Source organism: Lactococcus sp. S47 (assembly GCF_016517475.1).
GTDB classification, from domain to species: Bacteria; Bacillota; Bacilli; order Lactobacillales; family Streptococcaceae; genus Lactococcus; species Lactococcus lactis.
In genome coordinates, this window is the sequence record NZ_JACVUB010000004.1 from 57672 (window position 1) to 115342 (window position 57671).

Sequence of the window (57671 nt, forward strand, 5' to 3'; positions counted from 1 at the left end):
GTATCAACGCAGCTGCACGTATGAATGGTCTTTCATACAGCAAATTGATGCACGGTTTGAAATTAGCTGATATCGAAGTAAACCGTAAAATGCTTGCTGACATCGCAATCGCTGATGCTGCTGCATTTACTGCACTTGCTGAAGAAGCAAAAAAAGCTTTGGCTAAATAATTATCTTAAAAAATCTGCTGGTTTTCTAGCAGATTTTTTATATTTTAAGCAGACGCTCTCTTAATTATGACATTAGGGGAGTGTTTTTTTATTCCGAATATACTAAATTGTTGCAAAAATTAATAAAAAAGAATATAATACCGTAAGTCCTTATTTTGAAACAAAAGTAACTTGTTTTCAATGAAAGACATTTAGTATAAATAAGAATACAGGATGGAGGTAAATGTGGAAAGTGAAAATATTTTAGAAGCAAAACAAGTGAGTGTTGCTTTTCGGATTGCTGGTAAATTTCAAAAAGCAATTTATGATATTGATTTAAGTCTTAGGCGTGGTGAAGTTTTAGCCATTGTTGGGGAATCAGGTTCTGGGAAGTCAACTTTTGCAACTGCTGTTATGGGATTACATAACCCAAATCAAACTCAAATTACAGGCTCCATTTTATTGGATGATGAAGAAGTGATTGGTAAAACGGGTGACTCCATGGCAAGTATTCGAGGAAGTAAAGTTGGAATGATTTTTCAAAATCCACTCACTGCGCTTAATCCATTGATGAAAATTGGGCAGCAAATCAAGGAAATGTTGGCCGTGCATGATGTTTATCCAGAAAATCAGTATGAAAGTAGAATCTTTCAACTTTTAGAACAAGTAGGAATTCCAAATCCTAAAAGAGTCGTTAATCAATTTCCCCACCAACTTTCAGGCGGGATGAGACAAAGAGTAATGATTGCAATAGCCATTGCCAATGACCCAGATTTGATTATTGCTGATGAGCCAACGACTGCTTTAGACGTTACCATTCAAGCTCAGATTTTAGACTTGATTTTAGAAATACAAAAGAAGAAAAATGCTGGGGTTATTCTAATTACTCATGATTTAGGGGTTGTTGCTGAAGTTGCTGATACAGTGGCGGTGATGTATGCCGGACAACTGGTCGAAAAAGCTTCTGTTGAAGAGCTTTTTCAAAATCCCAAACATCCATACACCCGGTCACTTTTGCGTTCAAATCCATCTGCCGAAACAGTTTCGGATGATTTATATGTGATTCCAGGGTCTGTGCCTTCTCTGTCAGAAATTGAGTATGACAAAGATTTATTTCTCGCTCGAGTGCCTTGGATGAAAGAAGAAGCTCAAAAAGTAATTTCGGAAAAAATGACTGAAATTTCTCCAAATCATTTTGTTCGAGGTCAGGCTTGGAAAAAATTTGAATTTCCAGCTCAAAAATTGAAAGGGGATAAAAAGTGAGCGAAATTCTTAATTTAAAGGACTTAAAAGTTTATTATCCTATTCGATCTGGTTTCTTTAATCGAGTGACAGATAATGTTTTAGCCGTTGATGGAGTAGATTTAACGATTCATGAAGGAGAAACTGTCGGTTTAGTTGGTGAATCTGGCTCTGGAAAATCAACGATTGGTAAAACAATTGTTGGTTTAGAACAAATGACATCAGGACAATTGATTTACAAAGGACAAGATGTCAGCAAAAAAAAGATAAGAAACCAGCTCAAATACAATAAAGAGGTTCAAATGATTTTTCAAGATGCATTTTCGAGTTTGAATCCACGGAAAACAATTTACGATATCATTGCGGAGCCTATTCGGAATTTTGAAAAATTAGATGCTAAGACAGAAAATAAACGGATTCATGAATTATTGGATATTGTTGGACTACCTAAACAAGCTTTAGAACAGTATCCTTTCCAATTTTCTGGAGGTCAACAACAAAGAATTGGAATCGCACGGGCAGTTGCTACTAATCCTAAGTTAATTGTGGCAGATGAACCAGTTTCAGCATTAGACTTATCTGTTCAAGCTCAAGTTTTGAATTTCATGAAGCTCATTCAAAAGAACTTGGGAATTGCATTTCTTTTTATTTCTCATGATTTAGGGGTTGTCCGCCATATGACCGATAATATTGCGGTCATGCACAACGGTCGAATTGTCGAAAAAGGAACACGAAGAGATATTTTTGATGAGCCACAGCACATTTATACTAAACGACTCTTATCTGCTATCCCTTCGATTGATGTTACAAGAAGAGCGGAAAATCGGAAAAACCGTCTAAAAGTTGAACAAGACTTTGAGGATAAAAAAGCAAACTTTTATGATAAAGACGGACACGCTTTGCCCTTGCAAAAATTAAGTCAGAGCCATTGGGCAGCTTTGCCAAAAGGAGGGGAAAATGTGGAAAGTAATTATTAGACGTGTTTTATTGATGATTCCTCAATTATTTATCTTGAGTATCCTTGTTTTCTTCTTTGCTAAATTGATGCCTGGTGATCCATTTTCAGGTTTGATTGGTCCTCATACTGACCCACATGAAGTTGAGGCATTAAGACGGGCAGCAGGTTTATATGACCCTTGGTGGGAGCAGTATCTCAGGTGGTTAGGGCATGCTATTCATGGAAATTTAGGAATGTCCTATAATCTGCACGAACCTGTGACGACTGTCATTGGACAAAGAGCGGTTAATACTTTTTGGATGTCACTTTTGTCAGTTATTTTAACTTACTTAATTGCTATTCCGATGTCAATAGTTGCAGCTCGAAATGAAGGAAAATGGCAAGACCAATTGTGGTTGACCTATAATTCAATTACTTTTGGTATTCCACCCTACGTATTCTATCTCTTGATTATCTTTATCTTTGGTTATAGTCTTAATTGGTTTCCGACAGGTGGGACAGTGAGTCCAAATGCGATGGGAACAATTCCTGTTTTCTTTAGTAAGATTTATCACATGATTCTTCCAGCATTTAGTTTGGCGGTCTTTGGAACAGTTGGAATCTTTACTTACTTCCGCTCAGGAATTTTAGATGAACAAACACAAGATTATGTACGAACGGCTCGAGCCAAAGGGGTCAAGGAAAGAGTGATTTTTAGAAGTCATATTTTGAGAAATGCCTCATTACCAATTGCTTCTAATTTTGGATTTGTGATTACTGGACTCTTGGGAGGAGCAATCTTTGCTGAAACAATTTTTGGCTATCCTGGCTTAGGACAACTTTTTATTACTTCAATCACTGGGCGAGATTATTCAATGATTACGGCTTTGATTTTATTAAATGGTTTTTTGGGACTTCTTGGAGCCCTCCTGTCGGATATTATCATGGCAATGGTTGACCCACGAATTCGGATTCAATAAGGAGTGAAAATGACAGAAAAAAAACACAAAAATTCTTTATCATTAGTTCACTCAATCAAAGAAGAACTAAAGAATGATAAATTAGCAATGATTTCAACATTTTTCCTAGTTGCTGTCTTTCTAATCGTTTATATTTACTCGATGTTTTTAAAACAATCAACTTATGTTGATGTGAATATCATGGACCAATATCTGGCACCGCTGACAAATGGACATTTACTGGGGACTGATAATGGTGGTCGAGATATTGTCATGATGCTAATGATTTCTGCACGAAACTCTTTCAATATCGCTTTTGCAGTTACACTTATTACTTTAGTTGTAGGAAATATCTTAGGTGTAATTACGGGCTACTTTGGTGGGAGATTTGATTTAATCTTCATGCGTTTCACTGATTTTGTTATGATACTGCCTTATCTGATGATTATCATCATCTTCGTGACGATTATTCCACACTTTAATTCTTGGTCTTTGATTGGGATTATCAGTATCTTTAGTTGGATAGGGACAACGCGTCTGATTCGTGCAAGAACAATGACGGAAGTCAATCGAGATTATGTTCGAGCATCAAAAACTTCGGGAACCTCTGATTTTAAAATTATGTTTCGGGAAATATGGCCCAACTTGTCCACCTTAGTCATTGCTGAAGCAACGCTTGTTTTTGCTGGAAATATTGGTTTAGAAACAGGGCTTTCTTTCTTAGGTTTTGGACTTCCAGCGGGGACACCATCTTTGGGGACAATGATAAATGAAGCGACTAATCCAGAAACAATGACTGATAAGCCTTGGACTTGGGTTCCAGCAACAGTGGTCATCCTAATTGTGGTGCTTGCCATTATCTTTATCGGAAATGCGCTCAGACGAGTGGCTGACCAAAGACAAGCTACAAGATAAACAACATTCAAGAGTGATAAAAATGTTTATCTATTAAAAATGGATATGATAAATTAAATATTATATTGAAGTAAGAACTAAAAAGAAATTATTGGAGAAACTAAGATGAAAAAATTAAAAGTAACTTTATTGGCAAGTAGTGTAGTTTTAGCAGCTACACTCCTAAGTGCTTGTGGCTCTAACCAGAACTCAAGTACAAGTACCAAAAAATTAAAAGCGGGGAATTTTGATGTTGCTTATCAAAATCCGGACAAGGCAATCAAAGGTGGAGATTTAAAAATCGCTTATCAAAGTGACTCACCAATGAAAGCTGAATGGTTGGCTCCACTTTCAGATGACGCTACCTTTGGTTCTATGTCTGGCCCTGGTGGTGGGCAAGACGGTCTCTTCTTTACCAACAGTTCATTTAAATATATCAATGGTGGGCCTGCTAATGTAAGTCTTGACAAAGATGCAAAAACAGCAACGATTACCTTGCGTAAAGATTTGAAATGGTCTGATGGCTCAGAAGTGATAGCTAAAGACTATGAGTTCAGTTATGAGCTTACCGCTAATCCTGCTTATGGTTCCGACCGTTGGACTGATTCTCTGGCAAATATTGTTGGTTTGAGTGATTATCATGCGGGTAAAGCTAAAACAATCTCAGGAATTACTTTCCCAGATGGTGAAAACGGAAAAGTCATCAAGGTTCAATTTAAAGAAATGAAACCGGGGATGACTCAATCAGGAAATGGTTACTTCCTTGAAACGGTAGCGCCTTATCAATATTTGAAAGATGTTGCCCCTAAAGATTTGGCTTCTAGTCCAAAAACAACAACGAAACCATTGGTTACAGGGCCTTTTAAACCGGAAAATGTAGTTGCTGGTGAATCTATTAAGTATGTCCCAAATCCTTACTATTGGGGTGAAAAACCAAAACTAAATTCAATTACTTATGAAATTGTATCAACCGCAAAATCAGTCGCAGCCCTTTCTGCGCATAAATACGACTTTATCAATTCGATGGCTAATAGTCAGTATAAACAAGTAAAAAACTTAAAGGGATACAAGGTTTTAGGACAACAAGCACTATATATTTCCTTGATGTACTATAATCTTGGACATTATGATACTAAAAATTCAATTAGTGTCCAAGACCGTAAAACGCCATTGCAAGATCAAAATGTTCGTCAAGCCATTGGTTATGCTCGAAATGTCGCAGAAGTGGATAATAAGTTCTCAAACGGACTTTCAACTCCCGCAAATGGCTTGATTCCACCTATCTTTAAACAATTTACGAGTCCATCAGTCAAAGGATATGAAAAACAAGACCTTGATAAAGCGAATAAACTTTTGGATGAAGACGGATGGAAATTGAATAAATCTACAGGCTACCGTGAAAAAGATGGAAAAGAATTATCGCTTGTTTATGCGGCTCGTGTAGGTGATGCAAACTCCGAAACCATTGCTCAAAACTACATCCAACAATGGAAGAAAATTGGGGTAAAAGTGAGTCTTTACAATGGTAAATTGATGGAATTTAATTCTTGGGTTTCTAAGATGACAACTCCTCCAGGTTCAGATGACTGGGATATCACTGACGGTGCTTGGTCATTGTCATCAGAACCTTCGCAACAAGATTTGTTCTCAGCAGCAGCACCTTATAACTTTGGTCACTTTAATGATTCAGAAATCACTAAGGATTTAAATGATATTGATTCTGCCAAGTCTGAAAATCCAACTTACCGTAAAGCAGCTTTCGTTAAATATCAAGAAGATATGAATAAAAAAGCTTATGTTGTTCCAACAAACTATACTTTGAACTACACACCAGTAAACAAACGTGTAGTTGGGATGACGCTTGACTATGGTGCAATGAATACTTGGTCAGAAATTGGTGTTTCTTCTGATAAGTTAGCCACCAAATAGTTTTATTTAACTTTTGTTTACAAGTTTTTTTGTAAAAATACCCTTACTTTAGTTTTCGCAATTCTAAAGTCAAAGAAGCTCAAATTTATGATTTGAGCTTCTTTTGTTTGATGATTTTTAAGATTTGAACTTACGAATTTAAAAATTAATTAATTTAAAAATGCTATAATAAGCCTAACTAATAATTAATCGAGGGGGCAATATGCTAGTAAATTTTAGAGATATTCAGGCACAAAACTCAAAAGAATCCGGACTAAAAAAGAATATATTTTTTAGAGGAGGTCAGTTGACCGATTTAACAGCTGAGGATAAAAAAATTCTTACGAATAAATTCCAAATTGGGAAAATTTATGATTTTAGAGGGCAAGAAGAGGTCACTACTCAACCAGATGTTGAACTCAAAGGAATTAAATATGAAAATATAGATATTTTAGCTTCTGAAACTTCAGGAAATAATGGCTCTTTACAGGATATGATTATTAATGCCACAGATATTAGTGAGGCGATGATGAAAACTTATGAAAGTATCGTCATCAGTAAGTCTGCTTTAGAAGGATATCGAGCTTTTTTACTGGATCTTTTAGAGCAAAAACAAGCTGTTTATTTTCATTGTTTTGCTGGAAAAGATAGAACTGGATTTGCTGCTGCCTTGCTTTTAAGACTGGCAGGAGCTTCTGATGAGGAGATTATGAAGGATTATCTCAAAACGAATATTGCTCGCAAAGAGGTGAATCAAGAAATTATCAATTCATTGAAAGAAAAACTCACTGAAGACCAAATCGAGGGATTACAGATTGCTCTTACTGTGGATAAGAACTATTTATTTCATGCCAGAGAAATAATGAATGAAAATTTTGGTTCTTTTGAGGGCTACTTAAGTGAAGGACTCTCGCTTGAGAAGGATTATATCGAGCATTTCCAAAGTATTTATTTAAATTATAAATCATAAAAAGGTGATTTTGAACTCTTTTGCTAATTGATGTATAATTAAATTAATAGAATACATTGGAGGTACAAAAGATGATTGGATGTAGTAGTTTTACACTAGAGAGTCAAGATAATAAACATTTTCTTTCTCGTACAATGGATTTTCAAATAGAAATGGCGGAACAAATTCTTTTTATTCCAAGAAACAAGGAGATAGGAATTGCCCACTCTAATGAAGAGACAATTGAAACATCCTATGCTTGTTTAGGGATGGGTGCGATGGAAGAGGGTCATCCAGTACTCTTTGATGGAATCAATGAAAAAGGGTTAATGGGTGCGACTTTATATTTCCCAGGCTATGCTGAATATAGTGAGAATATCAAAAAAAATCAAAAGGGAATTTCACCTGATATGGTTATTCCAACGGTCCTCACTCAAGCGAGTAATTTAGAAGAAATCATTGATTTATTTGATAAGAAATTTGTTATTATTAATGATACTAATCCAACCTTAGGTCTTACGCCTCCTTTACATTTTATTTTTTCTGATTCTAGTGGTCAAAGTTTGATTATTGAACCAAGGCAAGGTGGACTTTCAATTATAAAAGATTCAATTGGAGTGATGACAAATAGTCCAGATTACCAATGGCATGAAACTAATTTAAGAAATTATCTTTCTTTTACACCTAATCAAAAAGAAAGTATCGAACTATTAGGAAAGACATTAAAACCATTTAGTCAAGGTTCAGGTACTTTTGGATTTCCAGGAGATTTTACGCCTCCTTCAAGATTTGTTAGAACGGCTTATTTAAAAAACTACGCTGAGAAACCAAGTAATGAATTAGCCGCTATTACGCTTTGTCATCATATATTAGAATCTGTAAGTATTCCAAAAGGAATTGTTATAACTGAGCATGGAGCAAGTGATTTCACTTGTTATTCGGCATATATGTGCTCAGAAACTCTAAGTTATTATTTTTCAACTTATGGTAATCAAAGAATCAGGAAAATAAGTTTGTCAGAATCCTTGAAAAATGAGAAGGAATTTAAAAACTTTCCTATTGTCAATGAGGAAGATATTTTAGAGTTAAATTGATAAATATTTAATCGAGTAAATAGGAGGGATATTCATTAAGTTCTTTGAATTCAAGAAGTATTTTTTAAATATTAGTTTTAAGTATAGCAATCCTAAAAAGAAATTCGAGAAATAATAGAGAGAAATTAAGGAAAAAATAGTGATTTTAAATTTATTTATAATAGTTTTAATGATTTTTCTTACGGCATTTTTTGTTGCGGCTGAATTTTCGCTGGTAAAAATACGTAAAAGTCGTTTAGAAACATTAGAAAAAGAAAATAATAAAAGGGCAAAATTAGCACTTAATATCGTCAATCACCTTGATTCTTATTTAAGTGCCTGTCAACTTGGAATCACTTTGACTTCGTTAGCAATTGGGTGGGTAGGTGAAAGTACAATGCATAGTATTTTAGCTCCCCTCTTGTCTTATGTTCCTCTACCTTCTGCGTTATTAGACAGCTTGTCTATTATTTTAGCCTTTTTATTAATTACTTTTGTTCATGTGGTAATCGGAGAACTTATTCCAAAATCTTTAAGTATTACAAAAACTGAAGGAGTTGTCTTAACGGTTGCTGCTCCGCTCCATTATTTTTATAAACTTACCTATCCTTTTGTGTGGTTATTAAATGCTTCAGCAAGTTCAATTGGTAAATTGTTTAATTTAAGTTTGGCTACTGAAGGTGATGAAATCCATTCGGAAGAAGAGTTAATTTTAATTGCTAATCAAAGTTTTATTAAAGGGGAAATCAACGAAAAAGAGTACGAATATCTCAACAATGTCTTTGAATTTGATGATTTGATAGCTAAGGATATCATGGTGTCGAGATTAGATATGGAGACGATTCCCGTTGATGTTTCGATTGAAGAAGCGTTAAAATTTGCGATTAAAAAAGGGCACACTCGTTTCCCTATTATTGCTAAAACTAAAGATGATATTCTAGGCTATGTTACGCTTCAAAATTTGATTAAAGAGTATTTAACTGCTCCTGGTCAAGAAATAAAGAAAATCATGCAAGAACCTATTATATTTATTGATACTATTCCCGTAAAGTTATTACTCTCAGAGATGCAAAAAGAGCATAAACATTTTGCTATTCTATTGGACGAGTATGGTGGGACAAGTGGACTTGTGACAATTGAGGATATTCTTGAAGAGTTAGTTGGTGATATTCAGGATGAAGAAGATCATGAGAAAGAATTGGTAGTAAAGCTTTCTCCAACTACTTATCAGGTAGATGGTAAATTGCTTTTGTCTGAATTTGAAGAACTGTTTAATATTGATTTGGCTCAAAATAATTTAAGTAAAACGATTAGTGGGTTTATTACAAATTATTCACTAGAGCAAAATGAGCCACTTGAGGTGGGACAGACTTTCGAATTTGATAATTTGAAAATTACTATTATTGAAATGGATAAAATTACTCCTCATATTTTAGAAGTTAAACGAGTGTAGATTGTATTTGAGGTATAAAAAAACGGAGCTTTAAGAGGCTCCGCTTTTTTATTTTATTGACGAACGACGAGGACATCGCATGGTGCATTTTTGATAATGTAATCCGCCACTGAACCGATAAAGATACGTTCAATGTAAGAAAGACCAGTAGCTCCAAGAACAATGAGGCTAATTTCTTCTTCTTTTGGAAGAGTTTGGCCAAGCATGACTTTTGGAGAACCAAATTCAACACGAGTTTTGACTTTTTTAACGCCAGCTTTTTTTGCTTCGTCAGCAAAGTCATTAATGAGGTTTTCAGCACCTTTGTGTGTATCATCAGCAACAACTGAATCATAGGCTGAGATAGATTGGAAGGCACGAAGGTCAATGACGTTAGCGATAACGAGTTCAGCATCGTTACGAAGTGCTGTTGCAACTGCTTTGTCAAAAGCTTTAGTAGCTTCTACCGAACCATCAATACCAACAAGGATTTTCTTATAGTTATCTAACATAGGCGACTCCTTCATAAGTTTTTATCTATATTTTAATTTTACTCTTATTTTGTCAATTTGTAAAAAGAAAACTGTTAAAAAATGGTTTATGGTATAATTGATGAAGTGAATTTCTTTAAAATAGTGGAAAAAATTACTGACAGAAATAGAAGTTCTCTATTGAAAGTCTGTCAGCAAATTTTGATGACTTATGAACTTAAAGAAAACTGTAAGAAATAGGTGAAAAATATGACTCGATATGCTGTGGTGGATCTGGAAGCGACCGATGCTCATAGTAGTGAAAATAAAATTATACAGATTGGGATTGTTCTTGTTGAAGATGGAGAAATTGTTGAAACTTTTTCCACTGAAGTCAATCCACATGAACCTTTGCTTCCAAGGATTAGTGAACTGACAGGTTTGTCAGATAAACAGTTAAAGACGGCTCCTGAGTTTTCAGAAGTTGCTGCAAAAGTGCGAGAATTACTGACAGACAGTGTTTTTGTTGCTCATAATGCTAGGTTTGATTATGGACTTTTAGAAAAAAGTTTTCTTAATGCTGGCTTGGAATTTAATGAAATGCTGCGTGTCGATACAGTCGATTTGGCGCGTGTTTTTTATCCAACTTTTGAAAAATATGGTTTAGAATCATTGAGCGAAAAGTTAGATTTAGCACATGACCATCCGCATGCCGCAGTTTCGGATGCGTATGCTACAGCCGAATTATTGCTGAAAATAGAAGCAAAAATCCAAAAGTTACCAAGAAGCGTTTTGGAAGAGTTGCTTAGACATTCGGACAATTTACTTTTTGAAAGTAAAACTTTTTTACAAGAGCAGTTGGATAAAACAAAAATTCGACCAGCTGGCTTTAAAGTGGTTCATAATATTGCGACGCGTAAGTTTAGGGCTTCTGTCAGTAAAAAAAGTCCACTGACAGACTTGTCAGCAAATTTTTCAGAAAATATCAGTAGATTGGGCTTGTCTTCTCGCTCAAAACAAGAAAAATTAGCTCATTTAATGGAAACAGAGCTTACACATTTACAAGCAAGTTTTATTGAGGCACCGACAGGACTTGGAAAAACTTATGGTTATTTACTGCCAATTTTGGCCTCAGGAAAAGGTTTGGTCGTTTCAACAGCAACCAAAGTTCTCCAAAAGCAATTAGTAAATGATGTGGCACCAAAACTTGGGAAAACATTTGGTTTAAAAATGGCCAAGATTGTTGGGACTAAAAATTATATTTCTCTGAGAAAATTTTCTGAGCTTTTATTAAATAATACTGACGGCAAAAATTTTGAAATTTTTAAAATGAAAATTTTAATTTGGCTGACAGAAACAAGGACAGGCGAATTGGATGAAGTTTCAAAAGTCATGACTAATGATGACTATTTTGAAGTCATTCGCCATGATGGCTATGTCAATACAAAACAGCTTCATTATGAACAAGATTTTTGGTTGAAAGCCCAAAAAGAAGCTGAACAGGCTGAAATTAAAGTGGTGAATCATGCCTATTTGATTGAACGTTTAGCTGACTATCCTGAAACTTTTTTGGAAAATCGTGTTCTTGTTGTTGATGAGGCTCAACAATTATTTCCTATCATGGAAAATGCGGGTCAAAAATCTTTAAAAATTACTGACGAACTGATAAAAATTGATGCTGAAACAAGTGAAAATCCCCAGCTGACCAAAAGGCTTCAAGAAAGTCTTGTTTTTCAGCTTAATAAAAAAGAACTTGATTTAAATAAAATAAAGATAGATGCTGATGAACTTGGCTTGAGAAATCTGTCAGCACTTTTAGAAGCTGATAATCAAATTGTCTGGCGTGAAAATGGGATGCTTTATGCGAGTGACCAAGATTTTTATAATTTTGAACGATTGATTCCTAAAAATACCAAACTTTTTATGTTGGGAGCGACATTGTCATTATCTAAAGACAAACCGTCATTTCCTGACTTGCTTGGTTTTACAGACTATCGCTTTTTCAAAATTGAAGGAAATCAAGCCACTAATCAGCAATTGCTGACGGTGACAGATGCGCCTAATATCAAAAATCTAAGTTTAATTGATTATGCAGATTACACAGCAAATTCAATTGGAGAACTTTCAAAATTGAATTTGCCAATGGTGGTCTTATTTACTTCAAAAATGGCTTTGACTTTTGTTGCTGAGAAATTATCTGCTGAAGGGTTTGAGATTTTAGCACAAGATATTAATGGGAGTCCAGCCCAAATCAAGAAAAAATTTGATAAAGGTGAAGGAAAAATTTTATTAGGTTTGGGTTCTTTTTGGGAGGGAGTCGATTTTGATAAGCAAAATCAAGTGATTCTTGTTATTCCAAGACTTCCTTTTGCAACGCCTGATGATATTTTAACTAAAAAATATGCGCAAAAGTTTGAAAATCCTTTCTATGATTTTAATGTTCCAATGGCAACTTTAAAATTACGTCAGGCCATTGGTCGGGTAAACCGTCGTAAAAATCAGTACTCAAGTATTGTCGTATTAGATAAAAGACTTGCAGGAAAATCTTACGCCAAAAGAATGCGAAAAAATCTTTCAGAAACTTTACCTGTAAAAATGCTGAATTTACTAGACACAATCAGCGAAATCAAGAATTTTTTGATATAATAAAACATGTTTAAGCAAAAACTTAAAATGGGAAATTGGACAAATTATTTTTTCCTAATCATGAGAAATTTTACTAATAAGCCTTCAAATAATCTTTGAAAAAAGATTTTCTCAAATTTTGAAAGAAGAAAAATATGAAAAAGCGAAAAATGACTCGACATTCGCAAATTATAATTGGAATTTTAGTGATAATTTTAGCCATTTATTTGTCTATCAGTCTTTTCTTTTGGAAGAGTCTAAATCCTTATCATTCCGTTCGAGCGCAAGCGATTGACATTGCCACAGAAAAAACAGATTTAGTTAAAGCGACAGGATTTGATATTGCTGCAACTGACACCGTGACTTATTCAATTGTTGGCCTTAATAAAGCGAATCAAGAAATTGGAATTCTAATTCCAAAAAAATCTGGTAAAATTAAAGAAGTTAAATTATCGCAAGGGGTTTCACCAGCAAGCTTAACGACAAAAGATACGAAATCAGTTGTCTTAGCGCTTTACAAAGGGAAACCGGCTTGGGAAGTAAATAATAGCAATGGTTTTAAAGTTTATGACTTTGAGTCAGGGAAAGAGTTGATATGAAAAAAAATTCTGATTTTGTATTAAAAATGGATGAGTCCGTCACTCTTGCTGCGGCAAATCGCGCAAAAGCATTAAAAGCACAAGGGCGAGATATTATTGACCTGACACTTGGTCAGCCAGACTTTTCAACACCAAAAATAATTGGTCAAGCAGCTATTGAAGCAATCGATAATGGCAAGGCGAGCTTTTATACACAAGCTGGTGGACTTCCAGAATTAAAAAATGCAGTTCAACATTATTGGACGCGTTTTTATAATTATGAAATTCAACCAAATGAAATATTGATTACAGCTGGAGCAAAGTTTGCCCTTTATGCTTACTTTATGGCAACTGTTGACCCTGACGATGAGGTAATCATTCCTGCTCCTTACTGGGTTTCTTATGTTGACCAAGTGAAAATGGCTGGAGGAAATCCGGTAATTGTAGAAGCCAAGCAAGAAAATAATTTCAAAGTTACGGTTGAGCAATTAGAAGAAGCAAGAACAAGTAAAAGTAAAATTTTATTACTCAATTCACCTTCTAATCCAACAGGAATGATTTATTCTAAAGAAGAATTAACAGCCATTGGAGAGTGGGCTCTTGCTCATGATTTATTAATTTTGGCAGATGATATTTATCATCGTTTAGTTTATAATGGAGCGGAATTTACAGCAATTTCAAGTCTATCTGATGAAATTCGGAAAAGAACGACAGTGATTAATGGTGTTTCTAAAACATTTGCAATGACTGGTTGGCGGATTGGACTAGCTGTAGGTGATCCAGAAATTATTTCTGCGATGACTAAGATTGCGAGCCAAACGACTTCTAATCCAACTGCTGTCGCTCAATACGCAGCAATAGAAGCTTTTGAAGAAAGAGATAATAGTTTTGAGATAATGCATGCAGCATTTGAAGAACGTTTAAATATCATTTATGGTCAACTTTCTGAGGTTCCAGGATTTGAACTTGTAAAACCAAATGGTGCTTTCTATTTATTCCCGAAAGTGACTAAGGCAATGGCGATGAAAGGCTATAGTGATGTGACTGATTTTACAACTGCTATTCTTGAAGAAGCAGGTGTCGCCTTGGTTACAGGAGCAGGTTTTGGTTCTCCAGAAAATGTGCGCTTGAGCTATGCAACAAGTCTTGAAAATTTAGAAGTTGCAGTGGCACGTTTAAAAGATTGGATGAATGAATGATCGATAAGAAAGAAGCAAAATCGGCCTATAAACTTTCAAAAAAAGTTGGAGCAGTTGTTGCTTATAAGAATCTCGAAACGAATGAACGCTATATTGATATAGCACCAGATTTAGCAGGTGTAAAAAATCGTTTTGAATTTGCCAAAAAAACGGGAATTGGCTTACCTTATGCCATTGAAAAAGCAGCGAAAACAGCTGATTTTGAATTGGAAGTTCTTGAAGAATTAGAAAAAGATGAGCTCCAAACCATTAAAGAATTCAAAGATGATTTAAAAACTTTAAAAGAAATCTGGCTTGAAAAGTTATAAAAGTATTATTTAAAAATTATAAAATTAAAATATAGAAGGACTTATTTATGAAAGACTTAATTTCAATCATCGACGTCAAAGACCACGTTGGTGAAACAGTAAAAATCGGCGCTTGGGTTGCTGACAAATCAGGTAAAGGGAAACTTCAATTTCTTCAACTTCGCGATGGAACAGCATTTTTCCAAGCTGTTGTTTTCAAACCAAATATGATTGAAAAATTTGGTGAAGAAGAAGGAACAGCTAAATTTGATGAAATTAAACATCTCTCACAAGAAACTTCAGTTTATGTGACAGGTGTCGTTAAAGAAGATTCACGTTCAAAATTTGGTTATGAACTTGATGTGACTGATTTGGAAGTGATTGGTCAATCACATGATTATCCAATTACACCAAAAGAACACGGTGTTGAATTCCTCCTTGATAATCGTCATTTATGGTTGCGTTCAAAACGTCAAATGGCAATGATGCAAGTGCGTAATGCAATCATCTATGCAAGTTATGATTTCTTTGCGAAAAATGGCTTCATTAAATTTGATAGCCCAATTCTTTCTGGAAATGCTGCTGAAAACACAACAGAACTCTTTGAAACAGATTATTTTGGTAATTCTGCTTTCTTGTCACAATCAGGACAACTTTATCTTGAAGCTGGAGCAATGGCTCTTGGACGTGTTTTCGACTTTGGACCAGTATTCCGTGCTGAAAAATCAAAAACTCGTCGTCATTTGACAGAATTTTGGATGATGGATGCAGAATATCCATTTGTTACTCATGATGAATCATTGGATATTCAAGAAGCTTATGTGAAAGCTTTGATTCAAGGTGTTTTGGATAATGCTGCTTATGCTCTTGAAACACTTGAACGTGATACAAGCATGTTGCAAAAGTATATTGATACACCTTTCAAACGTGTTTCTTATGATGAGGCTATTGATTTGTTGCAAGCACACGAAAATGATGAAGATACAGATTATGAGCATGTAGAACATGGGGATGACTTCGGTTCGCCTCATGAAACATGGATTTCAAATTACTATGGTGTTCCAACATTTATCGTCAACTATCCTGCAAGTTTTAAAGCTTTCTACATGAAACCAGTCCCTGGTAACCCAGAACGCGTTTTGTGTGCTGACCTTTTGGCTCCAGAAGGCTATGGCGAAATCATTGGTGGTTCAGAACGTGAAACTGATTATGATTTGTTACTTAAGAAAATTGCTGATTTCGGTTTAGATCCTAAAGATTATGATTGGTATTTAGAACTTCGTAAATTTGGTTCAGTTCCTCATGCTGGTTTCGGACTTGGTCTTGAACGTATGGTTACTTTTGTCGCTGGGACAGAACACATTCGTGAAGCAATTCCATTCCCACGTATGATTAACCGTATCCAACCTTAATAAAAATAAAAAACCTCTACTTTAAGAGGTTTTTTATTTTTACTATTAAGAGGTTTAATGCTAGTTTTAAAAGAATATTGTATGAAATGATTAATAAATTTGGAGAATGATAGCCTTTGCAAGACTGTGATATAATTAACTTATGAAAAATAAAGAAGAACCTCGGATGAAGTGGTCGGATGATGAATATGAAGCAATGATAGATTTGGCAACAAGGCAGTTAGCTGAGCGAATGGCTGAAAGAGCTTTGATGACTTATGAGATTTATAAATATGATTATCTTGATTCGCAGTTTGTGGCCGATTTTATTGCAGAGTTTGTCATTAGTGCTTATCGTTCATATTTAATCAAACCAGAAAATCTTGATGAAGAGGTGATGCTTTTATTATTTGTCAACATGGCTTATGAAAATATGCGAGGATTGCCAGATGAAGTGGCACAATACCACAGACTTTTTAGACAACTTTGTGACCTTTATTATGAACAAGGTTGTTTACGTCATGCTCTGATTGACGAAGCAGACTATCAGGAAATGGTTTTGGCAATTTTAGCTGATATTTTTATGGAAGTGAAAATGAGAAAAAAATTTAAAAAGTAATTTTGTAATCTTAAAGGGGAGAAAATGGATTTAGATGCTTACCAAAAAGCAATTATCAAATTTGATTTGAATGAAAAAATAGAGAGTCAAAATGAAGTAGATTTTGCATTTGTGGATAAAGTTTTGGGATTATCTGGTGAAGCAGGTGAAGTGGCTGACAAGGTAAAAAAAGTTATCCGCGATCAAGAGGGAAAGCTGTCAGTCAATGATAAAAAGGCCATCGGTCAGGAGCTTGGTGATATTCTTTGGTATGTAGCAACGAGTGCACGTTATCTAGGAATTTCTCTTGAACAAATTGCGAGTGAAAATATTGAGAAATTAGAGAGTCGATTGAGCCGTGGCAAGATTTCAGGCTCAGGGGATGAGAGATGAAAATATTGATTGTGGCTGGTTTGCCAGATTTTATACCTAATGAAAGTTTTGATAAATATATTGGTGTGGATAGAGGGTCACTATTTTTAGTGGAAAAAGGTTATCAATTGGCTCTAGCAATTGGTGATTTTGATTCTGTCAGTAAAATTGAACTTGAAAAAATTTCTGTCAGTACTGACAGATTGATTAAATTGCCTGCTGAAAAAGATTTGACAGATTTAGAAGCGGCTTTAGATTTTGTTTTAGAGTATTTTGCTGATGCGGAAATTGTAATTGCTGGTGCTTTAGGTGGACGTTTGGACCATTTACTGACCAATGTTTATTTAGCAACACGACCAAAATATCAAGCCCTCGCTCCAAAAATGACTTTAGTTGACCGACAAAATTTGATGACCTATTTGTTGCCTGGTCAGCATTTACTAAAGAGAAAGCCAACTTACCAATATGTTGGATTTGTTCAAGTAGAAACAAAGGATAGTTTAGCCATTGAAGAAGCAAAATATCCTTTGAAAGCAGAGGATAATTTTAGTCAAATCTATGCTAGTAATGAATTTATCAGTGACCAAATGAAAGTTTCATTCAATCAGGGAATGGTCATTGTAATTTATTCAGGCGATTCGCATAAAAAATAAATAATAAGAGGTTAAGGAGAACGGAAAAAGTATGATTATTGGAGTCATTGGGGCAACATCAAATATTGCAAGTAAGGCTTATTTACCAGTTTATGCGAAAATGCAGGCGGACCATCGTTTTATTTTGTATTCTCGTCAGTGGGAAAAAGCTGAAGAAGTTCGCAAACATTATAAATTTGAATATGCGACAGAGGACTTGTCAGCACTAGAAACTGTGGATTTGGTTATTATTCATGCGGCAACTTCCCAACATTTTGAGTTAGCTAAAAGATATTTGTCAGCGGGAGTTCCTGTTTTAATGGATAAACCTGTTTCAGAAAAATTAGCCGAAGTAAAAGAATTGCAAAAAATTGCTGACCAAAATAATACTTTATTTGTCGTCGCTTTTAATCGCAGATTTGCACCACAAACAGCTAAATTAAAAGCTCTCCCAGATAAAAATATGGTGAAAGTAAGTAAAAATTTAGCAAATTCTGCCAGTGAAAAAATTACATTTTCAATGTACGATATTTTTATTCACCCTCTGGACACCTTGATTTATTTGCTAGATGATGAGATTTTAGAAGTCAATTATTCATTAAAGAAGAATCAAGACGGGCAATTAACAAGAGCAATTGTTATGCTAGAAACAGCGACAACGAGTGGAATTGCCACAATGAACTTAGAAGCTGGTGCCTTTACTGAAGAATTTACAGTAGAAAGTCCTAGAGAAAGCCTTCGCTTGTCAGAACTGTGCGAACTTGAAAAATTTACAGGAATTGACCGTCAAAAATTTGGAATAAGTGGTTGGCAAAGTGCGACATACAATCGTGGTTTTGATGAAATCATTTCTGCCATGGTTCTAGCGGTTGAAAAATTTGATGGTCAAAATCGTCAAGAATTACTGACAGAACTTAGACAAGAAAATATTCTAAAATCCCACGAAATCATTGACCAAATGTTAAAATGAAAAGTTACTGACAGAAATATTAGCATATCTGTAAACTGCTAAAGCAGTCACAGCTATCCTATGACAGAAATATTAGACTATCTTAAAAATACTGACAGAGTTAAAAAATTTCTGTCAGTATTTTTTTAGGCTGAGCCTTGCATTATTGTCAATAAAAAAGTATAATTATAAAAAAATTAAGAAAAGGAGTCCGCATGACAACACAACAATCTAAAGTCTTTTATTTTTGGTGCAGATAGTTTGTGTTTATGCAATTGGCGTAGATACAACTTTTGAGTATACTCAAGTTTCTGCGCCGGGATTCAAAGAAGACCGGATAGTAAAAACTATCTGGTCTTTCTTTTTTAATTTTTTTACCCTTTCTTTCGACTCTAAAGTAAAATTAATCGTAAAGACCGACTCCAAGCAGGGTTTTGCTAGATGAATGGAAGGGAACTTATAAAAGAAAGCTTTGCTTTCACACATTAGAAAAGAGGAATTTTATGGAAAATTCTACAGGCTTGAAGTCTTCTTTAAAGACTCGCCACATTGTTATGCTCTCACTTGGGGGAGCGATTGGTTCAGGACTATTTTTAGGTTCTGGAAAAGTCATTGCACAGGCTGGGCCAAGTGTATTACTCTCATACATCTTAGCTGGACTGACACTTTATGTTGTTATGTATGGTGTTGGGAAAATGGTCATCCATCAAGATGAACATAAGGCTGGAATGGCCGGAGTTGTTGCTCCTTTTATTGGGGACCACTGGGCGCATTTTGCGGACTGGGTTTACTGGGCAACTTGGATGGCCGTCCTAATTGCAGAAGAAGCAGGGGTATCAACTTTCCTTGCCATGCTAATTCCTGGAGTGCCATTATGGGTTTTCGCCCTGATTGTAGCAGTTCTTGGAACAGCAATTAATCTCTGGTCAGTTAGAGCTTTTGCCGAAACGGAATATTGGCTTGCCTTTATTAAAGTCGCTGTTATTTTAATTTTAATTGCACTCGGAATTTATTTATTAGTTATTAATGATGCTCATCTTGGTTTTGTTGCTGATACCGCTCAAAAAGTATCGACTAAAAGTACAGCACCAAGCTTTGCTCCTAATGGCTTTTCAGGATTTTTAACTTCATTATTGGTTGTTATTTTCTCATTTGGTGGTTCTGAATTGGCAGCAATTACAGTTGCTGAAACGGAAAATCCAAAAGTAGCGATTCCGAGAGCTATTCGAGGTGTTTTAATTCGGATTATTAGTTTTTATGTTATTCCAATCTTTTTATTCTTGCATTTATTACCATGGAGCGAAGTTTCAAATCCAGATGCAGCAAGTCCATTTGCTACAATTTTTGCTCGAGTAGGAATTCCACACGCTGATAAAATCGTTCTCGTAATTATTGTTATTGCAATTTTCTCAGCGGTTAACTCAGCAATTTATGCCACTTCACGCTCACTCTATTCACGCATTCAAGGTTCAAATTCTTATGTGGGTCAAAGATTGGGCAAATTATCTAAAAACCAAGTCCCAACGAATGCGATTTTAGTTTCATCATTTGTTTTGTTTATTGGTGTACTTTTGTCAGCAATTTTGGGTGATGGATTCTGGCAATTTGTGGCTGGTTCGATTTCATTTACGATTTCAATTGTTTGGATTCTCCTTTTAGTCGCTGCTCTTGTTTTATATTTTAAACATAAAGAAGTAACGAATTGGTTTGTTAAGTTGGCAACACTTGTTGTGCTTATTGCTTTAACGATTATCTTTATCATGCAAATTGTCACTAATCCATGGACTTTGTCAGTCTTTGCTCTAGTGATTTGCCTCCTTTCTTACTTTACTTACCGAAAGAAAAAAGCATAATAATAAAAAACATTCATTTTAAATGAATGTTTTTCTTTTGTTTGAGCTCTAGGTATTCAATAAACTTTTCTTTGATTAAATCATTTTTGATAAGTGACAATTTTTGCTTGCGAACAAGTTTATGTTTAAACCACCATTCACAAGACATGGCATCATTTTTATTATCAAAATCAACAGAGGCAAGCAGCTTCACTGGCAATCTTGTTTTTGTATATTTCGCCCCTTTACCAGAGTTATGAGTGGCAAGTCTTTTTTCTAAATCAGTGGTATAGCCACAGTAGAGAGTCTTATCTGAGCATTGTAAAATGTAAGTAAAATATTGGTTCATAAGTTTTTTTCTAAAATAGTGAGAAATTCAAAAGGAGTAAATTCATGAGTAGGCTCCCAAATCTTTTGAAATTGATTAATCATTCCATTGTGAGAAACAATGAGAATATTTTGAGCAGAAGGAAAAAGTTGAGGAAGTTTTTCTAAAAATATTTTAGCACGTTCATGAATTGAAGCAAGAGATTCAATACCTAAAGTAAGATTTTCTTCATTTTCTATATTAAGTTGTGCCCAATCTCGATTTTCTTTTGTTTGATTTTCCAATTTTCCAAGGCCTCGTTCACGTAATAAAGGTTCAAAGAGTAGTAAGGCTCCTATTTTATTAGAAATTATCATTGCAGTTTCCTTAGCACCTTGTAAATCTGATGATAAAATCAAGTCAAATTTTACTGACGAAAGTTTGTCAGCTAAAATTTCGGACTGTTGAATTCCTGTGCCAGTGAGAGGACTGTTCAACCAACCCGTCAGCAAATTTTGCTGAATACTTCGCGTTTCACCATGTCTGACTAAATATAATTTCATAGTCAGATTATACCATTTAACGTAGCCAAAGTTAAGAGCTAGCTTGCCATTCGTGGTATAATAAGAGTATGATTACTTCACTTACGATTCTTTCAAGTCTTGCAATAATTGTAACCGCAGTTATTGCTTTTGCGGAATATCAAGCTGGAAAAAGACGTCATTCAACCACTCTATCTATCGAAATGCTTCATAAGCAAAAAGACGATTTTATTAAATGGTTTTATGATTATCTTCATATCTCACAAGTGTTGATGCGAGTAACAATTCAACTTAACATGGACCGCTTAGAACAACGTCATTTTGAAAGTACAAATGACTCTAGTAATCAGCGACGCATTATTCGTATTAATGAGAATACGATGTCAAGAGATCGTAATGCAGCAGATTTAAATTATCAAATGATGCTTTTAAATCTGGTGATTGATGACCGTAAGCCTTATTTTGAAAATACTCAGATCAAGGTCCGCTCAAATTTTGAGACATTGATGCATGACATCAATGAATTTACAAGAAAAATTCATATAGAATATGATGAAAAAATGAAAGAAACGGATGATGCAGGTTGCCGTTCCATTATGAATGAAGCTCGAAAGATGGCTAGAAATACGATGGAAACTATCGAAAAATCTAACCATGAAATGGGTGAGCAAGTCAAACATGATATTCAAGCACTCGAAGATGAAGTAGAACATTATTTTAAAAAATAAAAAAACATGAATATACACCTTCACTATGGAGAAGACACCAATATCTGCAATCAAAACAAAATAATAAAAGGAAAATAAATGCCACAAGATAAAATAGTAATACATGGTGCACGTGAGCACAATTTAAAAAATATAGATGTTGAAATTCCAAGAGATAAATTAGTTGTTGTTACTGGGGTTTCAGGGTCTGGGAAATCATCTCTGGCCTTTGAAACTTTATATGCAGAAGGTCAACGTCGATATGTTGAATCTTTGTCAGCTTATGCCAGACAGTTTTTAGGAAATATGGATAAACCAGATGTTGATTCAATTGATGGTTTGTCGCCAGCAATCTCTATTGACCAAAAAACAACTTCTAAAAATCCTCGCTCAACAGTCGGGACGGTTACGGAAATTAATGACTATTTGCGTCTATTATACGCCCGTGTTGGGACGCCATATTGTGTGAATGGTCATGGAAAAATTTCGGCACAGTCAGTTGAAGAAATTGTTGAACAAATTCTTGAACTCCCTGAAAAAACACGTTTACAAATTCTCGCTCCTGTCGTACGTACCAAAAAAGGGACTCATGTTAAAATGTTTGAGCGTATCCAAAAAGATGGTTATGTTCGTGTTCGTGTTGATGGCGAAGTTTATGATATTTCAGAAGTTCCAGAACTTGATAAAAATAAAAAGCACAACATTGAAATTGTTATTGACCGGATTGTTGTAAAAGAAGGAATTCGTTCGCGTCTTTTTGACTCTGTAGAGGCTGCGCTTCATCAGGCTGAGGGTTATGTTATTGTTGATAAAATGGATGGTTCAGAGCTTCTATTTAGTGAATTTTATGCCTGTCCAGTTTGTGGATTTACCGTTCCAGAACTTGAACCACGTCTTTTCTCATTCAATGCTCCTTTTGGCTCATGCCCAGATTGTGATGGTTTAGGAGTTAAATTGGAACCCGATGTCGATTTATTGATTCCTGATACAAGCAAAACACTGCGTGAGGGGGCAATTATTTATTGGTATGGGAAAGCCTCAACTTATTACCCTGCTCTTTTAGAGCAAGCAATGGAGCAATTCGGCATTGATTTAGATAGGCCTTGGGAAAAACTGTCAGAAAAAGAACAACAAATTGTTTTATATGGAAATGGAGATAAACTTTTCCATTTTCTGCACGAAGGAGATTTTGGATTACGTGACCAAGATATGACCTTTGTTGGGGTCATTCCTAATCTTTGGCGTCGTTATCGTTCAGGAATGAGTGAGTCAGCTAGAGAAATGGCGCGTTCTTACATGACTGAATTGACTTGTACGACTTGTCATGGTTATCGTTTAAATGATCAAGCACTTTCTGTTAAAGTGGGAGAGAAAAATATTGCTGAATTTTCAATTCTGTCAATTGGCGATACACTTGATTATGTGAAAAGTTTAGTTCTTTCTGCAAATAATGAAATTATCGCAAAACCTATTTTGAAAGAAATTAAAGACCGTTTGACTTTCTTGAAAAATGTTGGTTTGGATTATCTTACGCTATCTCGTTCAAGCGGAACACTTTCTGGTGGAGAGTCACAACGCATTCGTTTAGCGACACAAATTGGTTCAAATTTATCAGGCGTTTTGTATATTCTGGATGAACCTTCCATTGGTTTACATCAAAGAGATAATGACAGATTGATTGAGTCTTTACAAAAGATGCGTGATTTGGGGAATACCTTAATTGTCGTTGAACATGATGAGGACACGATGATGGCAGCCGATTGGCTCATTGATGTTGGCCCTGGGGCAGGTGATTTAGGAGGTGAAATTATTGCCTCTGGAACACCAAAACAAGTCATGAAAAATAAAAAATCACTGACAGGGCAATATTTGTCAGGAAAAAGAGCCATTCCAGTTCCCGAAAAACGTCGAGCCATTGATAAGAAAAAAATGGTCAAGATTACAGGTGCAAGTGAGAACAACTTGCAAAACCTTGACGTTGAGTTTCCAATGGGAGTTATGACGGCTGTAACTGGGGTTTCTGGTTCTGGTAAATCAACTTTAGTTAACAGTATTTTAAAGAAATCATTAGCTCAAAAATTGAATCACAACTCAGAGAAACCTGGTAAGCATAAAAAAATTACTGGTTATGAAGGAATTGAGCGTTTGATTGATATTGACCAAAGTCCAATTGGTCGAACTCCACGTTCAAATCCGGCTACTTATACCAGCGTCTTTGATGACATTCGTGATTTATTTGCCAATACAAATGAAGCAAAAATTCGTGGTTATAAAAAAGGACGTTTCTCATTTAATGTTAAAGGTGGACGTTGTGAAGCCTGTTCTGGTGATGGAATCATCAAAATTGAAATGCATTTCTTGCCGGATGTTTATGTTCCATGTGAAGTTTGCCATGGCAGACGTTACAATTCAGAAACTTTAGAAGTTCATTATAAAGGGAAGAATATTTCGGAAGTACTCGATATGCGCGTGTCTGATGGCTTGGAATTCTTCCGTCATATTCCAAAAATTGAACGTAAACTCCAAACGATTGTTGATGTAGGTTTGGGATATGTGACGCTTGGACAACCGGCAACTACTTTATCAGGTGGGGAAGCTCAACGGATGAAATTAGCTTCTGAATTACAAAAACGTTCAAATGGTAAAGCTTTTTATATCTTGGATGAACCAACAACTGGTTTGCACAGTGAAGATATTGCGACCCTGATTCAAGTATTAGACCGTTTGGTTGAACAAGGAAATACGATTGTTGTCATTGAACATAATTTGGATGTCATTAAAACAGCAGATTACATCATCGACTTAGGTCCAGAAGGTGGTGCTGGTGGTGGAACAATTCTTGCCAAAGGAAGACCAGAAGAGGTAGCAAAAGTTGCTGACAGCTATACTGGTCAGTATTTGAAAGCAAAATTGGAAAAATAGGACTGATGGAAATTTAGACTTGTAATTAAAAGACTTGTCAGTAAGTGTAGAGGGTTGATAGAACTGTCAGCTTCACTGCCAGTTCCTTTGTTCACCGATAAAATGCTTCCTCTGGTCGCATTTTACTGACAGGATTTATCTTAGAAATATTTATTAGATAAGCTTTCTGTCAGTAAGTTTTACAATAAAAAGCGTAATCTATAAACTTAGATTACGCTTTTGAGGAAAGAAAATGGATAAATTTAAGGAAATTTTTGAAGCGATTAAAGCTGACCCACAGAACAAAGAATATACAAAAGAAGGGATAGAGCCGCTTTATTCTGTCCATAAAGAAGCAAAAATTTGTATTATTGGTCAGGCGCCAGGTATTCGAGCACAAGAATCACGACTCTTTTGGAATGATCCGTCAGGTGACCGCCTGCGTGATTGGCTTGGAATTGACCGAACCACTTTTTATGAGTCAAATAAAATATCTATTTTGCCTTTAGATTTTTATTTTCCTGGAAAAGGAAAATCAGGTGATCTGCCACCTCGGGCAGGTTTTGCTCAAAAATGGCATAAAGCACTTTTAGAAGAAATGCCTGAGATTGAACTTTTTATTCTAGTAGGTTCTTATGCCATAAAGTATTATTTAAATTTAAAATCATCAGCAAAAACAACAGAAGTGATTCGTGATTTTGAAGCTTACTTACCAAAATATTTTCCGCTTGTTCATCCCAGCCCACGAAATAATATTTGGTTAGCCAAAAATCCGTGGTTTGAGCCTGAACTTTTACCAGAACTAAAAAAAAGAGTTGCTCAATTAATGAAATAAATTACTGACAGGCTGTCAGTAATAAAAAAAGTTACTGACAGTATGTTAGTAACTTTTTTATATCCAATTACTCAATATATTTTTCTGACATCACTATTTTCAGATTTTAAGCCAATGTATTCAAATTATGCCAGTTCTATCCATAGGATATCTTCTGAAATTCTTTTTCCGCCAATTCATACAAACAATGATTCAGATGGTAATGGTCCAAAAATTGATAAATATTAACCGATTCAATCACATCAAAATAGCTAATATAATCAACAATATAGTCATGTATTTCCTGTTTATTAATAGTGACTTTGATTTCATCCTCAAATATTTCAGTAATTGCTTGGTGCATTTCCGAATATTCTTTGCTGATAATTGAATAAGCTAATTCAAAAGGTGCATCCGTCGTATCAACAAAGACATTAAAATATTCATAACTTCCGCCATTAGCTTCAAATATCTCCCAGAGAAGAAGAATCGCTTCATGGTTTGCTCTTACCTCTTGCGGATTTATTGCGTCGAAGTATTCTCCACGATGATTGTCTTTATTAAGAATATGGATCAGTTCATGAGCGACTTCAAAAGGAGAAGCATCCTTGAAATTATAAACCATTATTTTGTTATCCACATTAACCACCGCAGCTATTGGAAAAGTATCTACTGCAAAAATCTCAAAGCCACATTTTTCAATTTCTTTGAGGAGATAGTCTAAAAGCTCCTGTCTGCCCATAGAAAACCTCCTTATTTATCCTTATCTTCCAAACGTTTCCCAAGAGCAAGTTTCATGGCATTTTTTATTTCATCAGTCAAAGGTTTGCCGTCAAATGAAACCCATTTATCCCAATTAACTTTGCTATCATCTACTAAATCAGCCAGATCAACGGTTTGGTTTTGTTCTCCATTTTTCAAAGCAACAATTTTTGTACTTTCTTTTTCTTGCTCTTTTTTCTCATTTTTAGCAAAACTAAGAACTTTTTCCTGCCGTATATCATTTAGAGACTTGCTGACTTCCACTATTTCGGCCACAGTTGAAGTTTGTTCTTGCTTACTTTGCCAATCCTCTAAAGAGTAGCCTTTTTTATATGAAGGATCAATATCAGATTTTAATATTCCTAAGCTATCAGAAATTTTTTGAAGATTACCCGCATTAGGTCTTGTGACTCCTTTTATATAGCCGGATAATGTTGTTGGAGGAATTCCAGCTTTTCTAGCAAATTCAGCTTGGGAAACTCCTTTTTCTTTTATTTTTTGTCTAATATTATTAGAAATAAGTTTTTTTAATTCCTCTTCTTGAGGTGTTAAAGTTCCTCTTCCCATTATTTCATCACTTTCTTGAAATTTATTCTACCGTTATTATAACGAATTAAACAGTATAAATCAATGGAATTTTTTAGAATATATGTAATTTTTCTTGGTGAACTGTTTAAACGGTATTTGTTGTAAAAAGGAAGGAGAAAACAATGATACAAGAGGAAGATTTTTGGAATTTAATTGAACAGAAACTTTTGGAAAGGATAATGAGTTTTGGAGAACTTTCAAGAAAAATTTTAAAAAATGGAAGTGATGGTCAAATCTATGATAAACGTGCGAAAAACCTATACCTATCAATAAAAACTCTTAAAAGACTAAGTTTTCTTTTCACTGATGATGAGCTCTATTTAATTTGTAGAGGCAATGAAAGGAGTGGTTATGATAATTACGCCAGCTTTTATAAATTCAGAGAGAAATAAAAAAGCAGGCGAAGAATTTTGGGCGTTTCGCCTAAGTAACATGGGAAGAGTTATTTGCAAGAGAATAGAAACTACATTTTATATTATTGCAATAGATACATGTTTTGATTTATATAAGCATTAAAAGATTTCTCACCCTCCGGTGCTTTTTCTTTTGGCTTTAATCGACCATTTAACTTGAAAATATCTATACAACTTCATATAATATAGAATATCTATGCACCGGTTTCTATCATAAAAAGTAACCTATTTTATGAGTTTTCTATTCTATAAAAATATTCTAGTGTATAGCAAGGCGTCTAAATTGATTAGACGTTTTTTTATTATTCATTCAATAAAAGAAGCATATAATAGATTCATTTCCAAAAATAAACTTTTTCATAAATACTTCTAAGCGCCTATTACTCCGATCGCTTTTTTTATAAGTTGACAAGTATAGTGTGATGTAGTACAAGATGACCACTTATATAAATGTTATAAAACTTCAATAATCGTGTTGGATTCTTACTGGATGAGTTTCGGTTGGCTCTTCCTGTTATTCATATTAGCTACTCTTTGGAGTGGCTTTTTTATTTTCCAATTTAAATACAAATTTATCGAATTCGACCAGTTTACATGATTGCTGACCTCAACAATATTTGGTATTATACGGTTTGTAGATAGGCGCCCCTCATTTTTGATGGTCGCCTAATTATGTTATAATAAAACTCTTAAACATGGGTGTCAGCAATTTGCTGGCATTTTTTATAAAAAACCTTAGTCTTTGTATTGAATTGTTATTTATGATAGTCTTTTATTAATATAAAATATAGGAGTATATTTATGAAAAAATTTACAATTACCATAATTTCCTTGTTATTACTTTTGACGTTGGGTGCATGTAACTCTCAAAAATCAAATACAAGCAATAGTTCTAAAGCGGAGACATCATCAAAAGTTACGAAAAAAAGTCCACAAAGTGATAATCCCACTCAACCCAGCAGTTCACAGCAAAGCCAGTCCACACACTCATCGCCACAAAGCAAAATAGTTGATACAAAAAATCTATCTGATTTGCAATTCAAACAATGGATTGCAATGTATGAAGGAGAACATCCTCTTGATGATAGACCAGAAAGAATTATTATTAGAAGGAACGATGCTGGTGAAAGAATTGCAAGAACTGACATTACACAAGGTCAGATTGATTCAAGGAACTATTTTGCAATAGATAGTAATGGCTTTTTAAAAAGTCTAGATTTTGAAAATTATCCAAACCTAAAGGTATCTTCAAAAAATTTTCCTATAATCAATCAAAAAAAATTAAATGAAAAAGAAGTATTATTCTGGGTAGTAGCTGTTCAAGATGCACTTTTTAAGAGTGAAGGTATCAATCCAGGATTTGATGTATTCTATGATGTAAATATTCATTTAGAAAATAACATTGTCTATGCGGATGTTTTTAGAATAGATTATTCAGATGATCCAAATGGCGGAGTAGCAATTGCTAATAAGACTAAAATTAATGAGTTCATGGTTAATGCTGATGGAGATTTAGAGATGATGGATAAAAATGATAGTTCCAAATACACAATTATTTCCAAAATATTTATGGACACGTCAATGATTAAATAAAGTAAATAGTATTAATTTCTTTCATAAGTTATTTTGAAAAAGTAATAATTTCTGTTTATTAATAGTTAGTTCAGTTGGATAGAGCTAACGGCTCATAACATTTGGTCGCTGGTTTGAGTCCAGCAATAACCATAAATAAAAAGCCTCTTAATTATAAGAGGCTTTTTTATATTTTAATCGCTAAATTCAGTTCTTTCCATTTGAATATGTTGAATACCAGCTTCTTCAAAAACTTGCCCTACCTCATTAAAGCCGTGTTTGCTATATAAACCTTTGGCAGAAAGTTGTGCATGAAGTTCTAATTTATTTAATTTGCTTTCTTTAGCAAACTCAATCAGACGATTGATTAGAAGAGTTGCATAACCATGACCTCTTGCTTCTTTTAAAATTGCCATTCGTTGAATTAGCGCTTTTTTTTCATCCAAATCAGCAAGCAAACGAACGGTACCTTTGGCAAGACCATCGTCATAAAGAACAAAATGAACAGAAGAGGCCTCTTCAAGAGCGTTTCCAACTTCAAGTTCATAAGGAACGCCTTGTTCTTTGACAAAAACTTGATTACGAATCCGTAAAGCATCAAAATAAATATCAGACATAGTATCACGAGTTACTCTAATTTCCATAATTTCTCCTAAAGATTAGTTTGCTTAAAAGCCTTGGATTTATTATAATATAAATAGTCTAAAAATAGCAGAAATAAGTTATTTAAAATAACAATTATTCAATCATTTATTTTAAGAAAGACAAAAATATATTAAATAAAGGAAATTTATGTTCAAAAATAGTAAATTATTCTTCTGGACAGTGGAAATATTAGCCGTTACTTTGTTAATCTTTCTCTTGTCTCAGATTGATTTTGTATTTCAACCCATTAAAACATTGTTGACGCTCTTATTTGTCCCATTTATTATTGCAGGTTTTTTATATTATGTTTTTAATCCTGTTGTTACTTTCATGGAAGAGAAGTTAAGAATAAAAAAGGTATTAGGAATTTTTATTGTTCTTTTATTAATCTTAGGAATGATTATTTTTGCAGTTGCCTCAGTCATTCCAAGCTTAATTTCACAGTTGACAAGTCTAATTAATGCAACTGGGAAAGCTTATCCACAAGTTAGGGCTTGGATTGAAGGGCTTCAACATAATCCACGATTCGCTCAAATCTACGACCAACTTGATGTTAATAGTCTTGTTGAGAAATTAAATCTTTCGTATACTGATATTTTGCACAATTTGCTTAATAGTATCACGGTTAGTGTTGGAAGTATCGTTGGTATCATTACAAGCATTGTTATGGTAATGATTTTGGTACCAATCTTACTTTACTATATGCTTAAAGATGGTGAAAAGATTATTCCGTTTTTGAAGGAAAATGTTTTGACCGAAGATAGATTGAATATCTTTGAACTTCTTGAAAATATGAATCATACGATTTCACGTTATATTTCAGGAGTTGCGCTTGATGCCTTGCTTGTCTTTATTGTCGTCTTTATTGGTTACATGGTTCTTGGAATTCCTTATGCCTTTCTTTTTGCACTCTTTGCTGGAGTAACAAATCTCATTCCTTATGCGGGTCCATATATTGGTGTTTTACCGATGATAGTAACGGTGGCCTTTAATCGACCAGTAACAGCACTTATTGCCGTTATCTATGTCCTTGTTTTGCAACAGCTTGATGGTAATCTGGTTTATCCTAAAATTGTGGGGTCAGCTGTTAAAGTTCATCCAGTAACCGTTATGATTCTCATGTTAATTTCTGGAAGTTTGTATGGAATTTTAGGAATGATTATCGCTGTTCCTGCTTATTGCTTAGTCAAAGAGATTGTTAAATTTGCCAATAGCCTTTATAATAATCATAAAGCCGAACAAAGAAAAATTATTTCAAAATGAGAACAAAAATATGATATAATAATTCTATCTAAATTGTTAACTCTCATTTTCATTAAATTTGAGTTGGCAAAGTTTTGAGTGTTAAAAATAAACACTATAATATTTTTCTCAAGGAGCACTAATGTCAAACCCTGATCCCGAGAGTGTATCGATACTCTTGCAGATTCTTTTACTTATTTTTTTAACAGCTTTAAATGCCTTCTTTTCAGCCAGTGAGATGGCCATGGTCAGTCTCAGCCGGACGAAAGTAGAACAAAAGGCTAGCGAAGGTGATAAGAAATATATCAACCTTGTTAATATCCTTAATCAACCAAGTAATTTCCTCTCAACGATTCAAATTGGGATTACTTTGATTAATATTTTAGCGGGGGCTAGTTTGGCCGAAGCCTTATCTTCACGTTTAGCTCCACTGTTAGGTGGAACAGCTCTAGCTAAAACTTTGGCTCAAATTATTGTTTTAGCTGTCTTAACTTATGTCTCTCTCGTATTTGGTGAACTTTATCCGAAACGAATTGCCCAAAACCTCAAAGAAAAATTGGCCTTAAGAGTCGCACCACCTATCCAATTTTTGGGAAAAGTGATGAAACCTTTCGTTTGGTTTTTAGCAAGTTCAACAAATGTCTTAAGCCGATTGACTCCGATGAAATTTGATGATTTGGATGAAGGGATGACTCGAGATGAGATTGAGTATTTACTCAATACAAATGATGAAGCACTTGACGCTAATGAGCGTGAAATGATTACTGGGGTGTTCAGCTTAGACGAGTTGGTTGCGCGTGAAATCATGGTTCCAAGAACGGATGCTTTCATGATTGATATTAATGATGATTCACGTGAAAATATTACCGCTATTCTAAGTGAAACTTATTCACGGGTACCAGTTTATGATGATGATAAAGATAATATTCTGGGAATTTTACATGTGAAAAAACTTTTAAGATATTCTTTTGACCATGGTTTTGATGATATTGACTTACGAGAAATTCTTCAAGAACCTTTGTTTGTTCCTGAAACAATCTTTGTTGATGACTTAATGCGTCAAATGCGTAAAACTCAGAATCAAATGGCTGTATTATTAAACGAATATGGTGGTGTTGAAGGCGTAGTTACCTTAGAAGATTTACTAGAAGAAATCGTTGGTGAAATTGATGACGAAACCGATATTGCTGAAGAAGAAGTCTTCAAAATCGGTGAAAATCTCTATGTTGTCCAAGGGAAAATGACTTTGAATGACTTCAATGAAGAATTTGATACACATCTTGAAAGCAATGACGTTGATACAATTGCAGGTTATTTCTTAGCGACAACTGGTAAAATTCCAGCCAAAGGACAACAAATTGTCTGCAAAGTAGATAATGATGAAGATCATTTTTCACTGACAAGTTTAGAAGTCTCTGGAAAACGTGTGGTTAAACTTCGTGTTGAATTTGATGTCGAACCAGAAGAAACAGAAATTTAAAAAAATTACTGACAGAAATTCTGTCAGTTTTTTTATAGAATAAAACTGATAATTATTTAGATAAGCCCTTACATTTAGGTACTGACAAGAAATAATTTACTAAAACTTTTTACTGACAGAGCCCTTATCTGTAACTTTTACTGACAGAATTTGATTTGATAAAATCAATGAATTGCGGTATGATAGGGGTGTGAAATAGTGTTTTGAATTGGAGAAGATGATGTCAGAGAATATAGATGAACTTAAAAAAGTTACTGGACTGATTCATTCAACTGAATCTTTTGGTTCTGTTGATGGCCCTGGGGTCCGTTTTATTATTTTCATGCAAGGCTGTCGGATGCGTTGCAAGTATTGTCACAACCCTGATACTTGGGCATTAAAGTCAGATAAAGCGACAGAGCGTACCGTAGAAGATGTTATGGATGAGGCACTTCGTTTTAGAGGTTTTTGGGGAGAGAAAGGTGGAATTACCGTTTCTGGTGGTGAGGCGCTCCTTCAAATTGACTTTGTATTAGCTCTTTTCAAATATGCAAAATCTCTCGGTATTCATACAACACTTGATACAGCGGCTCAACCATATTTGACTGATAAATATGTAACCGAAAAAATTGATGAGTTACTAGATTATACCGACTTAGTATTATTAGACATTAAAGAAATAAATCCAGAACGACACAAAGAATTGACAGCTAATAAAAACGATAATATTTTAGCTTTTGCACAGTATTTATCAGACCGTGGTAATGCAATGTGGGTTCGTCACGTTCTTGTTCCTGGTGAAAGTGATTTTGATGAAGATTTAGTTCAATTAGGTGAATTTGTAAAAACTTTAAAAAATGTCTTGAAATTTGAAATTTTACCTTACCATACAATGGGTGAATTTAAATGGCGTGAATTAGGTTGGAAATATCCGCTTGAAGGTGTGAAACCTCCAACAAAAGATCGTGTTCATAATGCTAAAGAAATCATGAATACAGAATCTTATCAAGATTACTTAGAACGTATAAGATAAAAAATAAAAATGAATTTGAAGTTATTCAGATTCATTTTTTTGTTACAAAACGAACAATCGAATAAAATCAGTCCTAAATGAAAATGAAAATGTGCTTAATCAGCCATTTTTTGGTATAATTTAAGGGATGATAACCCAAATAATTTTTAGTTAAAACTAGAAGTTTAAGTGGGAAATTAAAATTTTTAAAATGAGGTAAAAAAATGTCTGATAAAATACTTGTTTTTGGTCATCAAAAACCTGATACTGACGCTATCGGCTCATCATATGGATTTTCATATTTGAGCAACCACCGTCCAAATGGTGCCCTTAACACTGAAGTAGTTGCCCTTGGAACTCCAAATGAAGAAACCCAATTCGTATTGGACTACTTTGGCGTGAAAGCTCCACGTGTAGTAAAATCAGCAAAAGAAGAGGGTGTGGATACAGTAATTTTGACTGACCACAATGAGTTCCAACAATCAATCTCTGATATTGAAGACTTAACAATTTATGGTGTAGTTGACCATCACCGTGTGGCTAACTTTAATACAGCAGCTCCTTTGTTTATGACTGTTGAACCTGTTGGTTCTGCGTCATCAATTGTTTACCGTAAATTCCTTGAAGCAAATGTTGAAATCCCTAAAGAAGTTGCTGGACTTTTACTTTCAGGTTTGATTTCAGATACTTTGCTTTTGAAATCTCCAACGACTCATGTGACAGACCATAAAGTTGCTAAAGAACTTGCTGAAATTGCTGGTGTTAACCTTGAAGAATATGGACTTGCAATGCTCAAAGCTGGAACAAATTTATCTACTAAAACAGCAGAAGAATTGATTGATATTGATGCAAAAACTTTTGAATTGAATGGTTCAAATGTTCGTATTGCACAAGTTAATACAGTTGATATTCCAGAAGTTTTAGAACGTCTTTCAGATATTAAAGCAGCTATTAATGCTTCAATGACAGTAAATGGATACGATGACTTTGTCTTTATGATTACTGATATTGTTAACTCAAACTCTGAAATTATTGCTTTGGGTGCACATCCAGAAAAATCAGAAGCAGCTTTCAACTTTACACTTGCAGATGACCACGCCTTCCTTGGTGGTGCTGTTTCACGTAAAAAACAAGTTGTTCCACAATTGACTGAAAGCTTCAATAAATAATGACTATTAAAATCTATAATGAAAATCGGCTGACAAGTCAGCCCTTTTTTAAAGATTTGATAGAATATTTAGCACAACATGATGAAGTCATGCTCAGACAGATTCATAAAGATTTTGCTGACGTTAAAAATATTGACCGGCAAATTGACTCATTTATTGCTGCTGGGTTAATCTTACGTTCTGATAAACGTTATTCGCTGGGCTTTCATGTTTTTAATGACAGTGAGTTTGATTGGGAAACTTTAAAAGACAAAATTGCTGAACCACAGAAAAACATCTACGAAGCTCCAATTTTTATTGAAAAGGAGTCACGGATTGAAAAGTTATTATCCCAAAGTATGCTTTATCAATCTTTGACTAATCAAACGAATCAAGTTATCTTGAATTTCATGACATCTTTTTCTTACAAAGAATATCCACAGAATACTGAAATTCCACAATCACTTGCCAATTATTTTGATAAAGTGGCCAAAAATTTACCTTTAACTCCGCTTGAAACAGAGGTTTATCAAATGATTGGCGATGTTGACCCAGAATATGCACTTAAGTATATGACTACTTTTCTTTTGAAATTTATCCGTAAAGAAGTTGTCAAATCTAAGTCGGATATTTTTGTCAATGTGCTGGAGAAATATAAGTATATTGAAAAAATTTCGGAAAAAGAATACAAATGTCTTTTGAAATTTTCAGAACAAGTGATTCCAGAGCAGAAATATGCTGATGCTAAATCTTTCATTATTGCTCAAATTCAACAAACCACAGCTATTGAGCCGTTCATCTCACTTGGAGACAAATAGGCTATTAGAATAAATTTAAGGAGAACAAATGAAGTACGAAAAACTGTTACCACGCTTTCTTGAATATGTTAAAGTAAATACACGTTCAGATGAAAACAGCACAACAACACCTTCAACTCAAGCGCTCGTAGAATTTGCCCACAAAATGGGTGAAGATATGAAAGCCCTTGGTCTCAAAGATGTTCATTATCTTGAATCAAATGGTTATGTTATCGGTACAATTCCTGCAAATACAGATAAAAAAGTGCGCAAAATTGGACTTTTAGCTCACTTGGATACTGCTGATTTCAACGCAGAGGGTGTTAACCCACAAATTTTGGAAAATTATGATGGTGAATCTGTGATTAAACTTGGTGATACTGAGTTTACACTTGATCCAAAAGATTTCCCAAATCTTAAAAACTACAAAGGGCAAACTTTAGTTCATACTGACGGGACAACTTTGCTTGGTTCAGATGATAAATCTGGTGTAGCTGAAATCATGACTTTAGCTGACTATCTTTTGAATATTAATCCTGATTTTGAACATGGTGAAATTCGTGTTGGATTTGGTCCTGATGAAGAAATTGGTGTAGGTGCTGATAAATTTGATGTAGCTGACTTTGATGTTGACTTTGCTTACACTGTAGATGGTGGACCACTTGGAGAACTTCAATATGAAACTTTCTCAGCAGCTGGTGCAGTGATTGAGTTCCAAGGTAAAAATGTTCACCCAGGGACAGCAAAAAATACAATGGTTAATGCATTGCAATTAGCAATTGACTACCACAATTCACTTCCAGAATTTGATCGTCCTGAAAAAACCGAAGGCCGTGAAGGTTTCTTCCATCTTTTAAAACTTGATGGTACACCAGAAGAAGCAAGAGCTCAATATATCATTCGTGACCATGAAGAAGGTAAATTCAACGAACGTAAAGCTTTGATGCAAGAGATTGCAGATAAAATGAATGCTGAACTTGGTCAAAACCGTGTGAAACCAGTTATTAAAGACCAATACTACAACATGGCTCAAATCATTGAAAAAGATATGTCAATTATTGATATTGCTAAAAAAGCAATGGAAAATCTTGATATTGTCCCAATTATTGAACCAATTCGTGGTGGAACTGATGGGTCTAAAATTTCATTTATGGGACTTCCAACACCAAACCTTTTTGCAGGTGGTGAAAACATGCACGGACGTTTTGAATTTGTTTCTGTACAAACAATGGAAAAAGCTGTAGATACTTTGCTTGAAATCATTCGTTTGAACAATGAAGTAGTAAAATAAAAGAAAAAGAGAGAGTAATTAGTTTTTAAGCTCGATAATAAAAGAACAAGTCGCCCAAGAAGGTTTTTGATTAAAAATCTTCATGAGCGGCTTGCTTTGCGCTTATCTTATAATTTTCAGACTAATTGCTACTTTTCGATAACTTTCTGCTACTGTATAAAATATTATTCTGTTTCTAAATATTTTACTGACAACTTTGTTAGTAAAATTGAGCTATTATTCAAGACTTTAAAAATAAAATTGACTGATTATAAGTCAATTAATGTAAAAGGAAAGATTATGTCACAAAACACAAAAGGTAAACTCTCACTCGTAGGACTCTCGTTGATGATATTTACGACAGTCTTTGGTTTTGGGAATATCCCTGTCGCTTTCTACCAAATGGGTTACGGCGCCATTCCTTGGTATATTATTGGAGCCCTGCTCTTTTTCCTCCCTTTTGCCTTTATGGTAACGGAAATGGGTTCAGCATTTAAAGATGAAAAAGGAGGAATTTATTCATGGATGAGTGAGGCAGTTAACCCTACCTTCGCCTTCGTTGGAACATTCATGTGGTATGCTTCTTATGTTATCTGGATGGTAAGTGTTGCCAATAAAATTTTGATTCCAATGGTCAATTTGATTTTTGGTAACTCAACACACACCCCTTCATTACTTTGGATTTCAATTGCAGCTGTAGTTTGGATGGCATTGATTACCTTTATGGTCTCAAAAGGTGTGGAAACCATTAAAAAATTCACCTCTATTGCGGGGGTTGCCGTTCTTTCACTCAATGTTATATTAATTCTTGGTGCTGTTCTTGTACTTGTTGTTAATGGTCATCCAGCAACACCAATTGACCTTGCTGCTTTTACTTCATCTCCTAATCCAACTTTTGATGGTAGTATTGTTGCCTTTATTGCCTTTCTTGTTTTTGCCATTTTTGCTTATGGTGGGGTTGAATCAATTGCTGGTTTAGTTGACCAAACTCATGAGCCTGAGAAAAACTTCCCACGAGGAATCATCACGTCAGCACTTATTATTGCTGTTGGTTATGCTGTTGCTATTCTTAGTGTTGGTTTCTTTGTTGATTATTCACAATGGATTCCAGCCATTAAAGATGGATCAATGAACCTTGGGACTGTTCCTTACATGCTTTTGCAAAACCTTGGTGAAGCGGTTGGTCATGCACTTGGACTTTCTACTTCCGGAGCAGATATGCTTGGTGGTATTTTCGCCCGCTATATTGGTCTTTCTATGCTTCTTGCTTACATGGGTGCCTTCTTTACCTTGACTTATAGTCCAATCAAACAGTTGATTACTGGTACACCAGAAAAACTTTGGCCTGGTAAATTAGGAAAACTTGATGAAGAAGGAATGCCAAAATTTGCAATGTGGATTCAATTTGCAATTGTTACCTTAATTATTGTTTTGAATTTCTTGACTTCACAAGGTGGAGCAAGTCAATTCTTCCTCATTTTGACTTATATGGCTAATGTTTCTATGACTTTGCCTTATCTCTTCATCGTTATTGCTTTCTGGTACTTCAAGAAGAATAAAAATATTGTTAAACCAATTGAATTCTTTAAATCAAATTTTGTTGTGAACTTCTTGACAATTTTGGTCTTGGTTGTTGTTGGTGGGGCTAACTTCTTCACAATTATTCAACCAATTGTGAATTATGTTCAATTACCAGCTGTTGACCAAACTGGTAAAGCATTATCTGAAATGTTGACATCATTTATTTCAATGATTGGTGGGCCACTTATCTTTGGTGTAATTGCCTACTTCATGATGCGCAACTATAGAAAGAAAAATAACTTGTAATAAAATTATTTTAAAAAAATAAAAGCTGAGTTTGCTCAGCTTTTTTTATATTCAGATATTTTGTCGATAAAAAGCCTTCCATATTTTTTGAGTTTAACAGGTCCGACACCAGAAATTTGTAAAAATTGACTTTGACTATCCGGCAGAACTTGAGCCATTTCTTTAAGGGCACTATCAGAAAAAATCATGAAAGGAGGGACGCCTTCTTCCTTGGCTAGTTCAAGTCGAAGTGCACGAATACTTGCAAAACATTCTTCATCAAAATGATGAGAAATTTTTGTTTTCGATTCAATAATTAGGCTAGCTTTGCGATAAACTTTGATTTGTCCTTTGAGGACTTTTAATCCTTGGGCTGAAAGAAGGAGAAGTGGGAATTTACCTGATGTAATGTTTAAATAACTTTCAGCAGATAGAAAATCGATTAATTCACCCACGGTCTTTTGGGAATGGTTTTTCATAATTCCAAAAGTCGATAGAGATTCAAAATTCCATTTTGCAATATTTTTATTTTTAGAACCAATCAAAACTTGTGCTACGGCCGTCTTACCAAAACGTTCACCCATTCGGACGACACAAGATAGGACTTTTTGAGCATCAATTGTAATATCGAGAAGCTCTCTTTCATCAAGACAATTACTACATTTTTTACAATCTTCACCTTCATCACCAAAATATTGCAAGATATAACGTTGTAAACAGGTTTCGGCACTTGTGTATGCTTGCATTTGTCGAAGCTTTTCGTATTCATGTTCCTTGTGCGCTTCATCACCTTCACTTTGCTCAATCAAGAAATTACGAATTCGTAAATCATTTGGTGAAAAAAGGAGGATAGCATCAGATTCAAGCCAGTCCCGTCCTGCTCGCCCAGCTTCTTGATAATAACTTTCAATTGTTGCGGGAAGGGCATAATGAATCACAAATCGAACATTTGGTTTATTGATTCCCATGCCAAAAGCATTAGTGGCAACCATTATCGGTACTTCGTCAAAGAGAAAAAGTTCTTGATTTATTTGACGTTCCTGTTCGCTCAGTCCAGCATGGTAACGAACGGATTTGAAATGATTATGGTTGAGCCATTCACAAATTTCTTCAACTTCTTTACGAGTGCTGGCATAGATAATTCCAGCAGCCTCACTTTCTTGATTTTTAAGATAATTTTTAAGAAAAGTTCTCTTATCCATCCCTTTGACTACTTCAAAACGTAAGTTTTCTCTAAGAAAACCGGTTTTAATAGTATGACTGGGGGAAATTGAAAGAAGTTTTTGAATATCATCTGCAACTTTTGGTGTCGCAGTAGCCGTAAGGGCTAAGACGGTAGGATTTGTTGGTAAATATTGGAGATGAGAGGCAAAATCGACATAACTGGGTCTGAAATCGTGCCCCCATTGTGAAATACAGTGTGCTTCGTCTATGGCAACTAAATCAATTGGAAGTTTTTGTAAAAAGGCATTGAAATAGTCTAATGAAAAACGCTCTGGTGCTACAAAAAGAAGCTTGATTTCACCATTTTCAACCTGTCGCATTCTTTGATAAGATTCGGAATCCTCTAAGGTAGAGTTAATAAATGTTGCTGGAATTCCGGCAATATTCAGCTGGTCGACTTGATCTTTCATCAAGCTAATAAGTGGGGAGATTACGAGAGTAAGCCCTGGTTGAATAAGAGCTGGTAACTGATAGCAGATTGATTTTCCAGCTCCTGTGGGTAAAATACCAAGAGTGGCTTGTCCATCTAGGACTTGTTCAATAATTTGTTTCTGACCATTTCGGAAATTGTCATAACCAAAAATTTCTTTTAATTTAGCTTCTAAATTCATTCTTACTATATTATACGTAAAAGAAGAAAAAAAATCACAAATGACTCATAAAAATTGATAACGAATGGTTCAAAGATTACATTAAAAGAACCAAGATGTTTTTGTTACTTTAAATGATACAAAATGAAGTGAAAAGTGATATAATAAAACAAAAGAATGCGTTTACAAAATTTTATATATAGAGGAGACTTTCTTATGAAAGCAGCAGTAGTAAGACACAATCCAGATGGTTATGCGGACCTTGTTGAAAAGGAACTTCGAGCAATCAAACCTAATGAAGCTTTGCTTGACATGGAGTATTGTGGAGTCTGTCATACCGATTTGCACGTTGCAGCAGGTGATTATGGCAACAAAGCAGGGACTGTTCTTGGTCATGAAGGAATTGGAATTGTCAAAGAAATTGGAGCTGATGTAAGCTCGCTTCAAGTTGGTGATCGGGTTTCAGTGGCTTGGTTCTTTGAAGGATGTGGTCACTGTGAATACTGTGTATCTGGTAATGAAACTTTTTGTCGAGAAGTTAAAAATGCAGGATATTCAGTTGATGGCGGAATGGCTGAAGAAGCAATTGTTGTTGCCGATTATGCTGTCAAAGTTCCTGACGGACTTGACCCAATTGAAGCTAGCTCAATTACTTGTGCTGGAGTAACAACTTACAAAGCAATCAAAGTATCAGGAGTAAAACCTGGTGATTGGCAAGTAATTTTTGGTGCTGGAGGACTTGGAAATTTAGCAATTCAATATGCTAAAAATGTTTTTGGAGCAAAAGTAATTGCTGTTGATATTAATCAAGATAAATTAAATTTAGCTAAAAAAATTGGAGCTGATGTGATTATCAATTCTGGTGATGTAAATCCAGTTGATGAAATTAAAAAAATAACTGGCGGCTTAGGAGCACAAAGTGCAATAGTTTGTGCTGTTGCAAGGATTGCTTTTGAACAAGCAGTTGCTTCTTTGAAACCTATGGGCAAAATGGTTGCTGTGGCACTTCCCAATACTGAGATGACTTTATCAGTTCCAACAGTTGTTTTTGACGGAGTGGAGGTTGCAGGTTCACTTGTCGGAACAAGACTTGACTTGGCAGAAGCTTTTCAATTTGGAGCAGAAGGTAAGGTAAAACCAATTGTTGCGACACGCAAATTGGAAGAAATCAATGATATTATTGATGAAATGAAGGCAGGAAAAATTGAAGGCCGAATGGTCATTGATTTTACTAAATAAATATAAAAGAGGCGATGCAGATGAATTCAAAAAATTTGGTCAATTATTCAAGTGATGAATTTAACAATCTTTCGCAATTTCAACAAGAAGAAATTACAAACAATTTTAAAGAAGCTATTTTGTACAAAATGAAAGAAAAAAATTTGCATATTGATGAGGTAAGTGAAAAAGCTGGCTATTCTTCACGGGATCTTTCAGCATTACTTTATTCGGATACTGTAAGTTATGAAACTCATGCGGAATTACAAAGAATTCTTGCTGTTGTTAATTCTTTTGCCTAGTCAGAAGAAAAAGAAAAAACGACTCCTATTGAGTCGTTTTTTTATGATTAATTTACTGACAGAATTTTTGTCAGTAAATTAGAGATATTTTTGAGCAGCAGCTGTATCTCCAATATAAGGTTGACGTTTTCCGTCTTTTAATTGGAACATATCAGTCCCTTTTCCAGCGATAATCACAGCATCGTCAGTACTTTTAGTTTTACTGACAGCTTTTTTTATTGCCAATTCACGGTCAAGTTCAAAATCAAGTGTGCGACTGACAAAAGAAGCAATCTCGTCAGCAATTATTTTAGGGTCTTCTCGATTTGAATCATCAGTAGTTAAAATGACATCAAGTCGCGGATGTTTTTCAATCACTTGTCCGAAATCTTTCCGGCGACTTTCGCCTTTATTTCCGGTTGAACCAAGGACTAGAACAAGCTGACCAGCATGGTGTTCTTCAACAACTTCAACAAGATTTTCTAATGACAGGCCGTTGTGAGCATAATCAATATAGATGTGAGCGCCATTTTTGGCAGTAAGAAGTTCCATGCGTCCTGGAACAACAGCAAGAGCTAAACCGTCATGGATATTTTCTAATGAAGCGCCTAAAGCTTTAGTTGCTAATGCTGTAGCTAAGGCATTTTCTTGGTTGAAGCGTCCTAATAAGCGAATGTCAAATGCTCCACTGACAGAACCGTCAGTAACAAAATGAAGTCCTTTTGATTCAATAATTTTATTTTCAGAATCAGCACCATAGAAAGCATGTGGAATTTTACGTTCCTTAAGTTCCTCTTTAATGATAGCAAAGTGATTCATTTCGGAATTAGCAACAAAATAACGTGAATTTTTGAGAAGTTGACGTTTGCAGTAAAAATAATCTTCAAGCGTTGGATGTTCAACTGGGCCAATGTGGTCAGGAGAAATGTTTAAGAAAACTCCAACATCAAATGTTAAACCGTAAACCCGTTCTGTTTTGTAAGCTTGGCTTGAAACTTCCATGACCAAATGTGTCATTCCATTTGTCAGAGCTTTTGCCATCATTTCTAGTAAATCAAGACTTTCAGGAGTTGTCAATTCTGATTTAAAATAATTTTTTCCATCCAAAGTTGTTTGGGCAGTAGATAAAAGTGCAGTTTTGCCACCGTTCATTTTGTCAAGGATTGCTTTAGCAAAATAAGCAGAAGTGGTTTTTCCTTTTGTACCAGTCAAAGCTAAGGTTTTGAGTTTATTTTGTGGAAAATCATAAAAGCTTGCAGCGATTAGAGCCATTGCTCGTTTAACATCAGTGACAATAATTGCTGGGAGAGCTACTTCATAATCAAATTCTGAAACATAAAAAGCAGCTTCTAAGTCTGTTAAATATTCTTTTTTAAAATTCAAACCCTTGGCAAAGAAAAGGGTATTTTCTGTTGATTTTCGTGAATCATAAGAGAGTTGGTCAAAGTTTACTTCCTTTGGCCAGTTGAAATAATATTCGCCAGCAGAAGAAATCTCACGGAAATTATTATCTTTTTTTAGTATTTCTATAACTTGTTCAAGCTTAATCATGTGAGGAATGCCTATTTATCGCTAAATTCGCGATACCTTTCTAAAACAAGGAAACTAAGGGAAAAATCCCATTACCCTATATTATAGCACAAGCCAAGAGCTGGTGCATGTCCCATTTGTTTATAGATGGTAATAGATGACATCGTGAATTAATGATCTAAAACCATTCTTTTATTGTCAAAATACAGAACTTAGGGTAAAATGGAACAATGGAAGATTCAGAAAAAATAATGAATACAGGTCAGCAGTCACCAAAAACGGCTGCAAAATCAAAAGATCAGATGCTCTCTGGTGCTGCTTGGCGGACTGGTGCGGACATGATTGGGAAAATACTAGGGGTAGTTTATATTATTCCTTGGTATGCTTGGATGGGGCGTTTTGGTAATGAGGCCAACTCCCTCTTTAGTATGGGTTATAATATCTATGCTCTTTTCCTATTGATTTCAACAGTGGGGATTCCGGCGGCAATTGCGCGTGAAGTGGCTCGCTATAATACATTAGATGACCCTAACATGGCTTATCGGCTCGTTCGGCAAATGCTCGGAGTGATGCTGGTTCTTGGAATTGTTGCGTCAGGGCTCATGTTCTTTCTTGCAGGTCCACTCTCAGCCCTTGTTGGCGGTAAGGATAGCGCAGATTTAATTCCAGTCATGAAAAGTTTAGCATTGGCTGTCTTAATTTTCCCTTCAATGTCAGTTATTCGAGGATATTTCCAAGGTCTGAATCAGGTGAAAGCTTATGCGATGAGTCAGCTTTTGGAACAAATTGTTCGGGTCATTTGGATGCTAGCAGCAACTTTTGCTATCATGAAGTTAGGTTCGCACAATTGGCAAAATGCCGTGACACAATCTACCTTGGCTGCTTTTATTGGGATGTTAGGTTCCTACGCTGTATTATTCTATTACTTACAGAAATCAGGAAATCTTAATAAATTAATTAATCCTGGTCCTGTAAAATCTAAAATTAATGCTTTAGAAATTTTTAGATCAACATTACACACAGCCATTCCATTTATTGTCATTGGTTCAGCTATTCAAATTTTTAAAATTATTGATAACTCAACCTTTATGAATATGATGCCTTGGGTAACAAACTATAGTCATAATGAATTGCTTGTTCTGATGAGTTATTTCTCAGCAAATACTGATAAATTAACGATGGTCTTGTTGGGTGTCGCATTGACGCTTGGTTCTGTTTCAGACCCTCTGATTACAGAGCACTATGTTCAAGGAAATCGGCGTGAACTTGCAACGTTAGTGGGTTATAATTTCCAATTATACGTTGGTTTTATGCTTCCGGCCGTGATTGGAATGTCACTATTGACTAAACCGATTTATACAATTTTCTACCAAATTCCTTCTGGATTACAAAGTAGTTTGTTTGTCTTTGCTATTTTACAAACCTTCTTGTTGGGACTTTATATGATTGTCTATCCTCCACTGACAGTAATGGACCATAAACGTTTGGCAATGCGAATCTTTACCTTGACTCTTGTCATTAAATTAGTTTTGCAAGTTCCAATGATTCTTATTTTCCATACTTATGGACCTTTACTTGCGACCACTGTTTCATTCTTAGTTGGTGTTTTCTTATTCATTAGAAAACTACATGAGTTAACTCATTTTTCAATTAAGAATACAGTTCGCGGAATTCAAGGGGCAACTTTACTGACAGGATTTATGGCTATTGTGGTTATTATTGTTGAAATCATTTTAGGTTTTATTTTCGGTAAGAGCCCAGGTCGAATTGCTTCAGTATTTATTGCTGCCATTGCCGGTGGTGCAGGTTTTTATACTTATCTCTGGTTTGCTGCTAAACTTGGACTTCTAGAAAAATGGTTTGGTCCAAGAGGTTTGTCACTTCGTCGAAAATTACATATCTAATAAAAAATAAGTCTGTCAGTAAAAAAGTTACTGACAGACTTATTAATAAGAGTTAAAAAGGATAATAAATGGCAGAAATTACCGAAAATACAAAAAAGATTTTAGAAGTTATTCTAAATTTAAAAGAGGGGCAGGTCATGAGTTATCGAGATGTGGGAGCTTTAGCTGGATTGCCAAATGGTGCACGGCAGGTTTCTAGAATTTTGCATTCGATGTCTAAAAAATATAAACTACCATGGTGGCGTGTAGTGCGTTCTGACAGAACAATTGGATTGCCAGAGCCTGCTAAAAGTGAGCAAATGGAACTTCTAAAAAAAGAAGGAATTTCTTTTACAGCTCAAGGGAAAATAATTATTGAAGATGAACTGCTCTAATAAATAAAAAGTACTTCTATATTTTAGAAGTACTTTTTGTATTCAATTATCTATTACCAAATTTTAAGACGATTTTCTGGTGCACGATACATCTTATCTGTTTCTTTAACATCAAAAGTTTCGTAAAATTCTTCGAGATTTGTTGGAGGAATATTGGCACGAAGTTTAGCGGGTGCATGAACATCCATTGACAAAAGCATTTGTTGGAATTCTTTACTTGCTTTCATGCGCCAAATCTTAGCCCACTGACTAAAGAAAGCCTTCAAATCAACGTCTTTCTCATCTTTAGCTGCTGTCAGTGCCGCTGTAATTCCTCCTTGGTCAGCAATATTTTCTGACACAATGAGGTTTCCGTTTGCTGGACCAGCTTCGGTTTCTACGCCGTCAAAGAGTGCAATCATTTCTTTTTGCTTTTCTTCAAAAGCTTCATAATCTTTATCTAACCACCATTTGTTCAAATTTCCTTCTTTATCGAATTGGGCGCCGTTGTTATCGAACGCATGAGAAATTTCATGAGCAATGACTGCGCCGATTCCACCGTAATTTTGTGATGAAGATTGTTCAAGAGAGTAAAAAGGAGCTTGCAAAATTGCTGCTGGAAAAACAATTGTATTACTATCAGGACTATAATAAGCATTGACCATATGAGCAGGCATATGCCAGCTTGTTTTATCAACATCTTCTGAGAATTTTTCAAAAGTTCGAGCAGTCAAAATTTCATCGAATTTAAGGGCATCTTCATAGAGAGAGCCAGAAGTTGTTTTTAAACGACTATAAATTTCAGGCAATTTATCTGGGAAACCAATGAAAGGAGTAATAGCATCTAATTTTTCAATGGCTTTTTCAGCTGTTTCTTGACTGAGCCACTCATTTTTAGACAAACGCGCTTGGTAAACTTTAATCATCGCAGTGACCATCCGTTTGACATCGGTCTTAGCAGCTTCACCAAAATATTTTTTACCATAGAATAAACCAATCACTTGGCTAAAATAAGACTCAGTCAAATCAAGTTGATGTTTTTCTTGACTTCTTGCTTCTTGAACATTTGAAAGGAAACGTCCGTAAGCTCCACCAAGAATTCTAAGGTCTTCATTGAAGAAAGAAGTAGCGCCACGTGCAATTTTTGTCAGCATCCAAGCTTTAATGAGCGACCAATTTTCTTCATTGATAAGTGAATCAAATGATTCGTAAAAACGGTCTTCATAAACAATGACTTTATCAGGTTCAGTTTTTACTAAATCTTTAATTAAAGATTTTAAATCCAGGTTTTTAACTTTACTGCCAAAGTTGTCAGTAGAAATTGGATGATAAAGTTCAGCATATTTTGCCCACTCTTCAGAAGTATTTGCTGACGGAACTAAAAGAGCATCGAATTTAAGGGCAGACTTTGCAATCTCTTCTGCATTTTCAACATCAAATGTCTTTAAAATTTCGCTTGTATTTTTAGCCCAAAAATCAAGTAATTCTTTTTTTCTAGGGTGTTCATCATTATAATAAGTGGTATCAGGTAAAATCAAGCCCGGACCAGAGAATCCAAGAGAATAGTGAATAGCATCTTTCATATCAGGTTCAACACTAAAAGAAAATGGAAGAGGAGCCTGTGAATGGAAAACGAGTTGAGTCAGATTATTTTTAAATTCTTCAAAAGAATTTAAAGTTTCAACTTTAGCAAGTTCATTTTTTACGGCAGAAAAATCCGCTTTTTCTCTCGCTTGCCAATCTCCTGCTTTATTATAAAATTTGATTGCTTCAAGCAATTCTGGATTATCAGTAGGTAGGTTTTGTGATAAATCAGCTAAATCTTTAGCCAAATTTTTCTCATTTTTTAGTACTAATTCATCAAAAGCTGAAATTCTTGGTTTGTCAGCAGGAATTTCTGCATTTTCTAACCATTCAGCATTAACAGTAGCGAATAAATCATCTTGAATCCTTGTCATATCGACCTCCTATTATGGATATTTTTTATATTATATCATACTTACAAAAAAGCGCTGACGAATTCCATCAGCACTTTTTAACAGCAATTTGAAAATTAATGTAAACTCGTAATTAAATAGTTCTGAAACGATAAATTTTAGCAATTTTGCCAAAAAGTTCAGGGACTTCGGCAAGGCTTCCAGCATCACGGCTTAGACAAGTAAGCTTTTCATCTTTTACTGAAAGCTTGGCAAAATGGTCATGTTGCAACAAGAAATTATGGATCAGCTCTGCAAAATTTGCGTCAGTAAATTTTACAAAAAGTAAATCTCCATTACCAGGAGCTTCCGCATCTAAAGGACCCCCAACGAGTTCAAAAACTGCATCGTAATCATCAGGAAGTTGCTTTGTGAGCAGTTTGATTGTTTTGCGGCTTTCTTGTAGCGCCCAAGTATTATCACCACAAAATACAAATTGTTCAGTACTCAAAGAAATGGGCTCTCTTTCAAGAAGTTCAAGCTCATCAATTCGATTTTGAATATAATTTAACAAGTTTTGTTTATTATCTAATGTAAGATATTCAAACAAAAGCTTTGCCTTATTATAACTGTACTTGTCATCTTTACCAAGAAGGTATTCAGTTGTGACATTAAAATAATCAGCAATTTCTGTCAATCTTTTGGCAGAAGGTTCTTTTCCCAAGCGATAATTAGCAAGGGCGTTTCTGGGATATCTCAACTCTCTTTCGACCTGGTTGAAAGATTTCTGAGAATCAATAACTAAAGTTTTTAGACGGTCATAGAACATTAAAATCACCTCAACATGTATTGAATAAACATTTTTAATATTTGTAACGAATACATTATATCATATAGTTATTAGATATAAAATACCTAAAACTTAAAAAAATAGCAATATTTAAGTTAAAAACTTAATTGTTGCAAATTCGTTAACAAAATTGACATCTATAGCGTTATATGGTATTATAAAAGTAATCATAGGAATACTCAAAATGCTTTTTGAGAAGAGAAAGGGAAAAATTGAAAGAAATTTATGACAAAATCCAAGACATAAATATTATTTTGAAAAGATCATTTATTGACCTTGGAAAACCATTAGCTTATCAAGAGGTGGTAGAGAAAAGTGCCAAAGTTTTAGAGTCTAGCCTTTTTATCATAGATACCAAACGAAATTGTTTAGGTTATGGTTTTACTGATTCTGATAATTCTTATCAGGATGATATAAACCTCCAAAATTTTTTTATCTATCAAAAAATATCAAAAGATATCTCTAGTCAACTATTAAATCACTACGAAATGAGCACAAGCCTACCAATGGCCCAATCAATTTTAGAACCAGTGAAAGAAATTTCGAGCAAATTTCCAAATAAATTTCTCAGCTTTCTCCCTATAGAAGGAAATCATTTGAGATTGGGAACCCTTTTTCTACTGACAGATTCTCCTCTGGAAGAAGAAAAGAGAATATTGGTAGATTTTTTATCAACATTCATAGGGAATCAAATGTCTTATATCATGTTGGCAGAACTGGAAGGACAAAGACGAAATGAAACCTTTGTTTCTTTAGTTCAATCATTATCTCGTTCAGAATTAGAAGCATTTAAAAGCATCATTGAAAAAATAGACCGTTAAACTAGAAAAAGCTTGAAAATTTTCATATAAAATAGTATAATAGAAATAATGGTTTGTCAGCAAAATCTGTGGGATATATTGTCCCCATAGGCTTTGTAAGCAACGAAACACTACTGTTTTCGTTGCTTTTTTGGCGTCTTTTATATTGAATAAACCAGAAAAGTTATAAAAAAGACAAACTACAGACTTTTCGGTTTTTTTAATTAAAAATTCATCAAAAACACAAACTTTTTTAATCAAATCTAAAAAATAGAGGAGAAAACACTTGGCAGGACATGACGTAAAATACGGTAAACACCGTACAAGACGCAGTTTTTCACGTATTAAAGAAGTAATCGGTTTGCCAAACCTCATCGAAGTTCAAACATTAAGTTATAAAAACTTCCTCGATGAAGGTCTTGCAAATGTCTTCAAAGAAATGTTTCCAATCGACAACTTTGCGGGTACAATGGAACTCGAATTTGTTGGTTATGAAATGAAAACCCCAAAATACACTGTTGAAGAAGCTCGCGCACATGACGCAAACTATTCAGCACCTATCTATGTAACCTTCCGTCTTGTAAATAAAGAAACTGGTGAATTAAAAACACAAGAAGTCTTCTTTGGTGACTTCCCACTCATGACTGAAATGGGGACATTTATCAATAACGGTTCAGAACGTTTGATCGTTAGCCAATTGGTACGTAGTCCTGGCTCATACTTCCATCTTAAAGCTGATAAAAACGGTCTTGAAAGTTTTGGACATACAACAATTCCTAACCGTGGAGCTTGGTTTGAGTTAGATACAGATGCTAAAGGCATTGGTTATGTTCGTATTGACCGTACACGTAAATTAACTTTTACAACTATGCTTCGTGCGCTTGGATTTGGTTCAGATGAAGAAATCCTTGAATTGTTGGGCGAAACTCAACTTTTAACAGACACTATTGCAAAAGATGTTCATAAAAACCCAGCTGACACGCGTGTAGAAGAAGCGCTCAAAGACATCTATGACCGCTTGCGTCCAGGAGAACCTAAAACAGCAGATAGCTCACGTGGCTTGCTTGTTGCTCGTTTCTTCGATCCAAAACGTTATGACTTCGCACCTGTTGGACGTTACAAATTTAACAAGAAATTAGCGCTTAAAAATCGTTTGCTTGGTTTGACTTTGGCTGAACCAATTGTTGACCCAGAAACTGGTGAAATTCTTGTTAATACAGATACTCTTGTTACTCGTGATGTGCTTGATTTAATCGAACCATTGCTTGATAACGGTCTTGGAAACTTTGTTGTTGAACCATCTGACGACGCTGTAATTCCAGAACCAATTACTTTGCAAAGTATCAAAGTTTATTCACCTAAAGATCCAGAACGTGTTGTTACATTACTCTCAAATGGTAATCCTGATGCAGAATGCCGTGTCTTGACACCAGCCGATGTGATTTCAAATATCAGCTACTGGCTTGGTCTTGCTGAAGGAATTGGTAAAGTGGACGATATTGACCACTTAGGTAATCGTCGTATCCGTTCAGTAGGTGAATTGCTTCAAAACCAAGTACGTATCGGACTTTCACGTATGGAACGTGTGATTCGCGAACGTATGTCATCTTCAGAAAATGAAAACATCACACCACAAGGTTTGATTAACATTCGTCCTGTAACAGCTTCAATTAAAGAATTCTTTGGTTCATCACAATTGTCACAATTTATGGACCAACACAATCCTTTATCTGAGCTTTCACACAAACGTCGTTTTTCTGCCTTAGGACCTGGTGGTATCTCACGTGACCGTGCTTCATATGAAGTACGTGACGTTCACTATACTCACTATGGCCGTATGTGTCCTATTGAAACACCTGAAGGACCAAACATCGGTTTGATTAACAACTTGTCATCATATGCCAAAGTAAACGAATATGGTTTCATCATGTCACCATACCGTCGTGTTGACCGTGTGAACGGTGTGGTTACTGACGAAGTTGAATATTTAACTGCCGATGAAGAAGACAACTATACTGTTGCCCAAGCAAACTCACCATTGACTGAAGATAGCCGCTTTGCTAACGAAACAGTTATGGCTCGTCATACTGGTAACAATATTGAAGTTGAAGCTTCAACAGCAGACTATATGGACGTTTCACCTAAACAGGTTATCGCCGTTGCTGCTGCATGTATTCCATTCTTGGAAAACGATGACTCCAACCGTGCCCTCATGGGTGCCAACATGCAACGTCAAGCAGTTCCATTGATTGACCCACATGCACCTTGGATTGGTACTGGTATGGAACATCAAACTGCTCGTGACTCAGGTGCTGCACTTCTTGCAAAACATGCTGGTGTTGTTGAGTATGTTGATGGTAATGAAATTCGTGTTCGTCGTACTTCTGGTGAACTTGATATTTACAATATTACAAAATATCGTCGTTCAAACTCAGGAACTTCGTATAACCAACGTCCATTGGCTCGACTTGGAGAAAAAGTTGAGAAAGGGGACATCATTGCTGATGGACCTTCTATGGAAAATGGAGAAATGGCCCTTGGTCAAAATCCACTTGTTGCTTATATGACTTGGGAAGGTTATAACTTCGAGGATGCGGTAATTATGTCAGAACGTTTGATTAAAGACGACGTTTATACATCAATTGCCATCGAAGAATATGAATCAGAAACACGCGATACAAAACTTGGCCCTGAAGAAATTACTCGTGAAATTCCAAACGTTGGGGATGAAGCACTCAAAAACCTTGATGAATCAGGAATTATCCGTATTGGTGCTGAAGTTAAAGATGGCGACTTGCTTGTTGGTAAAGTAACTCCTAAAGGTGAAACTGATCCAACACCAGAAGAACGTTTGCTTCGTGCAATCTTTGGTGAAAAAGCTCGTGAAGTTCGTGATACATCACTTCGTGTTCCTCACGGAGGTGGCGGTATTGTTCATGACGTTCGTGTATTTACACGCGAAAATGGTGATGAATTGCCATCAGGTGTGAATAAACTTGTTCGTGTCTTCATTGCTCAAAAACGTAAGATTCACGTTGGGGATAAAATGGCCGGACGTCATGGTAATAAAGGGGTTGTTTCAAATATCGTTCCAATGGAAGATATGCCTTACTTACCAGATGGTACACCTATTGATATCATGTTGAACCCACTTGGGGTACCATCACGTATGAATATCGGACAAGTTATGGAGCTCCATTTAGGTATGGCTGCTCGTACACTTGGAATTCACATTGCAACTCCAGTGTTTGATGGAGCATCTGATGAAGATATCTGGGATACCGTTAAAGAAGCTGGAATGGCTGATGATGCGAAAACAGTCCTTTATGACGGACGTACTGGTGAACCATTTGATAACCGAATTTCAGTCGGTGTCATGTACATGATTAAACTTCACCACATGGTTGATGATAAACTCCATGCTCGTTCAGTTGGTCCTTACTCACTCGTTACACAACAACCGCTCGGTGGTAAAGCGCAGTTCGGTGGACAACGTTTTGGGGAAATGGAAGTTTGGGCACTTGAAGCCTATGGTGCTGCCAATGTTCTTCAAGAAATCTTGACTTACAAATCAGATGACGTGATTGGACGTACGCGCGCTTATGAAGCTATTGTTAAAGGTGAACGTATTCCTAAACCAGGTCTTCCTGAATCATTCCGCGTATTGGTTAAAGAGTTACAATCACTTGGTCTTGATATGAAAGTCCTTGATGCTGACCGTAATGTTCTTGACTTACGTGAATTGGATGAAGATGAAGTAATGACTCGTCCAGATAATACAGAAATTACTCCTGAAATGCTTGAAGCACAGGAAGCTATTGTTGCACAAGCAGAAGCTGAAGAAGAAGCTTTGATTAACGCTAATACTGAAAAATAAGATTTTGTAATTAATATTTTGAGATAGATTTACTGACAAAAATTTCTGTCAGTAAATCTCTAATCTCATAATCGTCTAGCGTTAAATTTATTAGAAGTGGAGAAAGAATTGGTTGATGTAAATAAATTTGAGAGTATGCGTATTGGTATCGCATCTCCACAAAAAATTCGTTACTGGTCATTCGGTGAAGTTAAAAAACCAGAAACAATTAACTATCGTACACAAAAACCTGAACGTGAAGGACTCTTTGATGAACGTATTTTCGGTCCTCAAAAAGACTGGGAATGTGCTTGTGGAAAACTTAAAGGTGTTTTCTACAAAAATCAAGTTTGTGAACTTTGTGGTGTCCAAGTAACAACTGCAAAATCACGTCGTGAACGTATGGGACATATTGAGCTTGCTGCTCCAATTTCACACATTTGGTACTTCAAAGGAATTCCATCACGTATGGGACTTGCTCTTGATATGAGTCCACGTGCACTTGAAGAAGTGATTTACTTTGCAAGTTATGTTGTGATTGATCCTAAAGAAACTGATCTTGAGAAGAAACAACTCTTGACTGAACGTGAATATCGTGAACAACTTTTGAAAAATGGTTTTGGTTCATTCGTTGCGAAAATGGGTGCTGAAGCGATTCAAGATTTGTTGAACGATGTTGATATTGATAAAGAAGTTTCTGAACTCAAAGAAGAGCTCAAAACAGTTACTGGACAACGTCGTGTAAAAATTATTCGTCGTTTGGACGTTTTGTCAGCTTTCAGAAAATCAGGAAATGCTTTATCTTGGATGGTCTTAAACGTATTACCAGTTATTCCACCAGATTTGCGTCCAATGGTTCAATTAGATGGTGGACGTTTTGCCACATCTGACTTGAATGACTTATACCGTCGTGTTATTAACCGTAATAACCGTTTGAAACGTTTGATGGAACTTAATGCTCCAAATATTATCGTTCAAAATGAAAAACGGATGCTTCAAGAAGCTGTTGATACTTTGATTGACAATGGTCGTCGTGGTCGTCCAATCACTGGTGCTGGTAACCGCCCATTGAAATCTCTTTCACACATGTTGAAAGGGAAACAAGGACGTTTCCGTCAAAACTTGCTTGGTAAACGTGTTGACTATTCTGGACGTTCAGTTATCGCTGTAGGTCCAACACTCAAAATGTACCAATGTGGTGTTCCGCGTGAAATGGCGATTGAGTTGTTCAAACCATTCGTAATGGCTCAACTTGTTAAGAAAGAATTGGCTGCTAATATTCGTGCGGCTAAACGTAAAGTTGAACGTCAAGATTCTGATGTTTGGGATGTACTTGAAACAGTTGTTAAAGAACACCCTGTTCTTCTTAACCGCGCACCTACGCTTCACCGTTTGGGGATTCAAGCTTTTGAACCAGTCTTAATTGATGGTAAAGCCATCCGTCTTCACCCACTTGCTTGTGAAGCCTATAACGCCGACTTTGATGGTGACCAAATGGCCATTCACTTGCCATTGTCTGAAGAAGCACAAGCTGAAGCACGTCTTTTGATGCTTGCTGCTGAACATATCTTGAACCCTAAAGATGGTAAACCAGTCGTTACACCATCTCAAGATATGGTCCTTGGTAACTACTACCTTACTATGGAAGAAAAAGGTCGTGAAGGCGAAGGAATGATTTTTGCAACTCCTGAAGAAGTTGAAATTGCAATGCGTAATGGTTATGTACATTTACATACTCGTATCGGTATCGCAACAAAATCACTCAACAAACCTTGGACAGAAAACCAAAAAGATAAAATCTTGGTAACTACTGTTGGTAAAGTTATTTTCAACTCAATCATTCCTGAAGGAATGCCTTACTTGAACGAACCAACTGATGTTAACTTGACAACTTCAACTGATGACCGTTTCTTTATGGATGCTGGTCAAGATATCAAAGAAGTTTTGGCTGGAATTGATACTGTTCGTCCATTCAAAAAAGGATATCTTGGAAATATCATCGCTGAAGTCTTCAAACGTTACCGTACAACAGCTACATCTGAGTACCTTGACCGCTTGAAAGACCTTGGTTACCACCAATCTACTTTGGCTGGTTTGACTGTGGGTATCGCTGATATCCCTGTTGTTGAAGATAAACATAAAATCATCGATGCTGCACACAAACGTGTGGAACAAATCACTAAACAATTCCGTCGTGGTTTGATTACTGATGATGAACGTTATAACGCTGTTACAGGTGTTTGGCGTGATGCAAAAGAAGCCCTTGAAAAACGATTGATTGATGAACAAGATTTGACAAACCCAATCGTTATGATGATGGACTCTGGAGCCCGTGGTAATATCTCTAACTTCTCTCAACTTGCTGGTATGCGTGGTTTGATGGCCGCTCCTAATGGTAAAATCATGGAATTGCCTATCATCTCAAACTTCCGTGAGGGTCTTTCTGTCTTGGAAATGTTCTTCTCAACTCACGGTGCCCGTAAAGGGATGACCGATACGGCCCTTAAGACAGCCGACTCTGGTTATCTTACTCGTCGTTTGGTTGACGTTGCCCAAGATGTTATCATTCGTGAAGACGACTGTGGAACTGACCGTGGACTTGTAATTTCTGATATTGCTACTGGTAAAGAAATGGTTGAACCACTCTTTGAACGTTTGGTAGGTCGTTATACTCGTAAATCAGTGCTTCATCCAGAAACTGGTGAAATGATTATTGCTGACGACACTTTGATTTCTGAAGATGTTGCCCGTAAAATTATCGATGCTGGTGTTAAAGAAGTAACTATCCGTTCAGTATTTACATGTAAAACTCCACATGGTGTATGTAAACATTGTTATGGTATCAACTTGGCAACAGGTGATGCTGTTGAAGTTGGTGAAGCTGTTGGTACAATCGCCGCTCAATCAATCGGTGAACCTGGTACTCAGTTGACAATGCGTACATTCCACACGGGTGGTGTTGCGTCAAGTTCAGATATCACTCAAGGTTTGCCTCGTGTTCAAGAAATCTTTGAAGCACGTAACCCTAAAGGGGAAGCAATCATCACTGAAGTAACTGGTACAGTTGAATCAATCGTTGAAGATCCTGCTACACGTACTCGTGAAATTACTGTTAAAGGTAAAACAGACACTCGTAGCTACACTGTAGGTATGGCTGATGTCTTGATGGTTGAAGAAGGTGAATTTATTCACCGTGGTGCACCTTTGATTCAAGGTTCTATCGAACCTAAACACTTGCTTCAAGTTCGTGATGCTTTGTCAGTTGAAACTTACTTGCTCGGTGAAGTACAAAAAACTTACCGTTCACAAGGGGTTGAAATTGGTGACAAACACATCGAGGTAATGGTTCGCCAAATGCTTCGTAAAGTTCGTGTCATGGATAATGGTTCAACTGATATCCTTCCAGGTACTTTGATGGATATTTCTGACTTTGAAGCTTTGAATGAAACTGCACTCTTGAATGGTGAAATGCCTGCAACTGGTCGTCCAGTCTTGATGGGTATTACTAAAGCCTCTCTTGAAACAAATTCATTCTTGTCAGCTGCATCATTCCAAGAAACAACTCGTGTCCTTACTGATGCCGCAATTCGTGGTAAAGAAGATCACTTGCTTGGTTTGAAAGAAAATGTTATTATCGGTAAGATTATTCCTGCTGGTACAGGTATGTTCCGTTACCGTAACATTGAACCTTTAGCTGATTTAACAAATGCTCCAGAAGTAGAAGAAGTTGAAACAGAAACTGTGGAAAACTAATTTTAAATCTAGAAAATAAATAAAAATTACTGACAGAATTTCTGTCAGTAATTTTTTTATTTTTGTCAGTAACTTTTTTTATTAAATTTACTGACAAAATCATTAAAAACATAAAATCTCTGTCATTTTTGGTAAAATAATTCTATGACTTATTATCTCCTTGCAAATCCCAATTCTGGTGCAGGTAAAGGTGCGCGGACTTTGGAGACTTTGATTCCATATTTGGAAAAAAATAATTATGAATATCGACTTTTTAAAACTAAAGCTGCTGGAGAAGAAGGCGCTTTGGTCAGACAAATATTAGACCTTAAAAATCCGGATGACCACTTAGTTATTATTGGTGGGGATGGTACCATTTCACTTGTCATTAATGAACTTCCAGAAGAAGAGGCCTTTTCTTATATTCCTTCAGGTTCTGGCAATGATTTCGCCAGAAGCTTAAAGTTGGAGCTTGACCCAATTGAATCTTTTGAAGCTGCTCGTAGAGGAATTAATCATGAGATTTTTATCATGAATTATCAATCTAAAGGATTGAGTGGCTATGCTCTAAATAATATTGGAATTGGTTTAGATGCAACTATCGTGAAATCTGCCAATGAAGGAAAGCTTAAACAAGTGCTTAACAAATTGAAATTGGGAAGTTTTTCATATATTTTGACTGCCTTGCACGTTTTGATAACTAAAAAACCATTTCCAGCTTTAATTGAAGTAGAAAATCAAGAAATTTCACTAGAAAATGCCTTTCTGATGACTTTTACCAAACATCCATACTTTGGAGGTGGAGTAAAAATTTCTCCTGAGGCCACCAATGAAAATGCAGATATTCACCTTGTTGAATATAATAAACATCATTTATTACGGACTTTTTCATTAATTCCAAGTGTTCTTCGTGGAATGCATTTAAAACATCCTTTATTTTTACACCGAGTGAGTCC

General features: G+C 35.4%; 49 protein-coding genes and 1 tRNA gene (2 of these 50 cut by a window edge). 40 read left to right on the forward strand and 10 right to left on the reverse strand.

The features are described 5' to 3' along the window. The 9 genes from rplT to IAE52_RS05315 all read left to right on the forward strand — a co-directional run. Positions 1-170, forward strand: partial view of a 50S ribosomal protein L20 gene (gene rplT / locus IAE52_RS05275; protein ID WP_003132352.1) — the 3' portion only. 190 nt of this gene lie to the left of the window's left edge; the window shows 170 of its 360 coding nt (coding positions 191-360); the start codon falls outside the window, past its left edge; its stop codon occupies positions 168-170. A gap of 225 nt (positions 171-395) precedes the next feature. Next, positions 396-1412 (forward strand): murein tripeptide/oligopeptide ABC transporter ATP-binding protein OppD, encoded by a 1017-nt coding sequence (oppD, locus tag IAE52_RS05280; RefSeq protein WP_109991158.1) that lies wholly within the window; start codon positions 396-398, stop codon positions 1410-1412. After that, positions 1409-2368 carry a murein tripeptide/oligopeptide ABC transporter ATP-binding protein OppF gene (gene oppF, locus IAE52_RS05285; protein ID WP_058203463.1) on the forward strand — a complete coding sequence of 320 codons (960 nt, stop codon included), beginning with the start codon at positions 1409-1411 and terminating at the stop codon, positions 2366-2368. The genes oppD and oppF overlap by 4 nt, the downstream gene beginning before the upstream one ends. Beyond that, entirely contained in the window at positions 2349-3308 is a 960-nt protein-coding gene (oppB, locus tag IAE52_RS05290; protein WP_109991157.1) for a murein tripeptide/oligopeptide ABC transporter permease OppB, read from the forward strand. Before oppF ends, oppB begins: the two co-directional genes overlap by 20 nt. Positions 3309-3317: 9 nt before the next feature. Continuing rightward, positions 3318-4202, forward strand: a complete 885-nt coding sequence (oppC, locus tag IAE52_RS05295; protein ID WP_109991156.1) for a murein tripeptide/oligopeptide ABC transporter permease OppC — start codon at positions 3318-3320, stop codon at positions 4200-4202. A 105-nt stretch (positions 4203-4307) separates the two neighbouring features. Next, entirely contained in the window at positions 4308-6110 is a 1803-nt protein-coding gene (locus tag IAE52_RS05300) for an oligopeptide ABC transporter substrate-binding protein (protein ID WP_109991155.1), read from the forward strand. A gap of 202 nt (positions 6111-6312) precedes the next feature. Then, on the forward strand, positions 6313-7059 hold the full coding sequence (locus tag IAE52_RS05305) for a tyrosine-protein phosphatase (protein ID WP_033899870.1): 747 nt from the start codon (positions 6313-6315) through the stop codon (positions 7057-7059). A gap of 71 nt (positions 7060-7130) precedes the next feature. Further along, positions 7131-8132, forward strand: coding sequence for a choloylglycine hydrolase family protein (locus IAE52_RS05310; protein ID WP_023189080.1), 1002 nt, complete (start codon positions 7131-7133; stop codon positions 8130-8132). Positions 8133-8271: 139 nt separating this feature from the next. After that, the gene (locus tag IAE52_RS05315) at positions 8272-9564 is read left to right on the forward strand and encodes a hemolysin family protein (protein ID WP_033899871.1); all 1293 of its coding nucleotides are present in this window, start codon (positions 8272-8274) and stop codon (positions 9562-9564) included. A 53-nt stretch (positions 9565-9617) separates the two neighbouring features. Here the strand turns inward: IAE52_RS05315 and IAE52_RS05320 are convergent, their stop codons facing one another. Then, positions 9618-10055: a universal stress protein gene (locus IAE52_RS05320; RefSeq protein WP_010906159.1), complete on the reverse strand. Its 438-nt coding sequence runs from the start codon at positions 10053-10055 to the stop codon at positions 9618-9620. 228 nt (positions 10056-10283) lie between these two features. Between IAE52_RS05320 and IAE52_RS05325 the strand changes: the two genes are divergently transcribed. From IAE52_RS05325 to IAE52_RS05370, 10 genes are all read left to right on the forward strand, one after another. Next, positions 10284-12659, forward strand: coding sequence for an ATP-dependent DNA helicase DinG (locus IAE52_RS05325; RefSeq protein WP_162551467.1), 2376 nt, complete (start codon positions 10284-10286; stop codon positions 12657-12659). A gap of 134 nt (positions 12660-12793) precedes the next feature. After that, positions 12794-13237 (forward strand): DUF5590 domain-containing protein, encoded by a 444-nt coding sequence (locus tag IAE52_RS05330; RefSeq protein ID WP_003130291.1) that lies wholly within the window; start codon positions 12794-12796, stop codon positions 13235-13237. After that, entirely contained in the window at positions 13234-14415 is a 1182-nt protein-coding gene (locus IAE52_RS05335) for a pyridoxal phosphate-dependent aminotransferase (protein WP_033899874.1), read from the forward strand. Before IAE52_RS05330 ends, IAE52_RS05335 begins: the two co-directional genes overlap by 4 nt. After that, positions 14412-14723: a GIY-YIG nuclease family protein gene (locus tag IAE52_RS05340; RefSeq protein ID WP_109991153.1), complete on the forward strand. Its 312-nt coding sequence runs from the start codon at positions 14412-14414 to the stop codon at positions 14721-14723. Before IAE52_RS05335 ends, IAE52_RS05340 begins: the two co-directional genes overlap by 4 nt. Positions 14724-14770: 47 nt before the next feature. Beyond that, positions 14771-16114, forward strand: coding sequence for an asparagine--tRNA ligase (gene asnS / locus IAE52_RS05345; RefSeq protein ID WP_023189076.1), 1344 nt, complete (start codon positions 14771-14773; stop codon positions 16112-16114). A 142-nt stretch (positions 16115-16256) separates the two neighbouring features. Continuing rightward, positions 16257-16712, forward strand: a complete 456-nt coding sequence (locus IAE52_RS05350; protein WP_021722656.1) for a hypothetical protein — start codon at positions 16257-16259, stop codon at positions 16710-16712. A 24-nt stretch (positions 16713-16736) separates the two neighbouring features. Next, positions 16737-17084 (forward strand): nucleoside triphosphate pyrophosphohydrolase family protein, encoded by a 348-nt coding sequence (locus IAE52_RS05355; protein ID WP_012898400.1) that lies wholly within the window; start codon positions 16737-16739, stop codon positions 17082-17084. Then, on the forward strand, positions 17081-17716 hold the full coding sequence (locus IAE52_RS05360) for a thiamine diphosphokinase (RefSeq protein ID WP_033899876.1): 636 nt from the start codon (positions 17081-17083) through the stop codon (positions 17714-17716). Before IAE52_RS05355 ends, IAE52_RS05360 begins: the two co-directional genes overlap by 4 nt. 31 nt (positions 17717-17747) lie before the next feature. Then, a complete protein-coding gene (locus IAE52_RS05365) occupies positions 17748-18665 on the forward strand; it encodes a Gfo/Idh/MocA family protein (RefSeq protein ID WP_033899877.1) in 918 nt (305 codons plus the stop codon). Positions 18666-19147: 482 nt separating this feature from the next. Then, complete coding sequence (locus IAE52_RS05370) at positions 19148-20497, forward strand: amino acid permease (RefSeq protein WP_017864937.1); 1350 nt, start codon at positions 19148-19150, stop codon at positions 20495-20497. A gap of 13 nt (positions 20498-20510) precedes the next feature. Here the strand turns inward: IAE52_RS05370 and IAE52_RS05375 are convergent, their stop codons facing one another. After that, a complete protein-coding gene (locus IAE52_RS05375) occupies positions 20511-20825 on the reverse strand; it encodes a GIY-YIG nuclease family protein (RefSeq protein ID WP_010906152.1) in 315 nt (104 codons plus the stop codon). Further along, positions 20822-21346, reverse strand: a complete 525-nt coding sequence (locus IAE52_RS05380) for a histidine phosphatase family protein (protein ID WP_015426995.1) — start codon at positions 21344-21346, stop codon at positions 20822-20824. The genes IAE52_RS05375 and IAE52_RS05380 overlap by 4 nt, the downstream gene beginning before the upstream one ends. A 68-nt stretch (positions 21347-21414) precedes the next feature. Between IAE52_RS05380 and IAE52_RS05385 the strand changes: the two genes are divergently transcribed. From IAE52_RS05385 to IAE52_RS05395, 3 genes are all read left to right on the forward strand, one after another. Continuing rightward, the gene (locus IAE52_RS05385; protein ID WP_003130310.1) at positions 21415-22053 is read left to right on the forward strand and encodes a hypothetical protein; all 639 of its coding nucleotides are present in this window, start codon (positions 21415-21417) and stop codon (positions 22051-22053) included. 78 nt (positions 22054-22131) lie between these two features. After that, positions 22132-24954, forward strand: coding sequence for an excinuclease ABC subunit UvrA (uvrA, locus tag IAE52_RS05390; RefSeq protein WP_017864935.1), 2823 nt, complete (start codon positions 22132-22134; stop codon positions 24952-24954). A 232-nt stretch (positions 24955-25186) separates the two neighbouring features. Continuing rightward, on the forward strand, positions 25187-25768 hold the full coding sequence (locus tag IAE52_RS05395; protein WP_033899885.1) for a uracil-DNA glycosylase family protein: 582 nt from the start codon (positions 25187-25189) through the stop codon (positions 25766-25768). 136 nt (positions 25769-25904) lie between these two features. Here IAE52_RS05395 and IAE52_RS05400 read toward each other — a convergent pair whose 3' ends face one another. Next, entirely contained in the window at positions 25905-26489 is a 585-nt protein-coding gene (locus tag IAE52_RS05400; RefSeq protein ID WP_200136731.1) for a hypothetical protein, read from the reverse strand. Between the two features lie 11 nt (positions 26490-26500). Then, positions 26501-27076 (reverse strand): helix-turn-helix domain-containing protein, encoded by a 576-nt coding sequence (locus IAE52_RS05405; RefSeq protein ID WP_033899887.1) that lies wholly within the window; start codon positions 27074-27076, stop codon positions 26501-26503. A gap of 143 nt (positions 27077-27219) precedes the next feature. Between IAE52_RS05405 and IAE52_RS05410 the strand changes: the two genes are divergently transcribed. The 3 genes from IAE52_RS05410 to IAE52_RS05420 all read left to right on the forward strand — a co-directional run bounded on the left by IAE52_RS05410 (position 27220) and on the right by IAE52_RS05420 (position 29235). Then, entirely contained in the window at positions 27220-27489 is a 270-nt protein-coding gene (locus IAE52_RS05410) for a hypothetical protein (RefSeq protein ID WP_033899889.1), read from the forward strand. 822 nt (positions 27490-28311) lie between these two features. Further along, positions 28312-29103, forward strand: coding sequence for a hypothetical protein (locus tag IAE52_RS05415; RefSeq protein ID WP_109991152.1), 792 nt, complete (start codon positions 28312-28314; stop codon positions 29101-29103). A gap of 65 nt (positions 29104-29168) precedes the next feature. Beyond that, positions 29169-29235: transfer RNA gene (locus IAE52_RS05420), tRNA-Met, on the forward strand. A 41-nt stretch (positions 29236-29276) separates the two neighbouring features. Here IAE52_RS05420 and IAE52_RS05425 read toward each other — a convergent pair. Beyond that, positions 29277-29726, reverse strand: coding sequence for a GNAT family N-acetyltransferase (locus IAE52_RS05425; RefSeq protein WP_033899893.1), 450 nt, complete (start codon positions 29724-29726; stop codon positions 29277-29279). Between the two features lie 148 nt (positions 29727-29874). Here IAE52_RS05425 and IAE52_RS05430 point away from each other — a divergent pair, with 148 nt between their 5' ends. From IAE52_RS05430 to yjeM, 7 genes are all read left to right on the forward strand, one after another. After that, positions 29875-30990, forward strand: a complete 1116-nt coding sequence (locus tag IAE52_RS05430; protein ID WP_033899895.1) for an AI-2E family transporter — start codon at positions 29875-29877, stop codon at positions 30988-30990. 121 nt (positions 30991-31111) lie between these two features. After that, a complete protein-coding gene (locus IAE52_RS05435) occupies positions 31112-32449 on the forward strand; it encodes a hemolysin family protein (protein WP_015426970.1) in 1338 nt (445 codons plus the stop codon). Positions 32450-32666: 217 nt separating this feature from the next. Beyond that, the gene (pflA, locus tag IAE52_RS05440) at positions 32667-33461 is read left to right on the forward strand and encodes a pyruvate formate-lyase-activating protein (protein ID WP_003130318.1); all 795 of its coding nucleotides are present in this window, start codon (positions 32667-32669) and stop codon (positions 33459-33461) included. A 203-nt stretch (positions 33462-33664) separates the two neighbouring features. Continuing rightward, positions 33665-34609, forward strand: coding sequence for a manganese-dependent inorganic pyrophosphatase (locus IAE52_RS05445; RefSeq protein WP_033899897.1), 945 nt, complete (start codon positions 33665-33667; stop codon positions 34607-34609). Beyond that, positions 34609-35406: a DUF1803 domain-containing protein gene (locus IAE52_RS05450; protein WP_033899899.1), complete on the forward strand. Its 798-nt coding sequence runs from the start codon at positions 34609-34611 to the stop codon at positions 35404-35406. Before IAE52_RS05445 ends, IAE52_RS05450 begins: the two co-directional genes overlap by 1 nt. 28 nt (positions 35407-35434) lie before the next feature. After that, positions 35435-36676: a peptidase T gene (pepT, locus tag IAE52_RS05455; RefSeq protein WP_015426966.1), complete on the forward strand. Its 1242-nt coding sequence runs from the start codon at positions 35435-35437 to the stop codon at positions 36674-36676. Between the two features lie 279 nt (positions 36677-36955). Continuing rightward, positions 36956-38482, forward strand: a complete 1527-nt coding sequence (gene yjeM, locus IAE52_RS05460) for a glutamate/gamma-aminobutyrate family transporter YjeM (RefSeq protein ID WP_109991151.1) — start codon at positions 36956-36958, stop codon at positions 38480-38482. Between the two features lie 35 nt (positions 38483-38517). Here yjeM and recQ read toward each other — a convergent pair whose 3' ends face one another. Beyond that, positions 38518-40296: a DNA helicase RecQ gene (recQ, locus tag IAE52_RS05465; protein ID WP_109991150.1), complete on the reverse strand. Its 1779-nt coding sequence runs from the start codon at positions 40294-40296 to the stop codon at positions 38518-38520. Positions 40297-40491: 195 nt separating this feature from the next. Between recQ and adhP the strand changes: the two genes are divergently transcribed. After that, entirely contained in the window at positions 40492-41514 is a 1023-nt protein-coding gene (gene adhP / locus IAE52_RS05470) for an alcohol dehydrogenase AdhP (protein WP_033899903.1), read from the forward strand. A 20-nt stretch (positions 41515-41534) separates the two neighbouring features. Next, positions 41535-41795 (forward strand): hypothetical protein, encoded by a 261-nt coding sequence (locus IAE52_RS05475; RefSeq protein WP_012898367.1) that lies wholly within the window; start codon positions 41535-41537, stop codon positions 41793-41795. A 78-nt stretch (positions 41796-41873) separates the two neighbouring features. Here the strand turns inward: IAE52_RS05475 and IAE52_RS05480 are convergent, their stop codons facing one another. After that, positions 41874-43325, reverse strand: a complete 1452-nt coding sequence (locus IAE52_RS05480; RefSeq protein ID WP_033899905.1) for a UDP-N-acetylmuramoyl-L-alanyl-D-glutamate--2,6-diaminopimelate ligase — start codon at positions 43323-43325, stop codon at positions 41874-41876. A gap of 209 nt (positions 43326-43534) precedes the next feature. On the opposite strand from IAE52_RS05480, the gene IAE52_RS05485 reads away from it, so the two are divergent. Both IAE52_RS05485 and IAE52_RS05490 read left to right on the forward strand, forming a co-directional pair. After that, positions 43535-45208: a polysaccharide biosynthesis protein gene (locus tag IAE52_RS05485; RefSeq protein ID WP_033899906.1), complete on the forward strand. Its 1674-nt coding sequence runs from the start codon at positions 43535-43537 to the stop codon at positions 45206-45208. 68 nt (positions 45209-45276) lie between these two features. Continuing rightward, positions 45277-45582 carry an MGMT family protein gene (locus IAE52_RS05490; RefSeq protein ID WP_109991148.1) on the forward strand — a complete coding sequence of 102 codons (306 nt, stop codon included), beginning with the start codon at positions 45277-45279 and terminating at the stop codon, positions 45580-45582. Between the two features lie 53 nt (positions 45583-45635). Here the strand turns inward: IAE52_RS05490 and pepO are convergent, their stop codons facing one another. Together pepO and IAE52_RS05500 are read right to left on the reverse strand one after the other, a co-directional pair. Next, a complete protein-coding gene (gene pepO, locus IAE52_RS05495) occupies positions 45636-47519 on the reverse strand; it encodes an endopeptidase PepO (RefSeq protein WP_109991147.1) in 1884 nt (627 codons plus the stop codon). A 112-nt stretch (positions 47520-47631) separates the two neighbouring features. Beyond that, complete coding sequence (locus IAE52_RS05500; RefSeq protein ID WP_017864929.1) at positions 47632-48306, reverse strand: helix-turn-helix transcriptional regulator; 675 nt, start codon at positions 48304-48306, stop codon at positions 47632-47634. A gap of 233 nt (positions 48307-48539) precedes the next feature. Here IAE52_RS05500 and IAE52_RS05505 point away from each other — a divergent pair, with 233 nt between their 5' ends. The 4 genes from IAE52_RS05505 to IAE52_RS05520 form a co-directional block, all read left to right on the forward strand. Further along, positions 48540-49148: a transcriptional regulator gene (locus IAE52_RS05505; RefSeq protein WP_109991146.1), complete on the forward strand. Its 609-nt coding sequence runs from the start codon at positions 48540-48542 to the stop codon at positions 49146-49148. Positions 49149-49413: 265 nt separating this feature from the next. Continuing rightward, on the forward strand, positions 49414-53004 hold the full coding sequence (gene rpoB, locus IAE52_RS05510) for a DNA-directed RNA polymerase subunit beta (protein ID WP_033899915.1): 3591 nt from the start codon (positions 49414-49416) through the stop codon (positions 53002-53004). A 108-nt stretch (positions 53005-53112) separates the two neighbouring features. Continuing rightward, positions 53113-56736: a DNA-directed RNA polymerase subunit beta' gene (gene rpoC / locus IAE52_RS05515; protein ID WP_017864926.1), complete on the forward strand. Its 3624-nt coding sequence runs from the start codon at positions 53113-53115 to the stop codon at positions 56734-56736. 144 nt (positions 56737-56880) lie between these two features. Then, positions 56881-57671 carry the 5' portion of a diacylglycerol kinase family protein gene (locus tag IAE52_RS05520; RefSeq protein ID WP_033899919.1) on the forward strand. 118 nt of this gene lie beyond the right edge of the window, so only the first 791 of its 909 coding nucleotides appear in the window; its start codon is at positions 56881-56883; its stop codon lies off the right edge, out of view.

Coding starts and splice junctions, on each gene's coding strand:
- IAE52_RS05475 (WP_012898367.1), top strand. CDS start 41,535: ATGAATTCAAAAAATTTGGTCAATTATTCAAGTGATGAATTTAACAAT.
- IAE52_RS05360 (WP_033899876.1), top strand. CDS start 17,081: ATGAAAATATTGATTGTGGCTGGTTTGCCAGATTTTATACCTAATGAA.
- IAE52_RS05405 (WP_033899887.1), bottom strand. CDS start 27,076: ATGGGAAGAGGAACTTTAACACCTCAAGAAGAGGAATTAAAAAAACTT.
- IAE52_RS05370 (WP_017864937.1), top strand. CDS start 19,148: ATGGAAAATTCTACAGGCTTGAAGTCTTCTTTAAAGACTCGCCACATT.
- IAE52_RS05430 (WP_033899895.1), top strand. CDS start 29,875: ATGTTCAAAAATAGTAAATTATTCTTCTGGACAGTGGAAATATTAGCC.
- oppC (WP_109991156.1), top strand. CDS start 3,318: ATGACAGAAAAAAAACACAAAAATTCTTTATCATTAGTTCACTCAATC.
- IAE52_RS05500 (WP_017864929.1), bottom strand. CDS start 48,306: ATGTTCTATGACCGTCTAAAAACTTTAGTTATTGATTCTCAGAAATCT.
- IAE52_RS05480 (WP_033899905.1), bottom strand. CDS start 43,325: ATGATTAAGCTTGAACAAGTTATAGAAATACTAAAAAAAGATAATAAT.
- pflA (WP_003130318.1), top strand. CDS start 32,667: ATGATGTCAGAGAATATAGATGAACTTAAAAAAGTTACTGGACTGATT.
- recQ (WP_109991150.1), bottom strand. CDS start 40,296: ATGAATTTAGAAGCTAAATTAAAAGAAATTTTTGGTTATGACAATTTC.
- IAE52_RS05330 (WP_003130291.1), top strand. CDS start 12,794: ATGAAAAAGCGAAAAATGACTCGACATTCGCAAATTATAATTGGAATT.
- IAE52_RS05445 (WP_033899897.1), top strand. CDS start 33,665: ATGTCTGATAAAATACTTGTTTTTGGTCATCAAAAACCTGATACTGAC.
- IAE52_RS05325 (WP_162551467.1), top strand. CDS start 10,284: ATGACTCGATATGCTGTGGTGGATCTGGAAGCGACCGATGCTCATAGT.
- IAE52_RS05335 (WP_033899874.1), top strand. CDS start 13,234: ATGAAAAAAAATTCTGATTTTGTATTAAAAATGGATGAGTCCGTCACT.
- IAE52_RS05305 (WP_033899870.1), top strand. CDS start 6,313: ATGCTAGTAAATTTTAGAGATATTCAGGCACAAAACTCAAAAGAATCC.
- IAE52_RS05490 (WP_109991148.1), top strand. CDS start 45,277: ATGGCAGAAATTACCGAAAATACAAAAAAGATTTTAGAAGTTATTCTA.
- IAE52_RS05355 (WP_012898400.1), top strand. CDS start 16,737: ATGGATTTAGATGCTTACCAAAAAGCAATTATCAAATTTGATTTGAAT.
- pepO (WP_109991147.1), bottom strand. CDS start 47,519: ATGACAAGGATTCAAGATGATTTATTCGCTACTGTTAATGCTGAATGG.
- adhP (WP_033899903.1), top strand. CDS start 40,492: ATGAAAGCAGCAGTAGTAAGACACAATCCAGATGGTTATGCGGACCTT.
- IAE52_RS05350 (WP_021722656.1), top strand. CDS start 16,257: ATGAAAAATAAAGAAGAACCTCGGATGAAGTGGTCGGATGATGAATAT.
- IAE52_RS05425 (WP_033899893.1), bottom strand. CDS start 29,726: ATGGAAATTAGAGTAACTCGTGATACTATGTCTGATATTTATTTTGAT.
- IAE52_RS05340 (WP_109991153.1), top strand. CDS start 14,412: ATGATCGATAAGAAAGAAGCAAAATCGGCCTATAAACTTTCAAAAAAA.
- IAE52_RS05385 (WP_003130310.1), top strand. CDS start 21,415: ATGATTACTTCACTTACGATTCTTTCAAGTCTTGCAATAATTGTAACC.
- oppB (WP_109991157.1), top strand. CDS start 2,349: ATGTGGAAAGTAATTATTAGACGTGTTTTATTGATGATTCCTCAATTA.
- IAE52_RS05415 (WP_109991152.1), top strand. CDS start 28,312: ATGAAAAAATTTACAATTACCATAATTTCCTTGTTATTACTTTTGACG.
- IAE52_RS05410 (WP_033899889.1), top strand. CDS start 27,220: ATGATACAAGAGGAAGATTTTTGGAATTTAATTGAACAGAAACTTTTG.
- IAE52_RS05365 (WP_033899877.1), top strand. CDS start 17,748: ATGATTATTGGAGTCATTGGGGCAACATCAAATATTGCAAGTAAGGCT.
- IAE52_RS05300 (WP_109991155.1), top strand. CDS start 4,308: ATGAAAAAATTAAAAGTAACTTTATTGGCAAGTAGTGTAGTTTTAGCA.
- yjeM (WP_109991151.1), top strand. CDS start 36,956: ATGTCACAAAACACAAAAGGTAAACTCTCACTCGTAGGACTCTCGTTG.
- IAE52_RS05485 (WP_033899906.1), top strand. CDS start 43,535: ATGGAAGATTCAGAAAAAATAATGAATACAGGTCAGCAGTCACCAAAA.
- IAE52_RS05320 (WP_010906159.1), bottom strand. CDS start 10,055: ATGTTAGATAACTATAAGAAAATCCTTGTTGGTATTGATGGTTCGGTA.
- IAE52_RS05310 (WP_023189080.1), top strand. CDS start 7,131: ATGATTGGATGTAGTAGTTTTACACTAGAGAGTCAAGATAATAAACAT.
- asnS (WP_023189076.1), top strand. CDS start 14,771: ATGAAAGACTTAATTTCAATCATCGACGTCAAAGACCACGTTGGTGAA.
- IAE52_RS05400 (WP_200136731.1), bottom strand. CDS start 26,489: ATGGGCAGACAGGAGCTTTTAGACTATCTCCTCAAAGAAATTGAAAAA.
- IAE52_RS05395 (WP_033899885.1), top strand. CDS start 25,187: ATGGATAAATTTAAGGAAATTTTTGAAGCGATTAAAGCTGACCCACAG.
- pepT (WP_015426966.1), top strand. CDS start 35,435: ATGAAGTACGAAAAACTGTTACCACGCTTTCTTGAATATGTTAAAGTA.
- IAE52_RS05450 (WP_033899899.1), top strand. CDS start 34,609: ATGACTATTAAAATCTATAATGAAAATCGGCTGACAAGTCAGCCCTTT.
- IAE52_RS05375 (WP_010906152.1), bottom strand. CDS start 20,825: ATGAACCAATATTTTACTTACATTTTACAATGCTCAGATAAGACTCTC.
- IAE52_RS05380 (WP_015426995.1), bottom strand. CDS start 21,346: ATGAAATTATATTTAGTCAGACATGGTGAAACGCGAAGTATTCAGCAA.
- IAE52_RS05435 (WP_015426970.1), top strand. CDS start 31,112: ATGTCAAACCCTGATCCCGAGAGTGTATCGATACTCTTGCAGATTCTT.
- uvrA (WP_017864935.1), top strand. CDS start 22,132: ATGCCACAAGATAAAATAGTAATACATGGTGCACGTGAGCACAATTTA.